This is a genomic window from Delftia sp. PE138 (genome assembly GCF_018320755.1).
Lineage (GTDB): Bacteria > Pseudomonadota > Gammaproteobacteria > Burkholderiales > Burkholderiaceae_C > Comamonas > Comamonas tsuruhatensis.
Genome location: NZ_JABEPN010000004.1, coordinates 333078 through 389567, shown reverse-complemented (window position 1 = coordinate 389567; position 56490 = coordinate 333078). Strand labels below are relative to the sequence as shown.

The 56490-nt window shown below is 66.4% G+C and carries 48 protein-coding genes (2 of these 48 running past the window's edge); 21 read left to right on the top strand and 27 right to left on the bottom strand.

The window, feature by feature from the left end; genetic code table 11:
* Nucleotides 1–638, top strand: the 3' portion of a protein-coding gene (locus HFGMBDPB_RS16760) for a (2Fe-2S) ferredoxin domain-containing protein (protein WP_249343477.1). The gene continues 145 nt to the left of window position 1, outside the view; the window shows 638 of its 783 coding nt (coding positions 146–783); its start codon lies off the left edge, out of view; the stop codon is at nucleotides 636–638.
* Nucleotides 639–642: 4 nt separating this feature from the next.
* Here HFGMBDPB_RS16760 and HFGMBDPB_RS16755 read toward each other — a convergent pair whose 3' ends face one another.
* The gene (locus HFGMBDPB_RS16755; protein WP_202396615.1) at nucleotides 643–1569 is read right to left on the bottom strand and encodes a LysR family transcriptional regulator; all 927 of its coding nucleotides are present in this window, start codon (nucleotides 1567–1569) and stop codon (nucleotides 643–645) included.
* 166 nt (nucleotides 1570–1735) lie between these two features.
* On the opposite strand from HFGMBDPB_RS16755, the gene HFGMBDPB_RS16750 reads away from it, so the two are divergent.
* Nucleotides 1736–3061: a serine hydrolase domain-containing protein gene (locus tag HFGMBDPB_RS16750; RefSeq protein WP_212645827.1), complete on the top strand. Its 1326-nt coding sequence runs from the start codon at nucleotides 1736–1738 to the stop codon at nucleotides 3059–3061.
* 118 nt (nucleotides 3062–3179) lie between these two features.
* The gene (locus HFGMBDPB_RS16745) at nucleotides 3180–4976 is read left to right on the top strand and encodes a methyl-accepting chemotaxis protein (RefSeq protein ID WP_212645826.1); all 1797 of its coding nucleotides are present in this window, start codon (nucleotides 3180–3182) and stop codon (nucleotides 4974–4976) included.
* Nucleotides 4977–5008: 32 nt separating this feature from the next.
* On the opposite strand, the gene HFGMBDPB_RS16740 is transcribed toward HFGMBDPB_RS16745, so the two are convergent.
* Nucleotides 5009–5989: a DNA-binding protein gene (locus HFGMBDPB_RS16740; RefSeq protein WP_212645825.1), complete on the bottom strand. Its 981-nt coding sequence runs from the start codon at nucleotides 5987–5989 to the stop codon at nucleotides 5009–5011.
* A 253-nt stretch (nucleotides 5990–6242) separates the two neighbouring features.
* On the opposite strand from HFGMBDPB_RS16740, the gene HFGMBDPB_RS16735 reads away from it, so the two are divergent.
* Nucleotides 6243–7394, top strand: a complete 1152-nt coding sequence (locus tag HFGMBDPB_RS16735) for a site-specific integrase (RefSeq protein ID WP_212645824.1) — start codon at nucleotides 6243–6245, stop codon at nucleotides 7392–7394.
* A gap of 36 nt (nucleotides 7395–7430) precedes the next feature.
* On the opposite strand, the gene bioB is transcribed toward HFGMBDPB_RS16735, so the two are convergent.
* Nucleotides 7431–8492, bottom strand: coding sequence for a biotin synthase BioB (gene bioB, locus HFGMBDPB_RS16730; protein WP_012205605.1), 1062 nt, complete (start codon nucleotides 8490–8492; stop codon nucleotides 7431–7433).
* A 415-nt stretch (nucleotides 8493–8907) separates the two neighbouring features.
* Between bioB and HFGMBDPB_RS16725 the strand changes: the two genes are divergently transcribed.
* Nucleotides 8908–10887, top strand: a complete 1980-nt coding sequence (locus HFGMBDPB_RS16725) for a UvrD-helicase domain-containing protein (RefSeq protein WP_212645823.1) — start codon at nucleotides 8908–8910, stop codon at nucleotides 10885–10887.
* Nucleotides 10888–10893: 6 nt separating this feature from the next.
* On the opposite strand, the gene HFGMBDPB_RS16720 is transcribed toward HFGMBDPB_RS16725, so the two are convergent.
* The 3 genes from HFGMBDPB_RS16720 to HFGMBDPB_RS16710 form a co-directional block, all read right to left on the bottom strand.
* Nucleotides 10894–11364, bottom strand: a complete 471-nt coding sequence (locus tag HFGMBDPB_RS16720; RefSeq protein WP_043791915.1) for a VOC family protein — start codon at nucleotides 11362–11364, stop codon at nucleotides 10894–10896.
* A 77-nt stretch (nucleotides 11365–11441) separates the two neighbouring features.
* Nucleotides 11442–12284: a YdcF family protein gene (locus tag HFGMBDPB_RS16715; RefSeq protein WP_212645822.1), complete on the bottom strand. Its 843-nt coding sequence runs from the start codon at nucleotides 12282–12284 to the stop codon at nucleotides 11442–11444.
* A 9-nt stretch (nucleotides 12285–12293) separates the two neighbouring features.
* On the bottom strand, nucleotides 12294–13130 hold the full coding sequence (locus HFGMBDPB_RS16710; protein WP_212645821.1) for a lectin: 837 nt from the start codon (nucleotides 13128–13130) through the stop codon (nucleotides 12294–12296).
* A gap of 298 nt (nucleotides 13131–13428) precedes the next feature.
* On the opposite strand from HFGMBDPB_RS16710, the gene HFGMBDPB_RS16705 reads away from it, so the two are divergent.
* The gene (locus HFGMBDPB_RS16705) at nucleotides 13429–15147 is read left to right on the top strand and encodes an Hsp70 family protein (protein WP_212645820.1); all 1719 of its coding nucleotides are present in this window, start codon (nucleotides 13429–13431) and stop codon (nucleotides 15145–15147) included.
* Nucleotides 15134–16594, top strand: coding sequence for an energy transducer TonB (locus HFGMBDPB_RS16700; RefSeq protein ID WP_212645819.1), 1461 nt, complete (start codon nucleotides 15134–15136; stop codon nucleotides 16592–16594). The genes HFGMBDPB_RS16705 and HFGMBDPB_RS16700 overlap by 14 nt, the downstream gene beginning before the upstream one ends.
* A gap of 42 nt (nucleotides 16595–16636) precedes the next feature.
* Here the strand turns inward: HFGMBDPB_RS16700 and HFGMBDPB_RS16695 are convergent, their stop codons facing one another.
* The 10 genes from HFGMBDPB_RS16695 to HFGMBDPB_RS16650 form a co-directional block, all read right to left on the bottom strand.
* Nucleotides 16637–17401 (bottom strand): enoyl-CoA hydratase, encoded by a 765-nt coding sequence (locus HFGMBDPB_RS16695; protein ID WP_212645818.1) that lies wholly within the window; start codon nucleotides 17399–17401, stop codon nucleotides 16637–16639.
* Nucleotides 17398–18585 carry a CaiB/BaiF CoA transferase family protein gene (locus HFGMBDPB_RS16690; protein WP_212645817.1) on the bottom strand — a complete coding sequence of 396 codons (1188 nt, stop codon included), beginning with the start codon at nucleotides 18583–18585 and terminating at the stop codon, nucleotides 17398–17400. The genes HFGMBDPB_RS16695 and HFGMBDPB_RS16690 overlap by 4 nt, the downstream gene beginning before the upstream one ends.
* 9 nt (nucleotides 18586–18594) lie before the next feature.
* Nucleotides 18595–19578: a Bug family tripartite tricarboxylate transporter substrate binding protein gene (locus HFGMBDPB_RS16685; protein WP_151019682.1), complete on the bottom strand. Its 984-nt coding sequence runs from the start codon at nucleotides 19576–19578 to the stop codon at nucleotides 18595–18597.
* 110 nt (nucleotides 19579–19688) lie between these two features.
* Nucleotides 19689–20591 (bottom strand): LysR family transcriptional regulator, encoded by a 903-nt coding sequence (locus HFGMBDPB_RS16680; protein WP_212645816.1) that lies wholly within the window; start codon nucleotides 20589–20591, stop codon nucleotides 19689–19691.
* 87 nt (nucleotides 20592–20678) lie between these two features.
* Nucleotides 20679–21317: a bifunctional 4-hydroxy-2-oxoglutarate aldolase/2-dehydro-3-deoxy-phosphogluconate aldolase gene (locus HFGMBDPB_RS16675; RefSeq protein WP_151019680.1), complete on the bottom strand. Its 639-nt coding sequence runs from the start codon at nucleotides 21315–21317 to the stop codon at nucleotides 20679–20681.
* Nucleotides 21302–23128 carry a phosphogluconate dehydratase gene (edd, locus tag HFGMBDPB_RS16670; protein ID WP_212645815.1) on the bottom strand — a complete coding sequence of 609 codons (1827 nt, stop codon included), beginning with the start codon at nucleotides 23126–23128 and terminating at the stop codon, nucleotides 21302–21304. Before edd ends, HFGMBDPB_RS16675 begins: the two co-directional genes overlap by 16 nt.
* 109 nt (nucleotides 23129–23237) lie before the next feature.
* Nucleotides 23238–24257 (bottom strand): TRAP transporter substrate-binding protein, encoded by a 1020-nt coding sequence (locus HFGMBDPB_RS16665; protein WP_016453430.1) that lies wholly within the window; start codon nucleotides 24255–24257, stop codon nucleotides 23238–23240.
* A 28-nt stretch (nucleotides 24258–24285) separates the two neighbouring features.
* Nucleotides 24286–25566, bottom strand: a complete 1281-nt coding sequence (locus tag HFGMBDPB_RS16660; RefSeq protein ID WP_016446058.1) for a TRAP transporter large permease — start codon at nucleotides 25564–25566, stop codon at nucleotides 24286–24288.
* 12 nt (nucleotides 25567–25578) lie between these two features.
* On the bottom strand, nucleotides 25579–26085 hold the full coding sequence (locus HFGMBDPB_RS16655) for a TRAP transporter small permease (RefSeq protein ID WP_016446057.1): 507 nt from the start codon (nucleotides 26083–26085) through the stop codon (nucleotides 25579–25581).
* An 18-nt stretch (nucleotides 26086–26103) separates the two neighbouring features.
* Nucleotides 26104–26691 (bottom strand): gluconokinase, encoded by a 588-nt coding sequence (locus HFGMBDPB_RS16650; RefSeq protein WP_370690597.1) that lies wholly within the window; start codon nucleotides 26689–26691, stop codon nucleotides 26104–26106.
* A 156-nt stretch (nucleotides 26692–26847) separates the two neighbouring features.
* Between HFGMBDPB_RS16650 and gntR the strand changes: the two genes are divergently transcribed.
* Complete coding sequence (gntR, locus tag HFGMBDPB_RS16645; RefSeq protein ID WP_074922114.1) at nucleotides 26848–27942, top strand: HTH-type transcriptional regulator GntR; 1095 nt, start codon at nucleotides 26848–26850, stop codon at nucleotides 27940–27942.
* Between the two features lie 83 nt (nucleotides 27943–28025).
* Here gntR and HFGMBDPB_RS16640 read toward each other — a convergent pair whose 3' ends face one another.
* From HFGMBDPB_RS16640 to scpA, 4 genes are all read right to left on the bottom strand, one after another.
* Entirely contained in the window at nucleotides 28026–30074 is a 2049-nt protein-coding gene (locus HFGMBDPB_RS16640; RefSeq protein ID WP_016446054.1) for an acetyl-CoA carboxylase biotin carboxylase subunit, read from the bottom strand.
* 210 nt (nucleotides 30075–30284) lie between these two features.
* Nucleotides 30285–31817, bottom strand: a complete 1533-nt coding sequence (locus tag HFGMBDPB_RS16635; protein WP_016446053.1) for an acyl-CoA carboxylase subunit beta — start codon at nucleotides 31815–31817, stop codon at nucleotides 30285–30287.
* A 57-nt stretch (nucleotides 31818–31874) separates the two neighbouring features.
* Nucleotides 31875–32885, bottom strand: coding sequence for a methylmalonyl Co-A mutase-associated GTPase MeaB (meaB, locus tag HFGMBDPB_RS16630; protein ID WP_016446052.1), 1011 nt, complete (start codon nucleotides 32883–32885; stop codon nucleotides 31875–31877).
* A gap of 25 nt (nucleotides 32886–32910) precedes the next feature.
* Nucleotides 32911–35088, bottom strand: a complete 2178-nt coding sequence (scpA, locus tag HFGMBDPB_RS16625) for a methylmalonyl-CoA mutase (protein WP_016446051.1) — start codon at nucleotides 35086–35088, stop codon at nucleotides 32911–32913.
* 114 nt (nucleotides 35089–35202) lie between these two features.
* Between scpA and HFGMBDPB_RS16620 the strand changes: the two genes are divergently transcribed.
* Both HFGMBDPB_RS16620 and HFGMBDPB_RS16615 read left to right on the top strand, forming a co-directional pair.
* Nucleotides 35203–35838: a GntR family transcriptional regulator gene (locus tag HFGMBDPB_RS16620; RefSeq protein ID WP_016446050.1), complete on the top strand. Its 636-nt coding sequence runs from the start codon at nucleotides 35203–35205 to the stop codon at nucleotides 35836–35838.
* 215 nt (nucleotides 35839–36053) lie between these two features.
* Nucleotides 36054–38012 carry an AMP-dependent synthetase/ligase gene (locus tag HFGMBDPB_RS16615; RefSeq protein ID WP_212645814.1) on the top strand — a complete coding sequence of 653 codons (1959 nt, stop codon included), beginning with the start codon at nucleotides 36054–36056 and terminating at the stop codon, nucleotides 38010–38012.
* A gap of 124 nt (nucleotides 38013–38136) precedes the next feature.
* On the opposite strand, the gene HFGMBDPB_RS16610 is transcribed toward HFGMBDPB_RS16615, so the two are convergent.
* The 4 genes from HFGMBDPB_RS16610 to HFGMBDPB_RS16595 form a co-directional block, all read right to left on the bottom strand.
* A complete protein-coding gene (locus HFGMBDPB_RS16610) occupies nucleotides 38137–39738 on the bottom strand; it encodes a methyl-accepting chemotaxis protein (protein ID WP_046238556.1) in 1602 nt (533 codons plus the stop codon).
* Between the two features lie 284 nt (nucleotides 39739–40022).
* Nucleotides 40023–40367: a FlxA-like family protein gene (locus tag HFGMBDPB_RS16605; RefSeq protein WP_047218658.1), complete on the bottom strand. Its 345-nt coding sequence runs from the start codon at nucleotides 40365–40367 to the stop codon at nucleotides 40023–40025.
* Nucleotides 40368–40429: 62 nt separating this feature from the next.
* Nucleotides 40430–40726, bottom strand: coding sequence for an AzlD family protein (locus HFGMBDPB_RS16600; protein ID WP_012205574.1), 297 nt, complete (start codon nucleotides 40724–40726; stop codon nucleotides 40430–40432).
* A 3-nt stretch (nucleotides 40727–40729) separates the two neighbouring features.
* Nucleotides 40730–41467 carry an AzlC family ABC transporter permease gene (locus HFGMBDPB_RS16595; protein WP_212645813.1) on the bottom strand — a complete coding sequence of 246 codons (738 nt, stop codon included), beginning with the start codon at nucleotides 41465–41467 and terminating at the stop codon, nucleotides 40730–40732.
* Here HFGMBDPB_RS16595 and HFGMBDPB_RS16590 point away from each other — a divergent pair.
* The 10 genes from HFGMBDPB_RS16590 to HFGMBDPB_RS16545 all read left to right on the top strand — a co-directional run bounded on the left by HFGMBDPB_RS16590 (nucleotide 41458) and on the right by HFGMBDPB_RS16545 (nucleotide 53260).
* Nucleotides 41458–41766, top strand: coding sequence for a hypothetical protein (locus tag HFGMBDPB_RS16590; protein ID WP_155524727.1), 309 nt, complete (start codon nucleotides 41458–41460; stop codon nucleotides 41764–41766). The two genes, HFGMBDPB_RS16595 and HFGMBDPB_RS16590, sit on opposite strands and share 10 nt — an antisense overlap.
* A gap of 10 nt (nucleotides 41767–41776) precedes the next feature.
* The gene (locus tag HFGMBDPB_RS16585) at nucleotides 41777–42091 is read left to right on the top strand and encodes a DUF4148 domain-containing protein (RefSeq protein WP_012205572.1); all 315 of its coding nucleotides are present in this window, start codon (nucleotides 41777–41779) and stop codon (nucleotides 42089–42091) included.
* Nucleotides 42092–42257: 166 nt separating this feature from the next.
* Nucleotides 42258–42794 carry a MarR family winged helix-turn-helix transcriptional regulator gene (locus HFGMBDPB_RS16580; protein ID WP_013802445.1) on the top strand — a complete coding sequence of 179 codons (537 nt, stop codon included), beginning with the start codon at nucleotides 42258–42260 and terminating at the stop codon, nucleotides 42792–42794.
* A gap of 69 nt (nucleotides 42795–42863) precedes the next feature.
* Nucleotides 42864–44339: an efflux transporter outer membrane subunit gene (locus HFGMBDPB_RS16575; protein ID WP_212645812.1), complete on the top strand. Its 1476-nt coding sequence runs from the start codon at nucleotides 42864–42866 to the stop codon at nucleotides 44337–44339.
* Nucleotides 44340–44471: 132 nt separating this feature from the next.
* Entirely contained in the window at nucleotides 44472–45827 is a 1356-nt protein-coding gene (locus HFGMBDPB_RS16570) for an HlyD family secretion protein (protein ID WP_070080407.1), read from the top strand.
* A gap of 45 nt (nucleotides 45828–45872) precedes the next feature.
* The gene (locus tag HFGMBDPB_RS16565) at nucleotides 45873–47483 is read left to right on the top strand and encodes a DHA2 family efflux MFS transporter permease subunit (RefSeq protein ID WP_016453441.1); all 1611 of its coding nucleotides are present in this window, start codon (nucleotides 45873–45875) and stop codon (nucleotides 47481–47483) included.
* A gap of 169 nt (nucleotides 47484–47652) precedes the next feature.
* Nucleotides 47653–48744, top strand: coding sequence for an MBL fold metallo-hydrolase (locus HFGMBDPB_RS16560; RefSeq protein WP_212645811.1), 1092 nt, complete (start codon nucleotides 47653–47655; stop codon nucleotides 48742–48744).
* Between the two features lie 123 nt (nucleotides 48745–48867).
* The gene (locus HFGMBDPB_RS16555) at nucleotides 48868–49278 is read left to right on the top strand and encodes a polyhydroxyalkanoate granule-associated phasin (RefSeq protein ID WP_016453442.1); all 411 of its coding nucleotides are present in this window, start codon (nucleotides 48868–48870) and stop codon (nucleotides 49276–49278) included.
* 216 nt (nucleotides 49279–49494) lie between these two features.
* The gene (gene cycA / locus HFGMBDPB_RS16550; RefSeq protein WP_151020442.1) at nucleotides 49495–50955 is read left to right on the top strand and encodes a D-serine/D-alanine/glycine transporter; all 1461 of its coding nucleotides are present in this window, start codon (nucleotides 49495–49497) and stop codon (nucleotides 50953–50955) included.
* Between the two features lie 310 nt (nucleotides 50956–51265).
* A complete protein-coding gene (locus tag HFGMBDPB_RS16545) occupies nucleotides 51266–53260 on the top strand; it encodes a TonB-dependent receptor domain-containing protein (RefSeq protein ID WP_074922140.1) in 1995 nt (664 codons plus the stop codon).
* A gap of 95 nt (nucleotides 53261–53355) precedes the next feature.
* On the opposite strand, the gene HFGMBDPB_RS16540 is transcribed toward HFGMBDPB_RS16545, so the two are convergent.
* Both HFGMBDPB_RS16540 and HFGMBDPB_RS16535 read right to left on the bottom strand, forming a co-directional pair.
* A complete protein-coding gene (locus HFGMBDPB_RS16540) occupies nucleotides 53356–53847 on the bottom strand; it encodes a rod shape-determining protein (protein ID WP_249343473.1) in 492 nt (163 codons plus the stop codon).
* 3 nt (nucleotides 53848–53850) lie between these two features.
* Complete coding sequence (locus tag HFGMBDPB_RS16535) at nucleotides 53851–54300, bottom strand: winged helix-turn-helix transcriptional regulator (RefSeq protein WP_209801686.1); 450 nt, start codon at nucleotides 54298–54300, stop codon at nucleotides 53851–53853.
* 76 nt (nucleotides 54301–54376) lie between these two features.
* On the opposite strand from HFGMBDPB_RS16535, the gene HFGMBDPB_RS16530 reads away from it, so the two are divergent.
* Complete coding sequence (locus HFGMBDPB_RS16530; RefSeq protein WP_212645810.1) at nucleotides 54377–55600, top strand: MFS transporter; 1224 nt, start codon at nucleotides 54377–54379, stop codon at nucleotides 55598–55600.
* Between the two features lie 21 nt (nucleotides 55601–55621).
* On the opposite strand, the gene HFGMBDPB_RS16525 is transcribed toward HFGMBDPB_RS16530, so the two are convergent.
* Nucleotides 55622–56490, bottom strand: partial view of a hypothetical protein gene (locus HFGMBDPB_RS16525; RefSeq protein WP_212645809.1) — the 3' portion only. 205 nt of this gene lie beyond the right edge of the window; the window shows 869 of its 1074 coding nt (coding positions 206–1074); its start codon lies beyond the right edge, outside the window — the gene reads right to left on this strand; the stop codon is at nucleotides 55622–55624.

Here is a 56490-nt window from a genome sequence, read left to right as displayed (position 1 = left end):
TCACATCCTTCGTGGACAAGGCCGCACCCTCGCTGCCCGAGGCGCTGCAGCAATGCCTGCCGGCGCGCTCCATCGTCGTGCTGCCCCTGTTCTCGCCCGACGAGCCTGCCCTGCTGCGCTGGCTGCACAAGCTGGCCATGCGCTGGCGCTCGCAACTGCCGGACCAGACCGTGCAGGTGCGGTTTGCCGACCATCTGCTGGGCGCTGCGGCCATGCCCGCGCTGCTGCTGTCTCAGATGGCCCAGGCCCTTCAGGCCCCCGACATTGCCGAGACCGCTGGCGACCAATGGCAGCACGATCCCCAGGCCTGGTCCCAGGTGCCGGACCACCAGCACCACGCCCTGGTCTGCACGGGACCGCGCTGCACCGCCCTGGGCGCCGTGGCCGTCTGGCAAAGCCTGGGCGAGGCCGTGCAGGCCAGCAGCGAACTGCGTGCCAGGCTGCGCCTGCTGCAGACCAGCTGCCAGTACCCCTGCAACCATGGCCCGCTGGCCATCGTCTATCCGGACGGCGTCTGGTATGGGCGGCTCACGGCCGAGAATGCCGCCGAAGTGATCGAAACCCATGTGCTCTCGCGGCAGGTCTGCGCGGAGCACCACGTGCACGGGCCAGTGGAGCTGGGGACGCAGGCTTCGTGATGTCTCAGGGCTGGGCCGCCTCCAGCTCGGCCAGCCTCACCGCCACAAAATCCCGCAACGCACGCACCAGCGGCGTGAACTGCCTGCGACTGGGTGCGACCAGGAACAGCGGCACGCACTCGGTCGTCCAGTCGGTGCACAGCGCAAGAAGGCGGCCCCGGGCCAGGTCCTCGGCCACGTCGAAATACGACTTGTAGGCAATCCCCCGCCCGGCCACGGCCCAGCGCCGCACGGCATCTCCGTCATTGGCCACATTGCGGCCGCGCACCCGCACATGGACGGGCTCAGGTACGGCAGCCCCCTGCCCTGCCGGCCAGAAGGTCCAGCGGTCGTGCACTTCCTCGCCCAGCATGAAGCACAGGCAGTCATGTCCGGCCAGGTCGTGGGGGGTGGCGGGGGCGCCACGCTGCTGCAGATAGGAGGGCGCGGCGCAGAGCACGCGGCGGTGCGTGTCCGACAGCGGCAAGGCCACCAGGCTGGAATCCTGCGGCCTGCCATAGCGAAATGCCGCGTCCACAGGCTCGCTGTAGACATTGGCCGCGCGGTCGGACAGGTGCAGGCGCAGATCCACGCCTGCGTGCTGGCTCTGGAACTCGTCCAGCCAGGGCATGAGCACGTTGCGGCCCAGGTCGGAGGGGGCGGCCAGTTGCAGCGTGCCGCGCAAAGCGGCCTGGCCGCCAGCCAACTGGTCGCGCACCTGGCGCAGGCCGGCCAGCGCGGGGCGGCAGTGCTCCAGAAACAGCTCGCCCTCCTGCGTGAGCCGCAGGCTGCGCGTGGAGCGCACGAACAGGGTCACGCCCAGCTCTGCCTCCAGCCGCTTGAGCGCTGCGCTGGCCGCAGCCGGCGTCAGGTCCAGGGCACGCGCCGTGGCCGAGAGGCTGCCGCTGTCTGCGGTGCGCACGAAGATATCCAGGTCTTGCAGGCTTTTCATGGGCATTCGCCAGGCTTTGATTTTCAAAAACTATTTGAAGCTTAGTCCAACGAGAAAGCCATTTGTCGCGCTTGCGCCAACTGGGCGCACGGCCTGGGATGGAAGCCGGCTTCCATCCTTTGGCAGCGGATCTTGGCGCCGCGGCAACCGTAGTATGGTTGCCGCCATGCAGCTCAAACATTTCGCCGGTGCCCTGGCTGGCAGCCTTGTGTTCGCCACAGCCACGGCAGGGGTCACCGCAGCCAAGACCCCCTCCTATCCCGATGCCGATGCCAGCGACCCCGCAAAGCTGGGCTGGATGGTGGGCTCGCCGCCACCGCCGGACCGCATGCTGCGCTTCGACGACGGCTCCTATTTCCAGTTTCCCGCCATGCGCTGGAGCGTCTCGCACTTTCGCCAGCTCATGCCCACGGTGAATGTGTCGCGCGGCCTGGCGTCTGCGGCGCCGCTGGCCCAGGCACTGCGCGACGACATCGACGAGTTGCGCTTCACGCCATTGGGTGCCAGCCAGCCCATGACCTGGCGCGATTCGCTCAAGGCCAACTACACCGACGGCATCGTGGTGCTGCACAAGGGCCGCGTGGTCTATGAGCGCTACTTCGGCGTGCTCAAGCCCGAAGGCCAGCACGGCGCCATGTCGGTGACCAAGTCCTTCGTCGGCACGCTGGCGGCCATGCTGGCTGCCGAGGGGCAGCTCGACCCCTCGCGCCGCGTGTCGGAATACGTGCCCGAGCTGGCGGCCTCAGCCTTCGGCAACGCCACGGTGCGCCAACTCATGGACATGACCACGGGCATACGCTTCAGCGAAGACTATGCGGACCCCCAGGCCGAGGTCTGGGCGCACGCGGCAGCGGGCAACCCGCTGCCCAAGGCCAAGGAATACACCGGGCCGCGCAGCTACTACGAATTCCTGCAGACCGTGAAGCCCGAAGGCGTGCACGGCAAGGCCTTCGGCTACCGCACGGCCAACACCGATGCGCTGGGCTGGGTGCTGGCGCGCGTGAGCGGCCAATCGGTGGCCGATCTGCTGTCCGAGCGCATCTGGAGCCGCCTGGGCGCCGAGCAGGATGCCTACATGTCGGTGGACTCCACGGGCACGCCCTTTGCAGGCGGCGGCCTGAACCTGGGCCTGCGGGACCTGGCGCGCTTTGGCGAGATGCTGCGCAACCGGGGCCAGTTCAACGGCCAGCAGATCGTTCCCGCAGCCGCCGTGGACGACATCCGCCGTGGCGGCGATGCGGCGGCCTTTGCCAAGGCCGGCTACAAGCTGCTGCCGGGCTGGACCTACCGCAACATGTGGTGGGTCACGCACAACGCCCATGGCGCCTTCGCAGCGCGCGGCGTGCATGGCCAGACCGTCTACATCGATCCCAAGGCACAGATGGTGATTGCGCGCTTTTCCTCCCATCCGGTGGCTGGCAATGCGGCCAATGACCCGACCTCGCTGCCGGCCTACGAGGCGCTGGGCAGGCTGCTGGCGGGGGAGCGCTGAAGGGGAGCGAATTTCCCGCATAGGCTTCGGCGGCCAGGGGGCACCGCCTGCAAGAACGCGTATTGTCAAGAAAATTTGCTAACGTATGTAGCATCTTCTTGCAATAAGTAATTCTTCTATGTTCCAGTCCCTGCGTGCGCGACTCATCGCGCTCAGCGTGGCCATCGTCACCGTGGCCATGCTGGCCCTGGCCATTGCCAACTTCCTCACGGTGCAGCGCCATGTGCTGTCCACTCTCGACGACCAGAGCCGCCAGCTCGTGAACGCCCAGGCCCAGGTGCTGGGCGAATGGGTGGCGACCAAGCGCCTGCTGACGCATACGCTGGCCCAGGCCGTCGATACGCCGGACCCGCGTGCCGTGGTCCAGGCGCTGCGCGACGGCGGCGGCTTCTCGGATGCCTACTTCGGCTACACCGACAAGCGCATGTTCTTCCTCAACGAGATGGCTGCCGACTACGACGTGACGGCCCGCCCCTGGTTCAGGCAGGCGCTCAAGGAAGGCCGCCCCATCGTGACGGCGCCCTATCTGTTTGTCTCTCCACCCGAAGTGGGCGTGACCTTTGCCGAGCCCGTGGGCCCGGCCGGCAATCCCGTCGCCGTGGTCGGCACCGACGTGCTGCTGACCACGGTGGTGCGCACCGTGGGCGCCATCCGGCCCACGCCGGGCAGCTTTGCCTTCTTGGTGGATGAGGCGGGCGCCATCGTCACCCATCCCGATCCGGCACTTACGCTCAAGCCCGTCTCCGCACTCTCGCCCCAGTTGGGTGCCGACGCCATCCAGGCCCTGCCCAAGGCGGACTCCGGCATGCGCACGGCCGTCGGCGGCAAGGACTTCCTGCTCTACGGCCAGGGCGTGCCCGGCACGAACTGGCAACTGGTGGTGGCCGTGCAGCGCGACGAGGCGCTGTCCGCGCTGGGTTCGCTGCTCAAGGTGTCGGGCGCCATCGTTGCCATTTCGCTGATCCTGGCGATTGCGCTGCTGGGCGCCGTCATTGCCCGCGTCACGCGCCGGCTGGCCGTGGTGCGCGATGCGCTGGAAGACATCGCCTCGGGTGACGGCGATCTCACGCGCCGCCTGTCGGTGCAAGGCAACGACGAACTGACGCAGATTGCGCGCGCGTTCAACCACTTCACCGACAAGATCGCCTCGGTGCTGGTGCGCATCCGGGAATCGTCCGAGACCGTGCGCCATGCCTCCACCGAAATCGCCAGCGGCAACCAGGACCTGTCGGCACGCACCGAGCAGCAGGCCAGCTCGCTGGAGGAAACCGCTGCCGCCATGGAGCAGCTCACGGCCACCGTGCAGCACAACGCCGAGAATGCGCGCCAGGCGCGGCAACTGGCCAGCAGCGCCTCCGACATCGCCACGCATGGCGGCACCGTGGTGGACCAGGTGGTGCGCACCATGGGCGGCATCGAACAGTCCTCGCACCGCATTGCCGACATCATTGGCGTGATCGACTCCATCGCATTCCAGACCAATATCCTCGCGCTCAACGCCGCTGTGGAAGCAGCCCGTGCCGGTGAGCAGGGCCGCGGCTTTGCCGTGGTGGCCTCTGAAGTGCGCACGCTGGCCCAGCGCAGCGCCACGGCCGCCAAGGAAATCAAGGCGCTGATCGATGACTCCGTGGGCCAGGTCGATGCCGGCAGCCGGCTGGTGCAGGACGCAGGCGCCACCATGGGCAAGGTGGTGGAAAGCGTGCAGCGCGTGACCGCCATCGTCACCGAGATCAGCAATGCCAGCCAGGAACAGAGCACGGGCATTGCCGAGATCGGCACGGCCGTCAGCCAGATGGACCAGTCCACCCAGCAGAACGCGGCCCTGGTCGAAGAGGCCACGGCCGCCGCCCAGTCGCTGCAGCAGCAGGCCGCGCAACTGGCGGATGTGGTGGCGGGGTTTCGGCTCCAGTCCTGACCGGGCCCAGCCAGGGGCGCAGGCCCTGACTGCTAGCCCCGCCTGTCCTTGAGGCGCGTCATGGAGCGGCGCGCCGCAGACAGGCTTGCGCGCCGGCCCACGGGCAGTCCAGCACCCGCCTCGGGCACGGCCGCACCGGCCAATCGCTGCTGCGCCTGCAGCAGGCTGCGAAGGTCCGCTGCCCGCTCCTGCGCCAGGGCGGCCGCATTCTGGGCGGTCTGCAGCTGGGAATGCAGGCTCAGCTGCTCCTCCTCGCTCTTTTCATAGCGGCTTTGCATCTCTGCAAGGCGGGTCGCTGCCTTGCGCTCCTGCTCGGTGGCGGCCTTGCGCGCGGCCGCCAGTTCCTGCCGCGCACGATCCACCTCATTGAGCATGTGGCGCTCATTGCCCGCGTACTGCTCGGCCATGCGCTGGCGCTCGAGCGCGGCGGACTGCATTTCCTCGCCATGCTTTTGCTGCAGCGCCTCGCGCTGGCGGGCCGCTTCGGCCAGCGCATCGCGCATTTCTTCCAGGCGTTCGTCGCGGTCCTGCAGCTGCTGCTGCATTTCATCCAGCCGGCGCGACAAGTCCTGCGACTGGGCCTGGGCCACTTGCAGGGCCTGGTCCATGGCCTCTTTCTGCGCTTGCATGGACGCCTCGCGCCGCGCCATTTGCTCCTGCTGCTCCTGCAGCTCGGCCTGCGTGGCCTGTGCCGCTTCCTCCCGGGATTGCAGGGCGGCGCGGGCAGCCTCCATGGCCTCTTCCTGGGCGGCGTCCCACAGCTGCTGCGCCAGGCGCTGAACGGGATCGGGCACCGACGACGGCAGCAGTTCGCCCTGCCCTGCCGCCACGCCCAGGCGCTGGCCCAGCGTGGCAAACCAGGTCTCCAGCATGGGGCTGACGGTATTCGGCGAGCCCCGGCCAATGTGCTGGCGCACGCGCTCGATGGTCGGCCGCAGGCCCTGGGCGATCAAGGCGTCTGCCGCGGCCCAGACATCGGCTTCCTGCACGCCACGGGTGGATGTTTTCTGCATATCGTGAACTATTTCCAAGATTACCAACGATAAGAGGTTGTTATCGTGAGTTATTTTAACTTTGTGTAATACATCATATGTTAGATGTATTAAATATTACATATGAAATTTTCATACAGTATGGATGCGCACATTACACGGATTTGTGGCGCAAAAAGGCCGCTCCTGGTCGCTGGAAAGTGAACTTTGCGTCGTGCCGATCGCTGCAGGCCCGCAAGGGATTGCCCGGGCGGCGTCGGGCGACAATCCATGGATGCGCACCGGCCCTTTTTCGCTGACCTCCCGACCTCAGCCCCTGGACGACATCCAGGAAGGCAACGCCCTGCCGTCCGCCGGCCTGGAGCCTGCTGCCCGGCAGGCCGTGCGCGAGCTGATGCACGAGGGCGAATCCGCCAACACCAGAAACAGCTACCAAAGCGCCATGCGCTACTGGTCCGCCTGGCATGCGCTGCGGTTTGACCGGCAGATGCAGCTGCCGCTGGATGTGGCCTGTGTGCTGCAATTCATCATTGACCATGCCCAGCGGCAGACCGGCGCGGGCCTGGCCAGTGAAATGCCGGCGCACATGGACCGCGCCCTGGTCGAGGCCGGATACAAGGCCCGCGAAGGCCCCCTGTCGCACAACACGCTGGTGCACCGCATGGCGGTGCTGTCCAAGGCCCATCAGGTGCATGGACTGGCCAACCCCTGCCAGGACGGTGCGGTGCGCGAGCTGATGTCGCGCACGCGAAAGGCCTATGCGCGGCGCGGTGAAGGCCCCGCCAAGAAGGATGCGCTGACGCGCGACTTGCTGGAGCAATTGCTGGACACCTGTGACGACAGCCTGCGCGGCCGCCGCGATCGCGCCCTGCTGCTGTTCGCCTGGTCCAGCGGCGGGCGCCGCCGCTCGGAGGTGGCCGGGGCCGACATGCGCCACCTGCGGGCCGTGGGGCCGCAGGAATTCATCTACACGCTGGCCCACTCCAAGACCAACCAGTCCGGACGGGACGCACCCGAGAACCACAAGCCCGTCACCGGGCGCGCGGCCCAGGCGCTGGCCGATTGGCTGCGTGCCGCCGCCATACAGGAAGGGCCGATCTTCCGGCGCATCCGCAAGGGCGGCCATGTGGGCGAGCCCCTGTCGCCGGCGGCCGTGCGCGACATCGTGAAGCAGCGCTGCGCGCTGGCGGGCGTGGAGGGAGATTTCTCGGCGCATTCCCTGCGCTCGGGCTTTGTGACCGAGGCCGGGCGCCAGAACGTGCCCCTGCCCGACACCATGGCGCTGACGGGGCACAGCAGCGTCAATACGGTGCTGGGCTATTTCCGTGCGGATTCCGCGTTGAGCAACCGTGCGGCCAGGCTGCTCGATGCCGGCGACGACGATGCGGCCGCCGCCGCGCAAGGCAGCGGCCGGCCGCAATCCTGAGTCGCTGGCTCAAAAGAGCTCAAACTCTCAAAAAGCTCACTCCTGTACCGAGGTCCGCGTGCCGCTCAGGCCCAGCTTGCGCAGCAGCGTGGTGTCGGCCTCCACATCGGGGTTACCGGTGACCAGCAGCTTGTCGCCATAGAAGATGGAATTGGCGCCGGCCATGAAGCACAGGGCCTGCACGGCGTCGCCCAGTTGCTGCCGGCCCGCCGACAGGCGCACGCGCGCCGTGGGCATGGTGATGCGGGCCACCGCGATCACGCGCACGAAGTCCAGCGGATCGACCGGCTCGCTGTCCGCCAGCGGCGTGCCGGGCACGCGCACCAGGCTGTTGATGGGCACGGATTCGGGATGGGGGTTGAGATTGGCCAGCTGGGCGATCAGGCCCGCGCGGTGCACCGGCGCCTCGCCCATGCCGATGATGCCGCCGCAGCACACGCTGATGCCTGCGCCGCGCACGGCCTTGAGCGTGTCCAGGCGGTCCTGGTACTGGCGCGTGCTGACCACGTCCTGGTAGTACTCGGGCGCGGTGTCCAGGTTGTGGTTGTAGTAGTCCAGGCCCGCTTCGCGCAGCGACTGCGCCTGGTGGGGCTGGAGCATGCCCAGCGTGGCGCAGGTCTGCATGCCCAGGCCCTTCACGGCGCCGATCAGCTCGTTCATCTTCTCGATGTCGCGGTCCTTGGGCGCGCGCCAGGCCGCGCCCATGCAAAAGCGCGTGGCGCCGGCATCCTTGGCCGCCTGTGCGGCGCGCGTGACTTCGTCCACGCTCATGAGCTTTTCTGCCTTGACGCCGGTGTCGAACTCGGCCGCCTGCGGGCAGTAGCCGCAGTTCTCGGGGCAGCCTCCGGTCTTGACCGACAGCAGCGTGGCCAGTTCGATATCGCCCGCAGGCCAGTGCTCGCGGTGCACGCTCTGGGCCTGGAACATCAGGTCCATGAAGGGCTTGTCCAGCAGTTCCTGGATGGCCTGCACGCTCCAGGCGCCTTCAAACGGCAGCGTGTCGCTTTTGGAGGGGCGTGCATGCCATTGCAGGGGGCTGCCGGCCGCAGGCTGTGCGGAGGTGGCGGAAGTCGTCGGGGTGGTGCTGCAGGCGGTCATCAAAAACTCCTCTGTGGGTCTGCTTTTTTCATTCTGATGAGCAAAAAAAGCCTTGGGAATGAAAAAGCCGGCTCCTTGGCAAAAATAGTTGCCCCATTTTCATGGCCTGCAAAAAAAGCGAACTTCGCTTATTTTTGAGCGATGTTGGTCATGTTTTGGCAGAAGTTCTTCTCGGTGACTTCTTCTTGCCGCAAGCACGCGGCCATTGGCGTTCAACATCGCTCAATTGTCCGATGAGCGCTTCAAAAGATGCGTGGACAGGCGCGGCAACGGATTCCCAATACCTGCCAGATGCCTCTCCAAAACGACCACAATGGGTGCCCGCCGTCGTCGCCACAGCGGCTTTCAGCCCTGCCGGCCTGCGGCTGAACCCGCTTCCCTCTGCTTTCGCCGCTTTTGCCCAGATTTCCCTCACATGTCCCTGCGCTCCCTGGAATTTCCTACCGATCACGGCAAGCCGCTGCTGCTCTCGCGCGAGCAGCAGGCCATCCTGGCGCATGAGGGGCGTTCGGCCATCGTGGCTGCGCTGGCGGGAGTGGGCAAGACTACGACGCTGGCCTGCAAGGTGGTCCAGGCCTGCCGCAGCGGCCAGGCGCAGCGCATTCTGGTGCTGGCGTATTCGCGCTCCGGCGTGGCGGCCTTCCATCACCGGCTGCAGCAACTGGTGCGCGAGGTGCCGCCCCAGGTGCAGATCACCACGGTGGAGCGCTGGGCGGCCCAGCAGATCCGCCGCCGCGACCCGGCGGCCCGCTTTCTGGCCGACCGCGTGGCACTGCAGGCCCGTGTGCGCGAGGCACATGCCGCGCTGTGCGAGCGGCTGGCCTGGCAGCCCGACCCTTTGTTCGAGCAGCCCGGCGATCTGGATCTGGACGCCTTCTGGGACTTCAACCTCGGCGCCAAGAAGTCGTTGCTGCCCCAGCGCCTGGCCGAGGAAGGCATGGGACTGGCGAGTTTCTGCGAGGAGTATTTGCTCGACTACCGCCTGGCCTGCCTGTTCTTCGAGTACGAGCGCCGCCGCATCGATCACTGCGGCGACCCTCTGTACTACGCCGAAGGCGACTGCAGCCATGCACTGGCCAGCGACGCCCTGCAGGGCCAGGCGCTGGACCTGCCGCGCTACGACCTGGTGGTGTTCGACGAGATGCATGACCTGGACCCGGCCTCGCTGCAGGTGCTGCGCGCCCTGGTCGGAACCAGCGGCTGCGCATTCCTGGGCGCAGGCGACTTCAACCAGCACATCGAGGCACAGGCCTGGTCCGTGTTCCGCGACAAGCTCCACCAGCTCGATGATTTCCTGCCTCAGGCCACGGCCACGCTGGCGCTGAACCAGTCGCGGCGCTTCGGCCCCCAAGTGGCCAAGGCCGTCAATGCGCTGTTCAATGTGGGCCTGACAGCGGCGCCCACGCGCTTCAGCACCGTGCACCAGCTGCAGCACTCCGACGACAGCGAGTGCATTGACCAGCTGCTGCAGATCCAGGCCAGCCTGGCACGTGCCACCGAACCCTCTGCGCCGGGCGAGCCGCCTTCTGGCAGCGCGCGCAATCCCTCGCTGACCGTGATCCTGCGCCACGAGCAGGACGCCTGCGCGCTGGAATGGGCCATCCACCGCGCCGGCAAGTCCGCCAGCTTCTACGGCTTCAAGCGTTTTTACCTGCAGCGCGAGATTGCCCTGCTGCTGGGCCTTTGCTATGCACATGGCATGCAGGCGCTGTCCTGGAAGGCCGAGACCAGCGTGCTGGGCAGCGAGATCCTGGCGGCCTTTGTGGAAGGTGCGCTTTTCTACGGCAAGGGCAGCGTGGATGGTGCCGACATGGCCGATCCGTCAAGCCGCCATACGCTTTCCCAGCGCATGGCGGGCGAGATGCTGCACAACCCGCAGATCATCTGGCGCTTCCTGAGCGACCAATCGAGCCTGCAGGGCGGGCAACGCAACTTCCAGGCCTTTGGCAGCTTCTTGCAACTGCCTCTGGCGCTTCAGTCAGACGCACGCAGCCTGCTGGAGCAGGCCGATGTCTGGGGGCTGTTTGCCGGCGTGGCCCTGTCGCAGGCCCAGACGGCGGCATTGCGTCAGCGCGTGAAGGCTTTCATGGATTCGGTGGCGGGCATGACCGTGCCCGACATGCTGGCCCAGGTGGCGGCCATGGCCACGCGCTTCGAGCGTGCCGTGCGGGCCGAGCGCGGATTCGACTTCCATCTCAGCACCATCGAGGAAGCCAAGGGCAAGGAGTACGACCACGTCGCCCTGCCCTTCATGGAGCCCGGCCGCTTTCCGGCGACGGCCCCGCACGCGCTGGCCTTTCTGGAGCGCAACCGCCTGTACGTGGCCATGACGCGCGCCCGAAAAAAGCTGTGGCTGCTGGAACATGTCCAGCGGCGCGTACAGCCTTTTGCCTGAGGCGCCTCAGCCCAGCGCGGCGATCACCTCGGCCGGCGCCTGCACCAGCTCGATCAGAACGCCCTCGCCGGCAATCGGGAACTCGTCATTGCTCTTGGGGTGCAGAAAGCAGATGTCGTAGCCGGCAGCGCCCTGGCGTATGCCGCCGGGCGCAAAGCGCACTCCCTGCTCCGTCAGCCACTGCACGGCCAGCGGCAGGTCGTCGATCCACAGGCCGATATGGTTCAGCGGCGTGGTGTGGACGGCAGGCTTCTTGTCGATGTCCAGCGGCTGCATGATGTCCACCTCCACCTTGTGCGCGCCTTGGCCCATGGCCAGGATGTCTTCGTCCACGTTCTCGCGCTCGCTCTGGAAGGTGCCGGTCTGGGTCAGCCCCAGCATGTCCACCCACAGGCGCTTCATGCGCTGCTTGTCGGTGCCGCCGATGGCCACCTGCTGTATGCCCAGAACCCGGAAAGGACGCTGTTCGCTTGCCACTGTCTCGCTCCTGTTGATGTATGAAGAATCACATTGTGGAGCCAATCCGCAAGGCCGCAGCCCATCGCACAGGCGGCTCAGAATTCCCCCAGCACCCAGCCGCTGATCACCGCAAAGTACTCGCGCAGCCAGGCGTTGGCGCGGATCGTCAAGGGCGTGGGCGCACCCACGGTGAAGGCCTGGCCGTAGCCGCTGCGCTCGGCTATCCAGCCGGCGCGCAGGGTGTGGAAGTCGCTGGTGACGATGGCGATTGCCGCCTGCGGCTCCACCCCGCGCGCCTGCAGCAGGGGCAGGCTCCAGGCCAGGTTCAGCGCCGTGCTGGTGCTGCGTTCCTCCATCAGCAGGCGCTCGGGCGGCAGGCCGTGGCGCTGCTGCAGATAGCGCGCCATGATGGCGCCCTCGCTCTCGCTTTCCCCAAAGTCCACCCCGCCGCTGGTGAGCACCAGCGCCTTGGGCTGGCGGGCGGCCAGCTCGGCAGCGCGGTCCAGCCGCTGGGCCAGCGTGAGCGACGGCTGGCCGTCACGCGTGGCACTGCCCAGCACCACGATGGCCTGCACCGGCTGGTCCGGTGGCAACCCGGACGAGGCGGACAAAAGGTGCACCCAGAACACCGGCAGGCTGACCAGCCACATCGCCAACGCCGTCCAGCCCAGCCACCATGCGCGCCGAATCCATGCACTGGCGCGCAGCCTGCGCGCAATGGCCGCGCGCCAGAAGCTGCACGCCATGAACAGCAGGCCCAGCACCGCTGGCAGCGTCACGCCCAGATTGAACATGCCGCGTGCCATCAGCACCACGGCATCGCCCAGCAGCACGGCGCCAGTGATCAGGCCCAGCCACTGCAAGGCCCCCAGCCGCCGAATGCCCGCGACGGCGTTGCGGCCGGGCACTGGCCCGGGCGCGGCAGAGAGCTTGTGCAACAAGCGTCCTCAGTTCCAGCGCTGGTTGGGGCCGCCGGCGCAGGACCACACGATGACGGGCTGGCCCGGCCGGGCATTGCCGCCTTCGATGTCCAGGCACTTGTTGGCAAAGCGGCTGCGGATCTGTCCACGGCTCCAGTCCCATTTCTGGTTGGGCTGGTTGCGGCATTGCCAGGCGATCACGCGCGCGCCATTGCGCGTGCTTCCGTCGGCGACGTCCAGGCACAGGTCGCCCACGCGCATCTCGCCATCACGCGTCAGCGTGAAACGCTGGTTTTCACCGCCGCTGCAGTGGTACACGATGAGGCCGTTGCCCGGGCGCAGGCCACCCGACACATCCAGGCACAGGCCGTTCTGGCCCCGCACCTCCCGTCCGCCCCACGACGGGTAGCCGGGCTGCTGGCCCGGGTAGCCCGGATAGTGGTCATCGTTCCATTGCTCGTCGCGTTCACGTTCGCGGTCCTTGTCGCGCTTGTTCGCCAAAATGGCGGCGCCGGCAATGGCTGCCACGGCGGCACCGGCGATCCATGCGCCCGTGTTGTCGCTTCCGCCTTCCTGGCCCTGCGCGCCCTGGGGCAGGCCGGTCAGGATGCGAAAGCGCCCGCCGCAGCCACCCTTGACCCACATCTCCCGGCGGCCCAGGTCATAGCCCCAGTTCTGGTTGTAGCTGCAGTTGCCCGCCAAGGTCTCGATCAGTTGGACCTGCTGCGCGTCGTCGGGCAGGCTGTAGGTCTGATAACGACCGTTGGACATGAGCTGCACCGTCTCTTCGCCTGCATGCGCAGGCAGAACCGGCAGGATGAAGCTGCTGGCCAGCAGGACGGAAATGCATTTATTGATTTGCATGGGATTTCTCGGGCTGCGTTGATCTGAGGGGCGGCCGCATTGCGCACGGCACTCGACTGCGAGCCCAGCATGAACCCGGCTTCCCTCGACAAGCCATGGAGTTTAGCCAAGCATTTTGTAGGAACAGGGCGAAACCACACCGCACGGCCACTCATTGGCAGGCCTTCAATGATCCGGAGGCAAAAAAGGAGACGGAGGGCAGGCCGCACATGGCTTGTGCATGCATCCTGTCTCGGATTCGCTGCGGGTAACAAAACCATACATATGATGACGGGTTCGACATACAAGGAGCCAATTCATGATCATCGGGATTGACCTGGGCAGTACCAATAGCCTGGCTGCAGCATGGCAGGATGGGAAAGCAGTTCTGATTCCCAATGCCCTGGGCGATTTCATGACGCCCTCCTGCGTCAGTCTGGATGATGATGGAAGCGTGTTGGTAGGCCGTGCGGCGCGGGAACGTCTGCAGACCCATCCGGAACGCACTGCCGCAAATTTCAAGCGTTTCATGGGCAGCAACAAGGGGGTGCATTTGGGGAATCGACAGTTTCGCCCGGAGGAGCTGTCATCACTGGTGCTGCGGGCGCTCAAGGCCGACGCCGAGGCATTCCTGGGCCAGCCCATCGAGGAGGCCGTGATCACCGTACCTGCCTATTTTTCGGATGCGCAGCGCAAGGCCACGCGAGCGGCTGGACAGCTTGCAGGCCTGCGCGTCGAGCGGTTGCTCAATGAACCCACTGCCGCCGCCATGGCTTATGGCCTGCACCGACAGGACGCCGAAACCCGCTTCCTGGTCTTTGACCTTGGCGGCGGGACATTCGATGTCTCCATCCTGGAGATGTTCGATGGCGTAATGGAGGTGCGCGCATCAGCCGGAGACAACTTTCTGGGAGGAGAGGACTTCCTGCAAGCTCTGGTCGATCTCTTCATTGAGCGTCAGGCGCTGTCCGGAGACCTACTGAAGGATCGACGCTTCATGCAGCGGCTCCAGGCTGAGGCCGAGCGTGCCAAGAGGGCGCTCAGCGACCAGCCGAGCACCTCCATCCGTCTGGAGCACGAGGGCCGAGTCCTGGAGATGCCGCTGGATGAAGCACTTTTGGAGCAAGCCTGCAGAAGTTTGCTTCAGCGGTTGCGCATGCCGGTCGAGAGAACGCTGCGCGATGCCAACCTTCGAAGCGCCATGCTCGACAACATCGTGCTCGCCGGAGGGGCCACCCGCATGCCGGTGGTGAGGCGCCTTGCAACAACGATGTTTGGCCGGTTTCCTGCGATCGATTTCAATCCTGATGAAGTCGTGGCACTGGGTGCCGCGGTGCAGGCAGGGCTCAAAGCCAAGGATGCTGCGCTCAGGGAAGTTGTGATGACGGATGTCTGTCCCTACTCGCTGGGGGTGGCCGTCAGCAAACGCATGCCTGATGGCTCCACGATCCAGGGGCACTTTGACCCTGTCATCGAGCGCAACACTACCGTGCCTGTCAGCCGGGTCAACAGCTATATCCCGACTTCCCCGTACCAATCGTTCATCGACCTCGAGGTTTACCAAGGGGAGTCCCGCATGGTCCGCGACAACATTCATCTTGGCGATTTGCGTATTGAATTGCCTGGATTGGCTCTCGAAGATTCTTGCGTGGATGTGCGCTTCACCTACGACGTCAATGGATTGCTGCAGGTTGAAGCCAAAGTACTCAAGACGAACAGGACATTCAGCCTGCTCATCCAAGGAAATCCCGGCGTGCTGTCGGAAGAGGACATCGTTGAACGCCTGGCTGCGATGGATGCGTTGAAGATCCATCCTCGCGACACCATCGAAAACCGCACCACGCTGGCGCGGGCCGAGCGCGTCTATGCACAGATGCGCGGCAATGCCAGGCAGTGGCTGAGTGAGCAGATTCTTCAGTTCGAAGCCAGCCTGGCAACTCAGGATGCCCGTGTGGCGAACAAGGCACGTGCGCTCTTGGACGAACAGCTCTCCCATTTGGAGCGCAGTGCAGCGGTGCTGGCTGATGATGCAACCTGACCCGCCGACAGCGACGTACATGCCTCTTCCCTTTCTTGCTCGGTTGGGTCTGGATCTCAACGCTGACGAGCGCGCGATTCGTCGTGCCTATGCCCGCGCACTCAAGGAAATTGACCAGGAAACAGACCTTGAAGGTTTTCAGGCTCTGCGGGAGTCCTATCAGGCCGCGCTTGCCTGGCATGCCCAGCGCCGTCCTGAAACAGCAATGCCACCCTCAAGTTCAGACAGCAAGGAAGACGCACCGCACTCGCGGAGCTCGTCCGACGCGCATATCGATACGGGGAATACGCCTTCCCGCAAGGCAGAGCCTGCATATTCCGCCCGCACCATCGACCATGCCCGGCAGATAGCGCACGCACTGCTGGCAGACCTGCGCAAAAAGCTGGCAGCCGGGTGGCCCCAAGACCGTACTGCTGCCAGCATCTGGCTGAACGAGGTTCTGAAGGACCAGCGCCTGATCGACATGGATGCGCGCCACTTCTTTGAATGGGGCATGGCAGCCCTCCTGGCTGAGGACTGGCAACCCCGCAAGGAGTTCCTGTTCGGCCCTGCGATAGATTGCTTTGGCTGGAAGCAAGACCGTGGCCGCCTTGCAGCATTTGGCCATGCCGGGGCCGTCGTGGCATCCGCCATTGGCGAACTGGAGTTCTTCGACACCAGGCCAAAGCACGTACGGGTAGCGCAAAAGGAATTGATCCAGGGTCTGCGCGAAAGCAGCAAGCCGCCGACATCGACGCTCTTGAAGCACAGGGCCACGTTGCGGGATGTCGTCCAACACTACCCTCACTGGCTGCACATCATCACCGACACACGCAATGCGAAGCGCTGGCTTGAGTGGGCAGATCAGATACCCCGATGGCGTCAACGATTGGCTCTCAGCGCCTCGTCCAGTACGAGCGAGAGAAAAGGTGGAAATTTCTGGTTTGGCTGGATTTTTCTTCTGGTGCTTGTCCTGTCAACACTGGGAAAGATCTCCGCGCTCGTTAACTCATCTGGACCATCCGTGCCGAGGCACAGCCCGCCCTTGACCACCCAGTCGTTCGCACCGCCTGCGGCTGCAACTGACGGCACTGCCTCCAGCTTTACCAGAATCGTCAAGGACTTGCCTGACTCCAGCGCGGCGCCTGTCCCCCTTCCCCTGGACGATGACTCCCTCAAACTGCCGCCTGCGGCCGAGCTTCCTCGGCATCTGCAGGCTCCGCGCCTGGCTTATCCGGAGCAGGCCAAGCGCCTGCGACAAGAGGGCAGAGTCGTGATCAAGGCGCGAATTGATCCTGACGGCAAGATTCGTCGTGCAGAAATAGACCAAAGCTCAAGCCACGCCATCCTGGACGAAGCAGCGATGGCAGCCGTGTTGAAGGCTTCCTTCATTGCGGCGAAAGATAGCTCAGGCGCGTCGGTCCCCAGCGTCATCAAGATTCCTATCAAATTTGAGCTCGGCAACTAGAACGTGTTACGGGTCTGCGGAGGGAATGCGTGCCTGCTTCGATCAAGCTCCTGTAAACCGCGCCACCCCCGCCCGAAACTCCCCACTCCCATACACCGCCGACACCAGATCCTCATCATCCAGCCGCTGCTCCACGACGATGCGCCTCAGGCTTTCCTTGACTGCTGATTGGGTGGTTGCCGACAAGGCCATGAGCTGCTCGGCCAGCGCCTGTGCCTGGGCCTGCAACCGATCTGCCGGCACCACCGCATGCACGAACCCGCAGGCCTCGGCCTGCTCGGCTGACAGGTAGTCCGCCAGCAGCAGCATGCGCTTGACGCGTGGCACGCCCAGGCTGGCCACCAGGCGGGCGATGTTGCGTGACGACAGCGTGTTGGACAGCGTCTTGGCAATCGGCGCACCGAAGCGCGAGCCGGTGCTGCAGATGCGAAAGTCGCATGCCGTGGCCAGGGCCAGGCCGCCGCCCACGGCCCAGCCGTCGATGACGGCGATAGTGGGCACGGCGATGCGCTCCACGGCGTCGATCACGCGCTCCACGAAGGCTTCATAGGCAACGCCTTGCTGGCCGTCATGGAAGTCCTTGAAGTAGGCGATGTCCGTGCCCGAGATGAAGGATTTGCCGCCCGCACCGCGCAGCATCACGCAGCGGATGGCCGGGTCGGCCTGGCAGCGCTCCAGGGCCGTGAGCAATGCCTCGTACATGGGCATGCTCATGGCGTTGTGGCGTTCGGGGCGGTCGATGAGGATCTCGGCCGCGCCCCCGGCGTGAACGGTCAGTGCCACGGATTCATGCAGGGCGGTGCTCATGCGGCGGCCTTCAGGGCACGGAGTTCGGCCATGATTTCCGCGTTGTGCTCGCCCAGCAGGGGCGGATGGCGGCGCACCTGCTGGGGGGTGCCGAGCATCTTGACGGGAAAGCCGATGTTCTTGACCTTGCCTTCGATGGGGTGGTCGATCTCCATGCACATGCCGCGGTGCCGGCCATGCTCGCCCTCGAAGGCTTGCGGATAGGTGAGCAGCGGGCCGGCGGGAATTCCGGCCTCCAGCATGCGGTCCACCCAGTCGGCGCTGTCGTGGTGGGCCAATTCCGCTTCCAGCTCGCCTATCAGTGCCTCGCGGTGCTTCAGGCGCAGCGCCACGGTGGCGTAGTCGGGGTGCTCGAGCAGATCGGGGCGCTCGATCAGCGCGCACAGCCTGGCCCAGAGTTTCTGGTTGGTGGCGCCCATGACGAAGTAGCCGTCGCGCGCCTTCACGGCCTGGTAGGGGGCGCTCATCTTGTTGCTGGTGCCCAGCGGCGCGGGCGGCACGCCGGTGCCCCAGTATTCGGACATGTCCCAGATCGAGAAAGCCATGGCCGAGTCGAACAGCGAGGCGTCTATGTGCTGGCCCTGCCCTGTCTTCTGCGCGCCGATATAGGCGGCCAGCAGGCCGTAGGTGGCGAACAGCGCGCAACCGATGTCGGCCACGGGCACGCCGGCCTTGACGGGTTTCTCTCCCTTGTAGCCGGTGACGCTCATCACGCCCGACATGGCCTGGGCCATGAGGTCGAACCCCGGCCGCTGGGCCCAGGGCCCACTCTGGCCGAAGCCCGAGATGCTGACATAGACGATGCGCGGGTTGATGCGGCGAATGCTTTCGTAGTCGATCTTCAGGCGCTGGACAACGCCTGGCCGGTAGTTCTCGACGATGACATCGGCTGTCGTGGCCAGCTGGTAGAAGGCCTCACGCCCCTCCTCGCTCTTGAGGTCCAGCGTCAGCGACCGCTTGTTGCGGTTCATGTTCAGAAAGCCCATGCTGTCCGGGCCCTTCATCTTGAAGCCCATGGCGCCGCGCGTCTGGTCGCCGGTGCCCGGAGGCTCGACCTTGATGACATCGGCGCCCAGGTCGGCCAGCAGCATGCAGGCAAATGGGCCGGCCATGACCTGGCTGACGTCGAGCACGCGGATGCCTTGCAGGGGCAGTTGCAGCGTGTTGGATTGGGGATTGCTCATGCCGGGTCCTCAGCTTTCTTCGGTGATTTTTGCAGCGCGCACCACGTCGCCCCACTTCCTGTATTCGGCAGCCATGAAGGCCGCGAACTTGTCCACGGAGCCGCCGCCGTCCTCCACGCCATAGCCGTCGAAGCGGCTGACCACGTCGGGCATGGCCAGTACGCGGTTGATGTCGGCATTGATGCGCAGTGCCAGGTCGCGGGACATGTCGCGCGGACCCACCACGCCGTACCAGCTCGATGCATCGAAGCCCTTGAAGCCCTGCTCGTCCATGGTGGGCATGGCCGGGAATCCCTTGGCACGGTTCACGCGGGTCTGGGCGATGCCGTGCATTTTTCCGGCGCGCACCTGGGCGGTGGCGGCCGTCATGGTGTCGAAGCTGAAGTCGATCTGGCCGCCGATGAGGTCGGTCTGCATGGGGCCGGAGCCCTTGTAGGGCACGTGGATGCTCTTGACGCCGGCCGCCATGTTGAACATTTCGGCCGCCAGGTGCTGTACCGAGCCCGTGCCCGACGAGCCGAAGCTGATCTTGCCGGGGCTTTTGCGGCACAGCTCCACCACCTCCTGCACCGAGCCATGGCTGTTCCTGCTGCTGGTCACCAGGATGTGGGGCGTGGCGCCGATGAGGGCGATGGGCGCGTAGTCCTTGAGCGGGTCATAGGTGATGGACCTGAAGATCTGCGGCGAGATGGCATGGGTGTTCACATGGGCCATCAGCAGGTTGATGCCTTCGGTGAAGCGCGTCCTGGCGAAGTACTCGGCCGCCAGCGAGCCGGTGGCACCGGGCTTGTTCTCCACGACCACGGGCCGGCCCCAGACCTCGGACAATTTCTGGCCCACGATGCGCGCGAACACATCGGTGCCGCCACCGGGCGCCCAGCCCACCAGGATCTTGACGGGGCCCTTGGGCAGGTCGGAGCCCGGGGGCGAGGCCCCTGCCCAGGGAGCGGCCAGCGCGGCGGCGCCGGCCGCGATGAAGTCGCGGCGTCTCATGTCTGTCTCCTGCACATCGTTGTAGTGCAGCCACTGTCGCCGCGCGCCGGATTCGCCGCAAGCCTGTGGAACGCATGCCTGGTTTCGCCATATGCGAAACCGTGACGCTCTCAGTTCGCCTCGGAGGCGGGATGCAGCAGCGCCGCCACCACGTTGTGCAACGCCTGTTGCTGTGCCTGCCCTTCGATGAAGGACAGCACATAGCTGCGCTCGTGCCAGTCGCCTTCCAGCGCGGCCCAGCCCAGCTCCTGCCCGGGGTGGAAGCTGCGCAGCACGCCTGGCGGCATCAGGCCCACGCCCAGGCCTTCGCGCACCAGGGCCAGCATGGTGTCGAAGCCACTGACCGTGAAATCATTGCGGAACACCCTGCCCCGGCTGTGATGGGCACGGCGCAGGGCATTCAGGATGGCCGAGCCCCGGCCCAGGCTGACGATGCGGCACTCCAGCAGCCGGTCCAGCTCCACGGGCTGGTCGCCGAAGCTGAAATGCCTGCGGCTGTAGACCAGCACCAGGCTGTCGCGCCGGTAGTCGGCGCGCGGCAGGTCCACGAATCCGCTGGTTTTCTCGAAGATGCCGATGTCGATGACCTTGTCGCGCAGCAGTTGCTGGACGATGCGGCTGTTTTCTTCCATCACCTGCAGCGTGATGTGGGGATAGCGGCGCTGGGTGGCCGCGATGTCGGCGGCCAGGAACTGCAGGATGGCCGACTTGGGCGCGCCGATGATGATGCGGCCGTCACGGCCGCGGCCCAGGGCCTGGGCATCGCCCTCCAGGCGATCGACCAGGTTGCCGATCTGCCGGATATGGGCCAGCAGCTTGAGGCCGGGCTCGGTGGCCTGCACGCCATGGGGCTGTCGCTTGAACAGGCGCGTGCCGAGCTGGGCCTCCAGATCACTGAGCCGCCGCGAGGCCGCCGCCACCGCCAGCTGCAGCCGGTCGGCAGCGCGCGAGATGCTGCCCTCCTCGGCAATGGCCAGCACGAGCTGCACGGTGGTGGAGTCGATCTTCATCATGGCGGCGGCCTTCTCGTCTGGCTTCTCGTCTGGCTGGAGGGCGACGATTGTGCCGCAGCGCCCCGCTGCGTCCCACCGGCCCTTTCGTCAGGCTTTGCGCAGAGCCTTGGCCTGGCGGGCCAGCGCCGTGATGCGGCTCCAGTCGCCCTGCTCCAGCGCATCCGTGGGCACCAGCCAGGAGCCGCCCACGCAGACCACATTCTTCAGGGCCAGGAACTCCTGGGCATTGGCTGGCGACACGCCGCCCGTGGGGCAAAAGCGCACATCGCCGAACGGACCCTGCCAAGCCTTGAGCATGGCCGTGCCGCCCGCCTGCACGGCGGGGAAGAATTTCAGCTCGTTGAAGCCGTCGTCCTGGGCCGCCATGATCTCGCCGCTGGTGGCCACGCCGGGCAGCAGCGGCAACTGCAGGTCCTTGCAGGCCTGGCCCAGTGCGCTGGTGTAGCCGGGACTCACGGCAAAGCGCGCGCCGGCATGGGCACAGGCGCGCGCATCGGCTGCGCTGCGCACGGTGCCGGCGCCTACGATGGCCTCGGGCACGGCGCGCGCAATGGCCTCGATGCTGGCCAGGCCCTGGGGCGTGCGCAGCGTGACCTCCAGCACGCGGATGCCGCCCGCGACCAGGGCCTGGGCCATGGGAACGGCATGCGCGAGGTCGTTGAGAACGATGACCGGGATGACCGGCGCGTCCTGCATGAGCTCCAAGGCCGTCAGTCGTTGATCCATGTGCAAGCTCCCTCTTCTGCGCTGAGCGCGTGGCGCCGGAATACGGCAAACAGTTCGCGGCCGAAACCCCGGCCATTGGCTTGGCGCAGCGCCCGGGGCATGGTGGCCACCAGGCGTTGCTGCCATTCGGATTCATCGACCAGCACGGCCAGGGTGCCGGCCACGGCGTCCAGGCGCACCAGGTCGCCATCGCGCAGGCGCGCCAGCGGCCCGCCCACGCAGGCCTCGGGCGAGACGTGGATGGCCGCAGGCACCTTGCCCGAGGCGCCGCTCATGCGGCCGTCCGTGACCAGGGCCACCTTGTAGCCCTTGCCCTGCAGCACGGCCAGGGGCGGAGTGAGCTTGTGCAGCTCGGGCATGCCATTGGCGCGCGGCCCCTGCCAGCGCACTACGCAGATGACATCGCGGTCCAGTTCGCCGGCCTTGAAGGCCTGCTGCAGCGCTTCCTGAGAGTCGAAGACGCGTGCGGGCGCCTCGACCACATGGCGGTCCTCGGGCACGGCGCTGACCTTGATCACGCTGCGCCCCAGGTTGCCGGACAGCAGCTTGAGCCCGCCCGTGGCGCTGAAGGGCGCATCGGCCGGGCGCAGCACGGACAGGTCGCCGGAGACTTCGGCCGCGTGCCAGGCCAACTGGCCGTTGTCCACGGCCGGAATGCGCGCGAACTCCTGCAGGCCATCGGGCCGCACGGTGAGCACATCGCCATGCATGAGGCCGGCCTTGAGCAACTGGCCGATCACATAGCCCGGACCGCCTGCGGCCTGGAACTGGTTCACGTCGGCGCAGCCATTGGGATAGACGCGGGCCAGCAGCGGCACCACGCCCGAGAGCTCGGAAAAATCGTTCCAGTCGATGGTGATGCCCGCAGCGCGCGCCACCGCCACCCAGTGGATCAGGTGGTTGGTGGAGCCGCCCGTGGCCAGCAGGGCCACCATGGCGTTGACGATGCAGCGCTCGTCCACCACGCGGCCGATGGGGGCGAAGCGCTTGTTCCTGGTGATGGCCAGCACGCTGCGCATGGCCTCGCGCGTGAGCAGTTCGCGCTCGCCGTCGGCCGGGTTGATGAAGGCCGTGCCCGGTACGTGCAGGCCCATGGCCTCCAGCAGCATCTGGTTGCTGTTGGCCGTGCCGTAGAAGGTGCAGGTGCCTTCGCCATGGTAGGCAGCCGATTCGGCGGCCAGCAGCTCCTTGCGGCCCACCAGGCCCTGCGCGGCCTGTTCGCGCACCTTGGCCTTGTCGCCGTTGGACAGGCCCGAGGTCATGGGTCCGGCCGGCACGAAGACCGTGGGCAGGTGCCCGAAATGCAGGGCGCCGATCAAGAGGCCCGGCACGATCTTGTCGCAGATGCCCAGCATCAGCGCAGCGTCGAATACGTCGTGCGAGAGCGCGATGGCCGTGCCCATGGCAATGGCATCGCGGCTGAACAGGCTCAGCTCCATGCCGGGCGCGCCCTGGGTCACGCCGTCGCACATGGCGGGTACGCCGCCGGCGACCTGCGCCGTGGCGCCCAGCCTGCGCGCCTCGTCCTTGAGGATGTCGGGATAGCGGGCCAGCGGTGCGTGGGCCGACAGCACGTCGTTGTATGCGGTGACGATGGCGACGTTGGGCGCCTTCTCCTCCACGATGCGTATCCTGTCGCCGCCTGGAATGCCCGCAAAGGCATGCGCCACGTTGGCACAGCCCATGGACTGCGCGCCGGGCGGGCGCGCGGCCATGGCGTCCACCTGTTCCAGGTAGGCGGCACGTGATTCGGCACTGCGCTCGCGGATGCGGCGCGTGACCTGGTCGACGATGGGGTGGATGGTGCTCATGGGGTGTCCTGCGGATGCGCTGATGCGCGTTTTCTCTGTGTCGCGTTGTCTTTTTGGTGGATGTCGGCCGGGGCATCCCTCCCAGGTGCGTCCGGCCCTGAATCGAAGCTTACTTCACTGCGCGCGCCTGCTTGACGGCGGCCTGTACCTCATCCCAGGTACCCTGGCCCACGGTCTTGGCAATGCCGGCATTGACCGTGGCGAGCTTGTCGCGCATGCGTCCCACCTCGGCGGCGGGCAGCTCGTTGACCTGCATGCCCTTGGTCTTGATATCGGCCAGGGCCTTGGCCGCTTCCTCGCGCGTGTCCTTGCGCTCGAACTCGCGGCTCTTGACGGCGGCGTCCTGCAGCACCTTCTTCTCGGCCGGTGTCAGCGTGTCCCACCACTTCTTGCTGACGGTGACGATCCAGGGGCTGTAGACGTGGTTGGAGATGGTCAGGTACTTCTGCACCTCGTAGAACTTGCTGGACAGCACGGTGTTGAACGGGTTTTCCTGGCCATCGACGGCGCGGGTTTCCAGCGCGGTGAACAGTTCGGAGAACGGCAGCGGCACGGCGTTGGCGCCCAGGGCCTTGAAGCTGTCGAGGAAGACGTTGTTCTGCATCACGCGCAGCTTCACGTCAGCCAGGTCTTCCAGCTTGGCGATGGGGCGCTTGTTGTTGGTGAGGTTGCGGAAACCGTTCTCCCAGTAGACCAGGCCCACCATGCCCTTGGGCTCCAGCGTGGCCTTGACCTTCTCGCCCACGGGGCCGTCGAGCACGGCGTCGGCCTCCTTGGTGCTGCTGAACAGGAACGGCGTGTCCCAGACCGCCATCTCGGGCGACAGGCCGACCAGGGTGGCGGTGGAGCCGACCATCATCTCCTGGGCACCGCCGATCAGCGCCTGCTGCATCTGCGTGTCCGATCCCAGCGAGGCATTGCCGATGGCGCGCACCTTCATCTTGCCGCCCGTGGCCTTTTCGACCTCCTTGGCAAAGAAGCGCGCCGCGCGGCCCTGGTTGGAGTCATCGACCAGGCCGTAGCCGAAGCGCACGATGCGCGGCTTGAAGTCCTGGGCCATGGCCTGGCCCGTGGCGGCCAGCGTGGTGATGGCGGCCATCAGGCCGGCGAGTGCAAAGGGAATACGCATGTTCATCTCCTTGGGTTGTAGTGGGGGGTCAGTGCATCCAGCGCAGAGGGGCCAGGATGATTTGCGGAAAAATCACGAAAAGCACGGCAAGCAGCACATAGACCATCAGGAACGGGTTCGTGCCCTTGATCACGGTCTCCATGCGCAGCCGGCCCACGCCGGCAATCACGTTCTGCACCGTTCCCACGGGCGGCGTGATCAGGCCGATGCAGCCCACGTAGATGAACATGAAGCCGAAGTAGATGGGGTCGATGCCCGCCTTGACGGCCAGCGGCGCGCACACGGGGCCGAAGATCAGGATGGTCGGCGTCAGGTCCATGGCCGTGCCCACCACCAGCAGGAACAGCATCATCGTGGCCATGAACAGCATGGGGTTGCCCAGCAGGCCGGAGAAGCTGTCGGCCAGCATGTTGGGCAGGTCGGCCAGGGTGATCATGTAGGCCGTCACCGTGGCGGCGCCACACAGCAGCATGACCACGGCCGTGGTCTTGGCGGCGGCCAGGAACACGGCGTACAGACGGCTCCATGTCATCTCGCGGTAGATCACCATGGACACGAACAGCGCGTAGACGGCTGCGACCACGGCCGCCTCGGTGGGTGTGAACACGCCGCCCTTGAGGCCGCCCAGGATGATGACCGGCATCATCATCGCCCAGAAGCTCTTGGCCAGTGCCTTCAGACGCGGGCCCCAGGCCATGCGTTCGCCGCGCGACAGGTCGAACTTGCGGGCGATGGACCACCAGGCAAAGATCAGGAAGACGCCCATGATCAGGCCCGGCACCACGCCCGACAGGAACAGCTTGCTGATCGAGGTGTTGGTCGTCACGCCGTAGATCACGAAGGGCATGGACGGCGGAATGATGGGCGCAATGATGCCGCCCGAGGCCAGCAGGCCCGCGCTGTAGCTGTCGGGGTACTTTTGCTCGCGCATCATGGGCAGCAAGATGGTGGCCAGGGCGGCGGTATCGGCAATGGCCGAGCCGCTCATCGAGGCCAGCAGCACGGCGGCGCCAATGGCCACGTAGCCCAGGCCGCCACGGATATGGCCCACATAGGCGCGCGCCAGGTCGATGATGCGGCGCGACAGGCCACCCGCGTTCATCAGCTCACCCGCCAGGATGAAGAAGGGCACGGCCAGCAGCGGGAAGTTGTCGAAGCCGGCCTGCAGGTTCTGCGCAAGCAGCTGCGAGTCGAAGAAGTCCAGATGCCACATCAGCGCCACGCCGGTCAACACCAGCGCCTGGGCAATGGGCATGCCGATCACCATGCCGCCGATCAGCACGGCCAGAAAGATCAGGGTCACAACCATGGTGCCTGCTCCTTACTCGACCGAAGTCTCGCCATGGTTTTCTGCCGGCGCGCCGCGGCGCAGGTCGCGCAGCGACACCAACAGCAGGCCCACGGCCAGCACCAGGGTGGCCGCAGCGCCCAGGGCCAGCGGGTAGCCCAGCACCGTGCTGTAGCTGTTCAGCCCGGCCTGCACCTGGGCCCATGAGCCCCACAGCAGCAGGCCCATGCAGACCAGAACCAGCGCCTGCGACACCCAGAACAACACCTTGCGCGCGCCAGGGCCCACGCGGGATGTCACAAGGTCGAAGCCCAGGTGGCTGCCCTCGAAAGCGGCCACGATGGCCCCAATGGCCACCAGCCAGACGAAGAGCAGGCGCGAGATTTCCTCATAGGAAACGATGCTGGTGTGAAACACATAGCGCAGCACCACGTTGACGAACACGGCAATGACCATGCCGGCCAGGGCCAGCACCATCAGCACCTCGGCAAAGTGCTGCAGGCGCGGCTTGGGCCGGACTGCGGGGGAATCGGATTGCATGGTTTTTGTCTCCTGGCGTTATGGGTTCTGGGAGAGAGGGGCGGCCTGCGGCGCCGGATGGACGAGCCAGTCCTGTGCGCGGTGCACGATGTCGGCCAGCGGCAGCGTGGCGTCCACGGACAGCACGGCGCGCTCGCCTGCCGGGCTTTCCAGCGTGGCGAACTGGTTGGCCACCAGCTCGGGCGAGAAGAAGTGGCCGGCGCGCTCCTGCACGCGCTGCAGCGCCGTGCCGTAGTCCAGGTCCAGAAAAACGAAGCCCACGGCGCCGGCCGGGCCGGCGGCACGCAGGCGGTCGCGGTACTTGCGCTTGAGGGCCGAGCAGGTCAGCACCACGCCCTGCCCCGGCATGGCCTGGGCCAGCAGCCGTGCCAGCCGGTCCAGCCAGCCGCTGCGGTCGTCGTCGGTCAGGGGGATGCCAGCCTGCATCTTGCGGATGCTTTCCTCGGCATGGTGGGCATCGCCCTCGTGCAGGGTCCAGCCCAGGGCATCAGCCAGGGCCTGCCCCACGCTCGACTTGCCGCAGCCGGAAACGCCCATGACGACCAGCGCCCGTGGGCGGCTGCCTGCGGCGGTGGCGTCGGTTGTTGTTGGGATAGCGCTATCCATGTTCTTGCAAAAATTGGCAGACCAGGGTCTGCCTTGGATTTCGGTGTGCTTCAGAGGCCTTCGTCCGGGTTTACACGCAGGACTGCGGGCCTTCGAATGATTGGGATAGCGCTATCATAATCTCCAACCCTCTCGCCACCGACCTAGGACATTCCCTTGGCCCGCCAGATTCCGCCTGCATCTCCAGAATCGTCCTGCGCCGATCCTTCCGATCCGGCCCTGCCCGCCACGGGCCGCGCCCGCTCCTCGCGGGCCAGCGGACGCATCACGCTCAGCGATGTGGCACAGGCGGCCGGCGTCAGCCCCATGACGGTCTCACGGGCCCTGCGCGGCGAGCGGCGCGTGGACCCGGCCCTGGTCGAGAAAATCCGCGCCGCCGCCGCGCGCATGGGCTACGTGCCCGACCCTGCCGCGCGCGCTTTGGCCTCCCAGAAAAGCGCCCAGGTGCTGGTGCTGGTGCCCATGCTGTCCAACACCTTGTTCGTGGACCTGATCGAGTCTGTGCACAAGGTGCTGTTCGCCGCCGGCTACCACGCGCTGATCGGCGTGACCCACTATGACCGGGCCGAAGAGGAGCAACTGCTGCGCACTTACCTGCCCATGCGCCCTGCCGGCCTGCTGCTCACCGGCTTTGACCGCAGTCCCGCTGCGCGCGAACTCGTGCAGGCCAGCAAGGTGCCCTGCGTGCACCTGATGGAGCTGGGCGGCGAGCCGGGCACGCCCAGCGTGGGGTTTTCGCAGGCCGAAGCCGGAGCCGCCATCACGCGGCATCTGATGGAGCGCGGGCACAAGCGCATTGCCTTTTGCGCAGGCCAGCTCGATGCCCGCGTGATGCAGCGCGCCTCTGGCTACCGCCAGGCCCTGCAGGACGCGGGCCTGCACGACCCGGCCCTGGAACTGCTGTGGCCCCGCCCCACTTCGATGGCGCTGGGCGCCGAGCTGCTGGACGCCGCCCTGCGGCTGGCTCCATCCGTCGATGCCCTCTTCTTCTGCAACGATGACATCGCCCAGGGCGCCCTGCTCGAAGCCCTGCGCCGCGGCATCCGCGTGCCGCAGCAGATCGCCATCGCCGGCTTCAACGACCTGCCCGGCAGCGACCAGATGGTGCCGCCACTGACCACCATCCGCACGCCGCGCGGCCATATCGGAACCGAAGGCGCGCGCATGCTGCTGCAATTGATGCGCGGCGAGGCCTTGCCATTGCACAGCCTGGATCTGGGATATGAGCTGGTGGTGCGGCAAAGCAGTTGAAGCGACAGTGGAAATGAAAAGGCCGGGTCTGCTGCCCGGCCTTTTCTCTGGTCGACGCCTGCTGCGCAGGAATCACGCGGATATCACTCGAATTCCAGGATCACATCGTCCACGGCCAGCGAGTCGCCCTTGCCGGCGCTGATCTTGCTGACCACACCGTCCTGCGACGCGAACAGGATGTTTTCCATCTTCATGGCTTCGATCACGGCCAGCTTTTCGCCGGCCTGCACCTTCTGGCCCGGCTGCACGGCCACGTCCACCAGCAGGCCCGGCATGGGCGACAGCAGGAACCTGGACAGGTCCGGCGGTGCCTTGTAGGGCATGAGCCGGTGCAGTTCGCCGCCGCGCGGCGACAGCACCAGGGCGTCGATCTGCGTGCCGTTGTGGATGACGCGCAGGGCCAGCGGGTTCCTGGCCGTGCCGCGCTCGACCTGCGCCGTGAAAGGCTTGCCGTTGCAGCTGCCCTGCACGCACATGGCGCGCATCGGCGTCTCGCTGCGGAAGGTGTAGGGCTTGCCGTCCACGGTGACGGTGCTGGCGCGGCTTTCCGCGTCGAAGTCGGAAACCTGCACCTCGCGGTACTGGTGCTTGCCATCGGCCCCCAGCACGACCACGCAGTAGTCGGCCGAGACCTTGAGCTCATGGCCGCGCATCTGGCCGCTGATGGTGGCGGCGCGCGCGCGGTAGCGGCGGTTCATGTGGCCTGCCAGGGCGACCAGGAAGTCGGGGTCGCCGTGCGGCACATCCTCGGCGTGGAAGCCGTGGGCGTAGTGCTCGGCGATGAATCCGGTGTTGAACTCGCCGCTCTTGAACTTGGGATGGGCCAGCAGCGCGGCCTGGAACGGGATGTTGGAGCTGATGCCCCGGATCACGAAGGCGTTGAGCGCCTCGCGCATCTTGGCGATGGCGTCGTTGCGGTCGCTGCCGTGCACGATGAGCTTGGCGATCATCGAGTCGTAGAACATCGGGATTTCGCCGCCTTCATACACGCCCGTATCCACGCGCACGCCATGCAGGTGGCCGGTGTCGGCCTGCCACATGGTCTGCTCGGGCGGCGAAAAGCGCACCAGGCGGCCGGTGGACGGCAGGAAGTTGCGGAACGGGTCCTCGGCGTTGATGCGGCACTCGATGGCCCAGCCATCGCGCTTGACGTCTTCCTGCGCGATGGCCAGCTTCTCGCCAGCGGCCACGCGGATCATCTGCTCGACCAGATCCAGGCCGGTGATGCACTCGGTCACCGGATGCTCCACCTGCAGGCGGGTGTTCATTTCCAGGAAGTAGAAATCCTGGTCCTTGCCCACCACGAACTCCACCGTGCCCGCGCTCTGGTAGCCCACGGCCTTGGCCAGGGCCACGGCCTGCTCTCCCATGGCGCGGCGCGTGGCGTCGCTGATGAAGGGGGACGGCGCCTCTTCGATCACCTTCTGGTGCCGGCGCTGGATGGAGCATTCGCGCTCGTTCAGGTAGATCACGTTGCCGTGGCCGTCGCCCAGCACCTGGATCTCGATGTGGCGCGGCTCCTGCACGAACTTCTCGATGAAGATGCGGTCGTCGCCAAAGCTGTTGCGTGCCTCGTTCTGGCAGCTGGCAAAGCCCTCGAAGGCTTCCTTGTCGTTGTAGGCCACGCGCAGGCCCTTGCCGCCGCCGCCGGCGCTGGCCTTGATCATCACGGGGTAGCCGATGCCCTTGGCGATTTCCACGGCGGCCTCGGGGCCGGCGATGGGATCGTTGTAGCCGGGGATGGTGCTCACGCCCGCCTTGTCGGCCAGCTTCTTGGAGGCGATCTTGTCGCCCATGGCCGCGATGGCCGCGTGCTTGGGGCCGATGAAGGCGATGCCCTCTTCCTCCACGCGCCGGGCGAAGGCCTCGTTCTCGGACAGGAAGCCATAGCCCGGGTGCACGGCCTGCGCGCCGGTCTGCTTGCAGGCGGCAATGATGCGGTCGGCCTGCAGGTAGGACTCGCGGCTGGGAGCGGCACCGATGTGCACGGCCTCGTCGGCCAGCTTGACGTGGCGTGCCTCGCGGTCCGCATCGGAGTACACCGCCACGGTCTGTATGCCCATCTTGCGGGCGGTGGCGATGACGCGGCAGGCAATCTCGCCGCGGTTGGCAATCAGGATCTTCTTGAACATCTTCTTAGCCCATTCTTGGAACTAAATCATGGGAACCGGAGCTGTCGTCAGCTTCGCTGTCCCTGTTTTGCGCTTCGCCAGCACTGTCAGTAACCGGCGCGACCAAAGCGAGGGACACCAGGAAGGGCCGCCCCGCACCGAGGGTGTCGTCCCCCTCCCTCGCGAAGCGAGTTAGAGAGGGGGAAGCGGCGGAGCCGCTCAGGGGGTGCTTCACAAGGGGATGTTTCCATGCTTGCGCCACGGATTTTCCAGCTGCTTGTTCTTGAGCATCTGCAGCGAGCGGCAGATGCGCTTGCGCGTCTCATGCGGCTGGATCACATCGTCGATGAAGCCGCGCGCTCCTGCCACGAAGGGGTTGGCGAAGCGGGCCTTGTACTCGGCCTCACGCGCTGCCAGCTTGGCGGGGTCGTTCTTGTCCTCGCGGAAGATGATCTCCACGGCGCCCTTGGCACCCATCACGGCGATCTCGGCATGGGGCCAGGCCAGGTTGACGTCGCCGCGCAGGTGCTTGGAGGCCATCACGTCATAGGCGCCGCCGTAGGCCTTGCGCGTGATGACGGTGATCTTGGGCACCGTGGCCTCGGCATAGGCGTACAGCAGCTTGGCGCCGTGCTTGATGATGCCGCCGTACTCCTGGCTGGTGCCGGGCATGAAGCCGGGCACGTCCACGAAGGTGACCACGGGGATGTTGAAGGCATCGCAGAAACGCACGAAGCGCGCGGCCTTGATGGAGCTCTTGATGTCCAGGCAGCCGGCCAGCACCAGGGGCTGGTTGGCGACGATGCCCACGGTCTGCCCGTCCATGCGCGCAAAGCCCGTGAGGATGTTCTTGGCGTAGTCGGGCTGCAACTCGAAGAAGTCGCCGTCGTCCACGGTCTTGAGGATCAGCTCCTTCATGTCGTAGGGCTTGTTGGCGTTGTCGGGCACCAGGGTGTCCAGCGACTTGTCGGCGCGGTCCACGGGGTCCGAGGTGTAGCGCACGGGCGCCTTCTCGCGGTTGTTCAGCGGCAGGTAGTTGTAGAGGCGGCGCAGCATCATCAGCGCCTCCACGTCGTTGTCGAAGGCCATGTCGGCCACGCCGCTGCGCGTGGTGTGGGTGATGGCGCCGCCCAGCTCCTCGGCCGTGACCTCCTCGTGCGTCACGGTCTTCACCACTTCGGGGCCGGTGACGAACATGTAGCTGCTGTCCTTGACCATGAAGATGAAGTCGGTCATGGCCGGCGAGTACACGGCGCCGCCCGCGCAGGGGCCCATGATCATGGAGATCTGCGGCACCACGCCGCTGGCCAGCACGTTCTTCTGGAACACGTCGGCATAGCCGCCCAGCGAGGCCACGCCTTCCTGTATGCGGGCGCCGCCCGAGTCGTTGAGGCCGATCACGGGGGCGCCGACCTTCATGGCCTGGTCCATGACCTTGCAGATCTTCTCGGCATGGGTCTCGGACAGCGCACCGCCGAAGACGGTGAAGTCCTGGCTGAAGACGAAGACCAGGCGGCCGTTGATCATGCCGTAGCCGGTGACCACGCCGTCGCCGGGGATCTTGCTGTCTTCCATGCCGAAGTCGGTGCAGCGGTGCTCGACGAACATGTCCCATTCCTCGAAGGTGCCGTCGTCCAGCAGCAGCTCGATGCGCTCGCGCGCCGTGAGCTTGCCCTTCTTGTGCTGTGCATCTATGCGCTTTTGGCCGCCACCCAGGCGGGCCTGTTCGCGCTTTGTCTCCAGTTGATCCAGGATGTCTTGCATGCTGCGATTCCTCTAACGTCTAACGGTAAGGTTTGTCTGGTCTTGTCTTGTCGGCCGTCACTGCGGCGCCGCCACGGGGCCGGCCTGCGCCTGCAGCAGATTTCTGGCGGCCGTGCTGGCCGCGATGCGCCCTGCTGCCACGTCGGCCTGCAGCTGGGGCAGCAGCGCCCGCACCTGCGGATGCTGCCGGAAGGCCTGCTTGAGGCCGGAGTCGATACGCTCCCACATCCAGGACAGCGCCTGGCGTTCGCGGCGCAGCGCCAGGCGCCCGTTGGCCTGCTGCAGGCGGCGGAATTCCTCCACCGCACCCCAGAAACCTTCAACGCCCTCCTTCTTGAGCGCGCTGATGGTGATGACCTGGGGCTGCCAAAGGCGCTCGTCGTGGTGGGCATGCTCGGGGTTGCCGTGCATGCCCAGCAGGCGCAGGCTGGAGGTGATCTGGGCCTGGGCGCGCGTGGCGGCATGCGGGTCGATGTCGGCCTTGTTGATGACCACCAGGTCGGCCAGCTCCATCACGCCCTTCTTGATGGCCTGCAGGTCGTCGCCCGCATTGGGCAGTTGCAGCAGGCAGAACATGTCGCACATGCCCTGCACGGCGATCTCGCTCTGGCCCACGCCCACGGTCTCGACGATGACCACATCGTAGCCAGCCGCCTCGCAGACCAGCATGGCCTCGCGGGTTTTCTCGGCCACGCCGCCCAGTGTGCCGCTGCTGGGGCTGGGGCGGATGTAGGCATCCGGATGAACGGACAACTGCTCCATGCGCGTCTTGTCGCCCAGGATGGAGCCGCCCGACACGGTGGACGATGGGTCGATGGCCAGCACCGCCACGCGAAGGCCGCGCCCAATCAGGAACAGGCCCAGCGTCTCGATGAAGGTGCTCTTGCCCACGCCCGGCACGCCGCTGATGCCCAGGCGGAAAGATCCGCCCGTATGCGGCAGCAGGGCCGTGAGCAGCCCATCGGCCGCAGCGCGGTGATCCGTGCGCGTGGATTCCAAAAGGGTGATGGCCTTGGCCATCGCCCGGCGCTGAACGGCAGGGTTGCCGTTCAGGATGCCGTCTTGCATTTGCTCGGGAGTCACTGCGACGGGCTCAGAGGCTGTTGGCCTGGCGGATCTGCTCGAGCACGTCCTTGGCGCTGGCCGGGATGGGTGTGCCCGGGCCATAGACGCCCTTGACGCCGGCGTTGTAGAGGAAGTCGTAGTCCTGCGCGGGAATCACGCCGCCCACGAAGACGATGATGTCGTCCGCGCCCTGGCGGCGCAGTTCCTCGATGATGGCCGGCACCAGGGTCTTGTGGCCTGCCGCCAGCGTGGATACGCCCACGGCGTGCACGTCGTTCTCGATGGCCTGGCGCGCGCATTCCTCGGGCGTCTGGAACAGCGGGCCCATGTCCACGTCGAAGCCCAGGTCGGCAAATGCCGTGGCCACCACCTTGGCGCCGCGGTCATGGCCGTCCTGGCCCAGCTTGGCGATCATCACGCGCGGGCGGCGGCCCAATTGCTCGGACGATGCGTCGATTTCGCCCTTGAGCTTTTCCCAGCCCTCGGCCGAGTCGTAGGCTGCTGCATACACGCCGGTCACCTTTTGCGTATCGGCGCGGTGGCGCCCGAAAACCTTCTCCAGTGCATCCGAGACCTCGCCCACCGTGGCGCGCAGGCGCACGGCCTGGATGGACAGGTCCAGCAGGTTGCCCTCGCCGCTTTCGGCGGCCTGGGTCAGGGCCTGAAGGGCGGCCTCGACCTTGGCGGCATCGCGGCTGGCCTTGATCTGGTTCAGGCGCGCGATCTGGCTGTCGCGCACCTTGACGTTGTCCACCTCGAGGATGTCGATGGCGTCTTCCTTGGCCAGCTTGTACTTGTTGACGCCGACGATGACGTCCTTGCCCGAGTCGATGCGCGCCTGCTTCTCGGCGGCGGCCGCCTCGATCTTGAGCTTGGCCCAGCCCGAATCCACGGCGGCCGTCATGCCGCCCATGGCCTCGACCTCCTCGATGATCTTCCAGGCGGCGTCGGCCATGTCCTGGGTCAGCTTTTCCATCATGTAGCTGCCGGCCCAGGGGTCGATCACATTGGTGATGTGGGTCTCTTCCTGGATGATCAGCTGCGTGTTGCGCGCAATGCGGGCCGAGAACTCGGTGGGCAGCGCGATGGCTTCGTCAAAGCTGTTGGTGTGCAGGCTCTGCGTGCCGCCGAAGACGGCGGCCATGGCCTCGATGGTGGTGCGAACCACGTTGTTGTAGGGGTCCTGCTCGGTCAGCGACCAGCCGGAGGTCTGGCAGTGCGTGCGCAGCATCAGGCTCTTGGCCTTCTTGGCGCCGAAGCCCTTCATGATGCGGCACCACAGCAGGCGGGCCGCGCGCATCTTGGCGATTTCCAGGTAGAAATTCATGCCGATGGCCCAGAAGAAGGACAGCCGGCCCGCGAAATCGTCCACATCCATGCCCTTGGCCGTGGCGGTCTTGACGTACTCCTTGCCGTCGGCCAGCGTGAAGGCCAGTTCCAGCGCCTGGTTGGCGCCCGCCTCCTGCATGTGATAGCCCGAGATCGAGATCGAGTTGAACTTGGGCATGTTCTTGCTCGTGTACTCGATGATGTCGCCGATGATGCGCATCGACGGCTGGGGCGGGTAGATATAGGTGTTGCGGACCATGAACTCCTTGAGGATGTCGTTCTGTATGGTCCCCGACAGCTGGTCCTGGGCCACGCCCTGCTCCTCGGCCGCCACCACGTAGCCGGCCAGCACGGGCAGCACGGCGCCGTTCATGGTCATGGACACGCTGATCTTGTCCAGCGGGATCTGGTCGAACAGCACCTTCATGTCCTCGACCGAATCGATGGCCACGCCGGCCTTGCCCACGTCGCCCGTCACACGCGGATGGTCGCTGTCGTAGCCCCGGTGCGTGGCCAGGTCGAAAGCCACCGACACGCCCTGCCCGCCGGCAGCCAGCGCCTTGCGGTAGAAGGCATTGGATTCCTCGGCCGTGGAAAAGCCCGCGTACTGGCGAATGGTCCAGGGCCGGCCCGCGTACATGGTGGCCTGGGGGCCGCGGATGTAGGGCTCGAAGCCTGGCAGGCTATCCGTATGGGGCAGATCCGCCGTGTCGGCCGCCGTGTACAGCGGCTTGACGTCGATGCCGTCGGGCGTGGTCCAGTGCAGGGCCTGGATGTCGCCCCCTGGAGCGGCCTTGGCGGCCGCCTGGGCCCATTTCTGCAGGTCGGCAGTTGCGAATTCCTGGCCGTTCTGCGCTGTCGGATGGTCTTGTCTCATGTTCTCAGGCTCGTGAATGACAGGTGCCCTTGAGGGCATGCCCCAGAGCTGCCGCAGTTTACATCATTCATAATTATTCATTCAAAATATCTTTGCCGATACAATCCGGGCCAAATGTCGACAAACACCCTCACTCCCCGCGCGCTCTACGAACAGGTGGCAGAGAAGCTGCGCCTGCGCATCTTCGCGCACGAACTGGCGCCTGGTGACTGGATCGACGAACTGAAGATTGCCGAGGAATACGGCATCAGCCGTACCCCGCTGCGCGAGGCCCTGAAGGTGCTGGCCGCCGAGGGCCTGGTGACCATGAAGGTGCGCCGTGGCGCCTATGTGACCGAGGTGTCGTCCAAGGACATTGCCGATGTCTATCACCTGCTGAGCCTGCTGGAATCCGATGCCGTGCAGGTCGTGGCCGAATCGGGCAGCGATGAGGAACTTGCCGCCCTGCAGCAGACCCATGAGGAACTCAAGGCGCAGATGCGCGATGCAGACCGCTTCTTCGAGCTCAACGAGAGCTTTCACATGCAGCTGCTGCAGATCGCCGACAACCGCTGGCGCAACCAGCTGGTGGCCGACCTGCGCAAGGTCATGAAGCTCAACCGCCACAAGTCGCTGTTCAAGCAGGGCCGCATCGAGGACTCGCTGGCCGAGCACGAGACCGTCATGCAGGCCCTGCTGCGCCGCGATGGCGCGGCCGCCGCGCAGGCCATGCGTCAGCACTTCAGGAACGGTCTGGCTGCAGCGTCCTGAACTCGGGTTCATCTGAACCCTGGCTGGCTGGGCAACAGTGGCGACGTAGGCGGGCATGCGGCTCCTGGTTCGCTTCAGGCGCATCGCCCGAGAACGCTGCAGTGCAGCATAAACCTCGCCGCCAACTCCGCACATGTCCGAAGCTGACGCCGGGGCCTGCGGTAACCGGCAGCTATCATCAGCGGCACCATCCACTTCGGTCCGCACCTCTTCGCATGAGCATCCAAGATCCCGCCCGCGCCCCTTCCCTGGCCATGAGCCTGCCTGCCGATGCCAGCATGGCCACGGCCGCCACCCTGGTGGAAATGCTGGCCCTGCGCGTGCAGCAGACGCCCGCAGGCGAGGCCTATCGGGCCTATGACGAGGATGCGCGCAGCTGGAAGTCCCTGAACTGGGCGCAGACCGGCGAGCGCGTGGCCCGGTGGGCGCAGGCCCTGGCCGTGCAGGAGCTGGCACCGGGCTCGCGCATTGCCATTCTTTTGCCCAACGGGCTGGATGCCATGTCCATCGACCTGGCCAGCCTGCGCTGCGGCCATGTGCCGGTGCCCCTGCATTCCATAGACAACGCAGGCAGCATTGCCTACATCCTGGCCAATGCCCAGGTGTCCATGCTGTTCGTGGCACAGCAATCCACCTGGGACAAGATCTGCGCCACGGGCCAGGCCCTGCCCGCGCTGCGCAAGGTGGTCGTGGCATCGGCCAAGCCGGCTTCCCGGGCCGCAGAGCCTGAAACCGAAGGCGATGCCGCCGTCCTGGAGGCCCTGCGGCAGATCCCCGTGCAACCGCTGGCCCAATGGCTGGCTGAGGGCGGCGCAGTCCCCCTGCCCCCGCCTCCCTCTGCCGAGGACCTGGCCGCCGTCGTCTACACCTCGGGCACCACGGGCAAGCCCAAGGGCGTGATGCTCACGCACCGCAACGTGGTCTCCAACGTACAGGCCGTGATGCAGCGGCTGCAGCCGCGCAGCGATGATGTTTTCCTGTCCTTCCTGCCGCTGTCGCACACCTTCGAGCGCACGGCAGGCTACTACCTGGCGATGGCCGTGGGCGCCTGCGTGGCCTATGCGCGCTCCGTGGCTCAGCTGGCCGAGGATCTCAAGACCCAGCGTCCCACGGTGCTGGTCTCCGTGCCGCGCATCTACGAGCGCGTGCACGCCAAGGTCATGGAGGCGCTGGCCCGTGCACCGCTCAAGGCCCAGCTGTTCGAACTGGCCCAGGCCAGGGGCTGGCAACGCTTTTGTGAAACACAAGGCATTGCCGATGCGCAGGCGCCCCAGCCCGACGTGCCGGGCTGGATGCAATGGCTGCCCTGGCCCGTGCTCAACCATCTGGTGGCCAAGCCGCTGCTGGCCCAGTTTGGCGGGCGTGTGCGCGTGGCCGTGAGCGGTGGCGCGCCGCTGTCGCCCACGATTGCGCGCTGTTTTCTCGGCCTGGGCCTGCCGCTGATCCAGGGCTACGGAATGACCGAGACCTCGCCCGTGGTCTGTGCCAACACGCTGGAGGACAACCACCCGGCCACCGTGGGCCGCGCCCTGCCGGGCGTGGAAGTGCGCATTGGCGAGAATCGGGAACTGCAGGTGCGCGGGCCCTGCGTGATGCGGGGCTACTGGCAACGCCCCGAAGACACCGCCAAGACCTTCACAGACGACGGCTGGCTGCGCACCGGCGACCAGGCCGTGATCGAGGATGGGCGCGTGCGCATCCAGGGCCGCATCAAGGAAATCATCGTCACCTCCACCGGCGAGAAGATTCCACCGGCCGACCTGGAGCTGGCCATCACCGGCGACCCGTTCTTCACCCAGGTCTTTGTCGTGGGCGAAGACCGCCCCTTCATCGCCGCCGTGGCCGTCGTCGAGCGTGGTGAATGGCAGGCCATGGCCCAGCGCCTGGGCCTGGATCCCGAAGATCCCAAGAGCCTGAACCACGCCGCCGCCGAGCGTGAAGCGCTGGCCCGCATCGAGAAACAGGTGGCCAGCTTTGCCCGCTATGCGGTCCCCCGTGCCGTGCACCTGGAACTGGAGCCCTGGACCATTGAGAACGGGCTGATGACGCCCACCCTCAAGCTCAAGCGCAACAACCTCATGGAGCGGTTTGAATCGCAGATTGCCGCCATGTACACCAAGCCCGCCGAACGCTGGCAAGGCCGCAACAGCGCTGGGGTGACCCCCAGCCCTTGACAAGCCGCCGCCGGAAAACGGCGGCTTTCCTTATTTCTGATTTGAAAATTGATTTATGTAAGTTACATTGAATTGATAAGAAGGAAGGCAAGAGCGCCCTGTCCACGCTCTTGCCTTGCCCGCTTCAGGCAGCGGCCAATGCCCTGCCGGCGGGCGCCATGCCAATCTCCTTGAACTCGCTGATCCTGAACGTGGCCACCGCCTGGGCCAGCACGCGGGCCTGTCGCTCCAGGCTGGCAGCTGCGGCGGCAGACTCTTCCACCAGGGCAGCGTTTTGCTGCGTGACCTGGTCCATCTGGGAGACCGCCTCGCTGATCTGTCCCAGGCCGCCGCTTTGCTCCACGCTGGCGGCCGAGATGGCCTCGATCAACGACGCCACTTCGCGCACCTGGGATTCGATGGCGTCCATGGCCTTGCCGGCTTCCCGGACCTGGTTGCCGCCCATTCGCACCGTCTCTGTGGAGGCCGTGATCAGCGCCTTGATTTCACGCGCCGCTGCGGCGCTGCGCTGGGCCAGGGAGCGCACTTCTCCGGCCACCACGGCAAACCCCCTGCCCTGCTCGCCCGCCCGCGCGGCCTCCACCGCTGCGTTGAGCGCCAGGATATTCGTCTGGAAGGCGATGGAATCGATGACGCCCGTGATCTCGGCAATCTTTCCGCTGCTGGCCGAGATTTCGTCCATGGTGCCCACGACCCTGGCGACAGCGCCACCGCCCACGCCCGCCACCTCCTTGGCACGCACGGCCAGGGCGCTGGCCTGCCGCGCATTCTCCGAACTCTGGCCCACATTGCCTGCCAGCTGCTCCATGGAGGCCGCCGTCTCCTGCAGGCTGGAGGCCTGGTGTTCGGTGCGGCTGCTCAGGTCCTGGTTGCCTGCGGCGATCTGGCTGGATGCCGTGGTCACCGACTCCACCCCGCGCCGCACATCGCCAACGATGCTGGCCAGCGATTCGCGCATGGCACTCATGGAGCGCAGCAGGTCGCCGACTTCGTCGCGCCCCGTGGCCTGGATCTCGGAAGCCAGATCGCCCTGCTCGATGTGCCGGGCCACCTCCACGGCGGACTTCAGGGGAACGGTGATGGAGCGCGTGACCACATAGCCCAGCGCCACGGCGAGGATGACAGCGGCCGCGACAAAGCCGTAGATCAGCATCTGCGACTGCGCCAGGACCTGGCGGGAGTCCGCATACACATCCTCGGATGCCTTGAGCTGCAGCTCCACCAGTTCGCCGATCTTGGCGCTGATGGGGTCTACGCTGGCATACAGCGCGCCATCGAACTCGTCCAGGCTGCCGGCCCTTTTTCCATCCAGCGTCTTGAGCCGCTGCAGCAGCCGGTCGATGCTCTGGTTGGCAGGTGCGAACAGCGCCTGCGCCTGGCTGGCCAGCACGGCCTCCTGCGAGGTCAGCTGTGTGGACGAATAGCTGCGCCAGGCCGCGTCGATCGCGGGCAGCGTGCCGGAAATGCTCGCCGCTGCCTCCTGCGCCGTGATCAGGCCGGCATTCGCCTTGTTGACCGTATCTATGACGTTGACGGCGTAGGCGTCCGCAATCTGCTTGAGCTGCTTGAGCGGAACCACGCGGTCCTGGTACATGGTCTGCGTGCCCGAGAACACATGGCCCAGCGCCCTTGCGCCGACGGCGCCCACGGCCATCAGGCAGATCAGCAGAACAAGAAAAACACCGGTAAGCCGGGTACCGATACGCACATCGCCGAGTTTTTTCATCGCAGATCCCTCTGTCCCCGTGACGCCATCGGTATAGGCCATCGCTATCGCATCCCGGCAGTCACATTGCTTGCCTTATCGGTAGCAACCGCCGGTTTCTTGAGAGTCAAAAATCAATAAGTTCCATAGGAGTTGCGACGCTCGCGGCTACCGCCCCGCAGGCAAGCCCCCTTCCCCATCCGTGTTGCAGAGCCAACCCTCTCAAAGTCCGATCAACATTCTCATGTAAGTTACATTGAATGCCTTGAAAAACGGCCCGTGAAAACACGGGCCATCTCACTGGATCAGACGTAGACGTCGACCACGCCGCCCAGCCCGGGCGCCTTGCCGCCCTTCGATGGGGATTGCGATGGGTTCTCGGCGGCCTGCTGCTGCTCGCGCTGCTTGTCGAGCTGGGCCTGCTGCCTGGCGCGCATCAGCGCCTCGATCTGGTTTTGCACCATCATGATCTGCGTCTGCAACAGCTTGGACTTCTGTTGCTTGGCCTTGGCGTCGATGTTCTCGGAGGCCACTTCCTTGAGCGCCTGCTGCAGCTCCTTGAGCTTGCGCTGCAACGCAGCGATGTCATTGCCGCCGGAGGATGAAGCGGCTCCCGAGGCGGAAGCCGAGGTGGAGGATGAGACTTGCATGCCCCATACATCGACCACTGGCGGGCGAACTGAAGGCCCAAAACGCCCCGCCCCACCCGCCATCACCCCAGCCAGTGCCGCAGCGCACCCGCCGACGCAATGCCGATCAGCACCGTCGGCAGAATGGGCAGCCGGCTGGCCGCCACCAGCGTCACCACCAGGGCCAGCAGATCGGCCGGACGCTCGGACACAAACGCCGGGGCAATCACCGAGATCAGCACGCAGCCCGGCAGGCTTTCCATCACGTACTGCATGCGCGGGCTCAGCGTGCGCCCGCGCAGCAGCAGGTAGCCGATCACCCGCGTGAAATACGTGCTGCACGCCATGAGCACCAGCGTCAGCAAGGTTGTGGCTTCCATCGCTCAGCTCCTGGGCGCCAGCAAGGCCGCGCAGACCAGGCCAGAGACGGCGCCGGCCGCCACATACCAGGCGCCAGGCACCAGCTTGTAGACCAGGGCCGCCGTCAGCAGGCTCACCAGCCAGGGCCGGCAAGGCCTGACGCCCTTCCACATGCCGCGCAGCAGCACCAGAAACACGGCGGTGAACGCCATGTCGAAGCCGTACTGCTCCAGGTCGCCAATGCGCGGCCCCAGAAAGGCACCGGCCGCCGTGCACGACACCCAGGCCATGTACAGGCCTGCCGACACGCCCATGTAGTAAGGCAGGCTCACGCGCCGCGCGGCACTGCGCTGGGCGTCGGCCAGGGCCAGCGCCCAGCTTTCGTCGCACATGAAGAACAGGGCCGGCAGCGCACGGCGCCTGGGCAGATGGCGCAGATAGGGCGCCAGTGCCGCACCCATCAGGATGTGCCGGCAATTGACCAGGAAGGACATGGCGACGATCAGCAGCACATGCGGCGGCGACGTCCACAGCCGTATGGCCGTGAACTCCGAGCCGCCGCCGAAGTTCATCCCGGTCATGAGAGGAACTTCCAGCGGTACCAGCCCCTTTTGCACGGCCTGGGCGCCCAGCACCAGGGCAAAGGGCACAAAGCCCAGCATCACGGGAATCGCATCCCTGAAGCCGCGAAAGGCCTCGGAACTGCGGGAGACGGAATCTGCCGAAACGGCAGCGGGGGAAAGTGGAATGGATGAAGACATGGAGAGCGGCGATTGTCGGCCTGTGCCGCTGGAATTTGCTGCCGATTCATGCTTTAACCAGCCATCTCACGGACGTTTATGCCGGTTTATTCAAGCAACTAGAAATAATCTGCCGCACAAGCGCCGCTCAACCCATTTCCATGGCTGGCGGCGCTCCTCGGACGGCCGCGCCTGCCCTCCAGACATTTCACGAAACCCACCAGCCATTGGCTCCCGCCATGCTGCAGTGCGTCGCAAACGGCTGTGCCAGCCAGGGCGGCGGCGGGACCATGAAGCCCTCATCACTTCGCTTCACCTGAAAGGTTCCCCATGCGCACTTCCGACTTCACCCGCTTCATCGCCCTGACCGCCCTCAGCCTGGGCCTGGCCGGCACCGCCCTCGCCCAGGACGCCACGCCATCCTCCACTGCTGCCCCTACCGACCTCAGCCGCGCCCAGGTGCTGGCCGACCTGGAAATGTGGCACCGCGCCGGACTCACCTATGTCTCGGACCGCGAGATCGATGTCCGCTCCACCGAATACCAGCGCGGCCTGGAGCGTTACCAGCAGTTGCGCGCCAGCCCCGCCTACCGCGAGGCCGTGGCCAGACTGGAGAAAGGGCATGCGGTGGCCCAGGACAAGTGAGCGTTGTCGGTGTGGCCGGTGGTCGAACAGGGGTCAGGAAGCCACCGGCCCGATGGAAAACCCTTGCCTCGTCCCCGGCACCCGCGAGCCATGCGGCCATTCGGTGTTTCTGCAATAATTGCCGCAACAATCATTGCGCAGTCAATCATTTCACTTGCAAGACACCATGACCCAGCCACCCCTGCCCAACGGCCTGCAGCCCTCGGACTTCTACAGCCCCGGCAGCTACACGCCCTTCGAGAGCGTGGGGTTCCTCATGCGCAAGGTGCTCAGCTCCATCCTCCAGCAGGCCGATGCGCAGTTGGCCGAGCATGAGCTGACCTATGTGCAGTGGCTGCCGCTGTACAAGCTGCTGCTGTGCAGCGACGCCACGAATGCCGGCATGGCACGTGACCTGGGGCTGGATCCGGCCTCCATCACGCGGGCGCTGGACCGGCTCGAATCCAAGGGCATGCTGCGGCGCGAGCGCTCCACGGTGGACCGGCGCGTGGTCAAGCTGGTGCTGACCGATGAAGGCCGCGCCATGGCGGCCAAGGTGCCGCAGGTGCTGTCCAGCGTGATGAATGCCCATATGGCCGGCTTCAGCCATGACGAGTCGCGCCAGCTGCTGGACATGCTGCGCCGCCTGCTGGCCAATGGCGATGCGATGCGCGCGCCGGAAGCTGCGCCGCCAGCCCCTGCGCCTGCCACGCCCGCGGCCTGACAGCGCCAGCCCCTTTTTCCGCCCCGGTTTCCGATTTCCTGATTCTTGACCCCCAACAGGCAGACCACCATGCCCAAATCCTTTGTTTCCGTGTCCGCCGCGCCCCGCCGCGTGGCCGCCGCAGCGGCCACCCTGTGCGCCGCGCTGGCCCTGGCCGGTTGTGCTTCCCAGGGCCCGGCCCATGAGCCGCTGGCCCGGCTGGGCGCCTCCGACCTGGGTCTGACGGCCCAGTCCGAGACAGGCGCCAATACCAGCCTGCCCGCCGCCGATTGGTGGAAGTCCCTGGGCGATGCCCAGTTGGACGGCCTGATCGCCCAGGCGCTGCAGGGCAGCCCCAGCCTGGCCATGAGCCGCGCCCGCTTCGACAAGGCCGCCGCCCTGGCCACGGCCACCAGCACGGCCACCGATGTGCGCGGCACGCTCGGCGTCGACGCCACGCGCCAGCACTACAGCGCCAACGGCCTGGTGCCTGCTCCCATTGCCGGCCATACCTACAACACCGGCAACCTGCAGGCCGGGCTGAGCTGGACGCCGGATTTCTTTGGCCGCCATGCGGCCGACCTGCAGGCCGCCCTGGGCCAGGCCCGTGCCGCCCAGGCCGACAGCGCCGCCGCTGCCAACCAGCTGGCCGCCCAGGTGGCGCGCAGCTATGTGGCGCTGGCCCGGCTGATTGCCCAGAAGGAGGTGGCCGGCCGCACGCTGACCCAGCGCCAGTCGCTGCTGGAGCTGAGCCAGCAGCGCACGCGCGCCGGGCTGGACAGCCAGGTGGAGTTGACCCAGGCCCAGGCTGGCCTGCCCGATGCCGGCACCCAGATCGAGATGCTAGACGAGCAGATCACGCTGGCGCGCCGCACCATCGCCGTGCTCTGCGGCCAGGCGCCCGAGGCGCAGCTGCAGCTGGCGCCCCGTCTGGCCGCGCTGCAGATCCAGGCCATGCCCGGCCAGTTGGGCGCAGACCTGCTGGGCCGCCGCCCCGACGTGGTGGCCGCACGCTGGCGCGTGGAGTCCGCAACGCAGGGCATAGAGAGCGCGCGGGCGGATTTCTATCCCGATATCAACCTGACGGCCTTCATCGGCCTCAATGCCGTCGGGCTGGACAACCTGTTCAAGGGCAGCTCGCGCCAGATGGGCGTGACGCCCGCGCTGCGCCTGCCCCTGTTCGACGGCAAGCGCCTGCGCGCCCAGTTGCGCGGCACGCAGGCCGATCTGGACACCGCCATTGCCCAGTACAACGGCGTGGTGCTCGATGCGGTCAAGGAAGCGGGCGATGCCATCACTTCCGTGCAATCGCTGGTGCGCCAACAGCAGCTGCAGGCCGAGTCGCTGGAGAAGGCCGAACGCGCCTACGACTTTGCCGTGCAGCGCTACAAGGCCGGCCTGGCCAGCCAGGTGACGGTGCTCAACACCGAGACCCAGGTGATCACCCAGCGCCGCCTGGACGTGGACCTGCGTGCCCGCGCGCTGGACACGCGCGTGTCGCTGATGAAGGCCCTGGGCGGCGGCTGGACCGATGGCACGGCTGCCGTGCAGGTCAGCCAGCACTGAGATCGCAACCCGCACAGGAATCCAACGCACTCTTGACCCTCCACCGGGCAGACCGCCAGCCAGCGTGACAGACTGCCAGCCCCCTGCCCCGGCCGCACAACCACATTCACAGATAACAAAGCGCCGTACACCATGACCGACACCAACAAGCAAGCATCCAATGCACCCGCTGCCGCAGCCTCGCCCGTGGCCAACCCGCAGGGCCGCCGCAAGGGCCTGACCATCGTGGCCGCCGCCGTCGTGGTGGCCGCCGTCGCCTGGGGCGGCTGGCACTGGATGGTGGCCCGCAACTACCAGACCACGGACAACGCCTATGTGGCGGGCAACGTGGTGCAGATCACGCCGCAGGTCGGCGGCACGGTAATCAGCATCGGCGCCGACGACACCGACTACGTCAAGCCCGGCCAGTTGCTGGTGCAGCTGGACTCGGCCGATGCCCTGGTCGCCCTGTCCCAGGCCGAGTCGCAGCTGGCCCAGACCGTGCGCCAGGTGCGCACGCTGTACGCCAACAATGCCCCCCTGGTCGCCCAGGTGGCCCAGCGCGAGGCCGATCTGGCCCGCCTGCAGGCCGATGCCGCCCGCGCCCGCGAGGATGTGGAGCGCCGCCGCCCGCTGCTGGCCACGGGCGCCGTGGGCAAGGAGGAGTTCGACCACGCCCAGTCCCTGGCCCGCACGGCCGGCAATGCCGCCTCGGCAGCCGAAGCCGCCGTGCGCGCCGCCAAGGCGCAGCTGACGGCTGCCGAAGCCCAGACCAAGGGCAGCAGCGCCGAAGAGCACCCCAGCGTGATCGCCGCCTCCGCCAAGGTGCGCGAAGCCTATCTGGCGCTGCAGCGCACGCGCCTGGTCTCGCCCGTGGAAGGCTATGTGGCCAAGCGCGGCGTGCAGCTGGGCCAGCGCGTGGCCTCGGGCGCGCCGCTGATGACGGTGGTGGGCCTGCACAACCTCTGGGTGGATGCCAACTTCAAGGAAAGCCAGCTGGCCCAGCTGCGCATAGGCCAGAAGACCGAGCTGACGGCCGATGTCTACGGCGACAAGATCAGCTACCACGGCACCGTGGTGGGCATGGGCGCAGGAACCGGCGCGGCCTTCTCGCTGCTGCCCGCGCAGAACGCCACCGGCAACTGGATCAAGGTGGTGCAGCGCGTGCCCGTGCGCATTGCGCTGGCGCCGGAAGACCTGGCACAGCACCCGCTGCGCGTGGGCCTGTCCATGGAAGTCAAGGTGGACGTGCGAGACCAGCAGGGCGAGGTGCTGGCAACGACCACGCGCAACGCACCCGTGGCCCAGACCTCCGTCTACGACATGGCGCTGCCGCAGGCCGAGGAGCGCATTGCCCACATCGTGGCGGGCCAGAACGTGGCACCGCTCAAGCAGTTGCCCGAGCTGCCGCCCGTGGCCATGGCCGAGGTGCAGGACAGGGCCCAGGGCAAGGCGCCAGCCGCCGTGGCCTCCGCGCCGGTTGACGCGCAGGCCATGCAGTCCAGGTAAGCAGGCATCGCTCCCCCGCCTTCCCAGAACCTACGCGGACTGCCTATGACTTCCTCTACCACCGCCGTGCCGGAGCCGGCGCCGCCGGTCGCCCCCTCGGCGCCGCCGGCCATGCCTGCACGGCCGGTCCCGCTCAAGGGCGCCCAGCTGGCCCTGGGTACGCTGGCCCTGTCGCTGGCCACCTTCATGAACGTGCTGGACTCGTCCATCGCCAACGTCGCCATTCCGGCGATCTCGGGCGACGTGGGCGTCAGCCCCAGCCAGGGCACCTGGGTGATCACCAGCTTTGGCGTGGCCAACGCCATCTCGGTGCCGCTCACGGGCTGGCTCACCCAGCGCTTCGGCGCCGTGCGCCTGTTCACCATGAGCGTGCTGCTGTTCGTGCTGACGTCCTGGCTGTGCGGCTTTGCCTCGTCGCTGGAGACGCTGGTGCTGTTCCGCGTGCTCCAGGGCCTGGTTGCCGGCCCCATGATCCCGCTGTCGCAGACGCTGCTGCTGTCCAGCTATCCCCCGGCCAAGGCCGGGGTGGCCCTGGCGCTGTGGGGGATGACCACCCTGGTGGCCCCCGTGGTCGGCCCGCTGCTGGGCGGCTGGATCACGGACAACATCTCCTGGCCCTGGATCTTCTATATCAATGTGCCGGTGGGCCTGCTGTCGGCCCTGATGACCTGGAGCATCTACCGCAGCCGCGAGACCCCCACGCGCAAGCTGCCCATCGACTCCGTGGGCCTGGCCCTGCTGGTGCTGTGGGTGGGTGCGCTGCAGCTGATGCTGGACAAGGGCAAGGAGCTGGACTGGTTCGCCTCGGGCGAGATCATCACGCTGTGCGTGCTGGCCATCGTGAGCTTCGTGGTCTTCCTGGTCTGGGAGCTGACCGATGCCCACCCCGTGGTGGACCTGCGCCTGTTCATGCGCCGCAATTTCGCGGCCGGCACGGTGGCGCTGTCGATTGCCTACGGCCTGTTCTTCGGCAACGTGGTGCTGCTGCCCCTGTGGCTGCAGCAGTGGATGGGCTACACCTCCACCACGGCCGGCATGGCACTGGCGCCGGTGGGCATCTTCGCCATCATCCTGACACCGCTGGTGGGCCGCAAGGTCACGCAGTGGGACCCGCGCAGGATGGCCACGGGCGCCTTCATCGTGTTCGCCCTGGTGCTGTGGATGCGCTCGCGCTTCACGGTGGAGACCGACTTCATGCACATCCTGGTGCCCACGCTGATCCAGGGCGCCGCCATGGCCTTCTTCTTCATTCCGCTGACCACGATCACGTTGTCGGGCATTTCGCCGGACCGTATCCCGGCCGCCGCCGGCCTGAGCAACTTCGTGCGGATCACGGCGGGCGCCATGGGCACCTCCATCGCCACCACGCTGTGGGAAAACCGCGCCGCGCTGCACCACGCCCATCTGACCGAAGGGCTGGTCCAGGGCCAGGGCGTGTTCGGCGTCACCCTGCAGGGGCTGCAGGCCGCAGGCCTGAGCCAGGCGCAGGCGCTGGCCCAGATCAACCGGCTGGTGGACCAGCAGGCCTACACGCGCGCCGCCGACGACATCTTCCTGGCGTCGTCCGTGCTGTTCCTGGTGCTGATCGTGCTGATCTGGATGACCAGGCGCCCTGCGGGCCATGCCGGCGGTGCCGAGGCGGCCGGCGCCCATTGATGACCAGCCTCCGGGCCATCACCACAAGGAGCTGCCTGCAGGGGCAGCTCCTTTTTTGTTTACATGACGACACGCAAGGCGCCTTGAACGGGGTCGCCAAGACCACCATCTCGACAGGGCTGCGCCATCGGTTCCATGATGGCGGCGGCCTGAACACCGACGGAGCACCGTGAAAACAACCCGCATCTTCCGCGCCCCGATTGCCGACTACTCCCAATCGCCCCAATCGTCGGCCGGGCGCTTTCGCAACATCCATCCCCGCCCGGCCAATGCCCCCCAGCCCGACGCCAAGGTGATGTGGGACTTCTTCTTCAACAAGCCCAAGAACACCGAGCCTGCGGCGCCCCTGCCCGTGCAGCGGCTCACCCCGGCCGACCTGGCCGCCGCGCCCGAGCGCAGCCTGTACCGCCTGGGCCACTCCACGCTGCTGATGAAACTGCGCGGCGGCTGGTGGATCACCGACCCGGTGTTTGCCGAGCGCGCCTCGCCCTTTTCCTTCATCGGCCCCAAGCGCTTTCATGCGCCGCCCATCGCCCTGCATGAACTGCCCGCGCTGCGCGGCGTGGTGCTCTCGCACGACCACTACGACCATCTGGACCGTGCCACCATCCGCGCCCTGGCGCCCCGGGTCGACTTCTTCCTGTGCACGCTGGGCGTGGGCGACCGGCTCATGGCCTGGGGCGTGGCCCCCGAGAAGGTGCGCCAGTTCGACTGGTGGCAGGACGTGCAGGTGGACGGCCTGCGCTTCACGGCCACGCCGGCCCAGCATTTCTCGGGCCGGGGCCTGCGCGACGGCAACCGCACGCTGTGGGCGTCCTGGGTCATCGAGGACCTGGCAAGCGCCGACACGCTGCGTGTCTTCTTCAGCGGCGACGGCGGCTATTTCGACGGCTTTGCGGAAATCGGCCGGCGCTTCGGCCCCTTCGACCTCACGCTGATGGAGACCAGCGCCTACGACCCGCACTGGCCCTATGTCCACATGCACCCGGCCCAGACCGTGCAGGCCCACCGCGACCTGGGCGGACGCTGGCTGCTGCCCATTCACAACGGCACCTTCAGCCTGGCCATGCATGCCTGGTGGGACCCCTTCGAGCGCGTGCTGGCCCTGGGCGCCGAGCACGGCATTGCCGTGGCCACGCCCATGATGGGCGAGCGCGTGGACCTGGCCGCCCCCCATGCAGGCGAGCGCTGGTGGCGCGCCCTGGTATCTGAGGTCACGCAGGACGGAGCCGCGCCGGCACCCCGGCCCCAGCCGCGATAAACGCGTTTTTGCTGCATTGCGTCATCGGCCTACGCGGACCGGCATGCATCTGGCTAAAGTGGAACCGGCAAGTGGATCTGGCAGGTAGATCCGGCAAATGGATCCAGAGCTTCAGGAGCGCACATGGCAAACCGCAAATCTTCCAAGGCCGCTTCGGTGGCCCGTCAGGCCACCGATCTGGCCATTGCCGCGCCGCAGGTGGTGGCGCACAGGCTCACCCGCATGGCGCTGGCCGGGGCCAATCCCTCCGCACGGGACCGGCGCGAATTCACGCGCATGGTGTCCGAGAAACAGACAGCCTTCCACCAATCCTGGGCCGCCATGGGCCTGCAGTCCATGGTCGCCAGCCAGGCCCTGATGCAGGCCTGGATGCGCATGTGGTGGATGCCCTGGAGCGCCTCCACCTGGAATGGGGGCGCACTGGCATCGCAGGCCTCGCAATGGAGCAACGCTATGTGGGGCGTGGTGGGCAAGGGCATGGCCCCCGTGCACCGCACCGCAGTGGCCAACGCCCGGCGCCTGGCGCGCGGCTGATCCACCCATATCAAACCCGCTTCATTGACTGGAGCGGCACGGCGCGGCAGGGCTGATGCGGGGGCGAGGTTCAGGTATCCTCGCGGCCTTCGTTCCGTTTTGCTGCGCTGCCGCATTTCCAGGCATGGACTCCATGCAGAGACTGAAAACACGGCCGCGGCAGGCGGATTTTCTCCTTTCTGCCATCGCTTTGCCAGTCTTCCCCGGAGTTCTCTGATGACACACAAGGCCCCGCCTGCCGGCCAGGGCCTGCACGGTCAAGACGACCTGCAGCGCAATCTCACCAACCGCCACATCCAGCTCATCGCCATCGGCGGTGCCATCGGCACGGGCCTGTTCATGGGCTCGGGCAAGACCATCAGCCTGGCGGGTCCGTCCATCGTCTTCGTCTACGCCATCATCGGCGTGATGCTGTTCTTCGTGATGCGGGCCATGGGCGAGCTGCTGCTGTCCAACCTGCAGTACCGATCCTTCATCGATTTCTCGGCCGATCTGCTGGGGCCCTGGGCGGGCTTCTTCACGGGCTGGACGTACTGGTTCTGCTGGATCGTCACGGGCATTGCCGATGTGATTGCCATATCGGCCTACTCCCAGTTCTGGTTCCCCGACCTGCCCCAGTGGGCCCCGGCCATCGCCTGCGTGGGCCTGCTGCTGGGCCTGAACCTGCTGACCGTGAAGCTGTTCGGCGAGATCGAGTTCTGGTTCGCCATGATCAAGATCGTGGCCATCGTGGCCCTGGTGGCAACGGGGCTGTACATGGTGGGTGCCGCCTTCGTCTCGCCTGCGGGGCGTGCGGCCAGCCTGTCCAACCTCTGGAACGACGGCGGCATGTTCCCCAACGGGATGATGGGCTTTTTCGCGGGCTTCCAGATCGCCGTGTTCGCCTTCGTGGGCATCGAGCTGGTGGGCACCACGGCCGCCGAGGCCAAGGACCCCGAGCGCACGCTGCCGCGCGCCATCAACTCCATTCCCGTGCGCATCATCGTGTTCTACGTGCTGGCCCTGATCGCCATCATGGCCGTCACCCCCTGGCGCGACGTGGTGCCGGGCAAGAGCCCGTTCGTGGAGCTGTTCGTGCTCGCAGGCCTGCCGGCCGCCGCGGGCGTGATCAATTTCGTGGTGCTGACCTCGGCCGCCTCGTCGGCCAACAGCGGCGTGTTCTCCACCAGCCGCATGCTCTATGGCCTGGCGCTCAAGGGCGATGCGCCCAAGTCCTTCCACCGGCTGTCGCGCAGCAGCGTGCCCTCGCGCGGGCTGCTGTTTTCCTGCACCTGCCTGCTGGCCGGCGCGTTTCTGATGTGGGTGGTGCCCGATCTGGTGGAAGCCTTCACGCTGGTGACCACGGTATCGGCCATCCTGTTCATGTTCGTGTGGTCGCTGATCCTGCTGTCGTACATGGCCTACCGGCGCCAGCGCGCGGCCCTTCATGAGGCTTCGCGCTACAAGATGCCGGGCGGCGTGGCCATGTGCGGGGCCTGCCTGGTGTTCTTTGCGGCCATCCTGGGCCTGCTCACCCTGCAGGCCGACACGCGCCAGGCGCTGGTGGTGACGCCGGCCTGGTTTGCCCTGCTGGCCATTGCCTACCAGTTCGTGCGCCGCCGGGCATCGAGCCAACCCTCGGGCAGCTGCGCTGAGCCTTCCAGCGCCCTGCCGGGCGCCGTGGCCAAGCCGCGCTGACCTGGTTTCTGGCCGCCCCCTGCGCTCCGGGGCGGCCTTTGCACGGAGGCGCCGCACCCCGTGCTTTCTCTCAGTGCCCTGCCGACCCCCGTCATTTTGTGCACCAGACTTGTGCACAACGCCTCAGGCGTGTCCAGCGATTAGATAACGCGTGAACAAAAAACAACTGTCTTTACGTGAAGAGAAAGATGTAGATACAAATCGTTATCATTCGCACCTTGATTTTTAACCCATACGGAACTTTACAAAGATGGTCAGAATCTCGGTGCTCCGCCCACTTCCTCTTTGCGTCGCCCTGGCATGCACAGCCATGGCCCATGCCCAGACGGCCGACAGCAAGGCCGACACGTCCCTGTCCACCGTGGTGGTGACCGCCTCGGGCACGGCCGTGGACATCAAGGAGGCGCCGGCCAGCATCAGCGTGATCACGCGGGAAGACATCGAGCGCAAGCCCGTCACCAGCATCGGCGAGCTGCTGTCCACCATTCCCGGCGTGACCGGCGGTCTGTCGGGCACGGGCGCCCAGTCCAAGATCAAGCTGCGCGGCCTGCCCGAGAAGTACACGCTGATCCTGGTGGACGGCAAGCGCCAGGGCAACTCGGCCGGCATCAACTACCGTGACGACCTGGGCTCGCAGGACCTGGACTGGATCTCGCCCGAGATGATCGAGCGCATCGAGGTGGTGCGCGGCCCCATGTCCTCGCTGTACGGCTCGGACGCCATGGGCGGCGTGATCAACATCATTACGCGCAAGATCGGCAAGCGCTGGAGCGGCTCGACCACGCTGAACTACAGCAAGCCCTCCGACGGCGACCGCGGCGACACGCGCCAGCTGGGCTTCAACATCAGCGGCCCGCTGTCCGACAAGTTCGGCCTGCGCCTGGGCGGCAACTACACGGACCGCGCTGCTGACGAGGGCACGGGCGGCTTCCCGGGCACCTACCAGTCCACGGCCGGCTCGCGCAAGCAAAACCTCAACGCCCTGCTCAACTGGCAGCTCACGCCCGACCAGGTGATCGGCATCGAGGCCGCGCAAGGCATCCAGCGCGCCACGGGCTCCGATCGGTTGGTGAATGGACGCCCCGTGGTATCGCAATGGGGCCTGAGCAAGCTGGAGCAGACCAAGTTCGGCCTCAGCCACGATGGCCGCTGGGGCGACATGACCTCCAAGCTCAACCTCGTGCACAACAAGTACGAGGACAAGGGCGACACCATCGGCAACAACTCCAAGGAAACCACGCTGGACGGCCGCATCGACAAGCCCCTGAAGCTGTGGGGCCTGGACCAGGCCATGACGCTGGGCATGCAGTGGCGCCGCGAGTCGCTGGACAACCGCGACACCATCGGCCTGGCTCCCATCGACTACGCGGGGCGCCCGGTCTCGGGCTCGGGCCTGAGCGCCACCACCTGGGCGCTGTTTGGCGAGGACCAGATCTTCCTGCGCGACAACCTGGCGCTGACGCTGGGCCTGCGCATGGACCACCACCAGAAATACGGCAACAACTGGAGCCCGCGCGCCTACCTGGTCTACCACCCGGCCTCGGAGTGGACGGTGCGCGGCGGCGTCTCGCGCGGCTTCCGTGCGCCCAACCTGAAGGAAAACTCGGCCAGCGCCGCCACGCAATCCGGGGGCAACGGCTGCCGCAGCCTGGCCGGCATGGGCTGGACCAGCACCAGCGTGAATGCCGACGGCACGCGCGGCTGCTACATGGCCGGCAACCCCGACCTGCAGCCCGAGACCAGCACCAACTTCGAGCTGGGCACCAGCTGGGACCGCAATGGCTGGGCGCTGGGTGCCACCTACTTCCACACCAACTTCAAGAACAAGATCGACTACCAGCCGCTGGGCTTGTACAACGGCTTTTGGTGGACCCGCATGGCCAACGCCCAGCGTGCCCGCACGCGCGGCCTGGAAGGCTTCGTGAACGTTCCCCTGGCCAAGGGCCTGACCTGGAACACCAACATCACCAAGATGTTCGAGTCCAAGAACCTGAGCACGGGCGCCTCGCTGCTGGCCGTGCCCGAGCTGTCCATCTACTCGTCGCTGCAGTGGCAGATCCGCCAGGGCTGGTCCGCCATGTTCAGCGCCCGCCACGTGGGCAAGGAAGTCGTGACCACGGGCACGGCCACCACCTTCGCCAAGGCCTACACGACGTTCGACGTGTCCATGAACTACAACGTCACCGACTCGATGACCCTGCGCGCCGGCATCATCAACCTGACCGACAAGGAAACCCGCACCATCGGCGCCAACTACGACAACGGCGGCCGTACCTACTTCGTGGGGATGACGGCCAGGTTCTGATGGCGCGGTTCTGATAGCGCGTTATCGGCCCTTGCGCTGACCCAGTCAAAGCGCCCGTTGTGACGGGCGCTTTTTTCATGGCGAGGAACAGGGCCTCACTCCCAGATGCCGCCCTGCGCAGGGGCCTTGCGCGCCAGCAATTCCTCGTCTGTCAAGGGCCGGCCTGTCCAGACATTCACCTTCGAGGCCCCGGCCGCGCTGCCCAGCTCGCGCAAGGCCCTCAGTTCCACCTGGGTGAATCCGCCCTCGGGGTCACCCAGCGGATGGATGACGATGTGCGGGGAGGCCGCCAGCCAGCCCCCGGCTTGCATGCGCCTGAGCTGGTACTTGAGCAGGTGCTCGGCCAGCACGAAGTCCGATATCAGCGAGCGCGGATGCGCGAACGGATTGACGACTTCCGCAGGCTCCGATGCAGCCGCGAGCCTGGCCTGCGGGCCGGCCGCCAGAATCCGGCGCCGGGGCGGCGGACTCAGGGCCAGCTCGGGAACCTCCGACAGGGTCTGGCCCGTTTTCGGATTTGTCAGCGTCAGGCGCTCGGGAGAAATCTGTACGTAGATGAGTGGCAGGAAGGCAGAGAGCATGGACATCCATCAATCGATTTTCTGAACCACGGTCTGGCCCGGCAGCAAGGCCTGGCCATCACCGCCACGCGGCAGCATGGGCTGGACAGGCAGGCCGCTGTGGCGGTCCAGCAGCAGCGAATGTGCCTCGCCGGGCGCAAACAAATGGCCTTCGCCCCATTGCCGCAAGGCCACGATGACGGGGAACAGGTCCAGCCCCCGGGCCGTCAGCACATATTCCAGGTAGGCCGAGCCTTCGGCGGCGGGTCGGGTTTCGAGGATGCCGGCCTCCACCAGCCGGCGCAGCCGGTCGGCCAGGATATTGCGGGCCGCGCCCAGGCTGCGCTGGAAATCGCCAAAGCGGCTGATGCCATCGAAAGCATCGCGCACGATGAGCAGCGACCAGCGGTCGCCGATCACATCCAGGGAGCGGGCCACCGGACAGGGCTGCGGTGTGTCAGGACGGGTGTCTTCTTTCATGGCGCTATTTTGGTTGCATTTCAAAACTGGTTCAACTAGCATCCAACCAGTTTTGTTTTGCAATTGGATTCAATTCATGAAAGCCTTCCCAGCCTCGGACACGGTCCGCATGCCGCGCAGCCTGGTGCTGCTGTTCGCCGCTGCCAGCGGCCTGAGCGTGGCCAACGTCTACTACGCCCAGCCGCTGCTGGAGGCGCTGGCGGCCGACTTCGGCATCAGCCATGCAGCCGTGGGCGGGGTGGTCACGGCCACGCAGGCCGGCTGCGCGCTGGCACTGCTGCTGCTGGTGCCGCTGGGCGACCGGCTGGAGCGGCGGCGGCTCATGCTTTTGCAGTTGCTGGGCCTGGTGCTGGCCCTGGCGGCAGTCAGCACCGCGCGTTCGGCCGTTCTGCTGCTGGCGGGCATGCTGGCCGTGGGCCTGCTGGGCACGGCCATGACGCAGGGGCTGATCGCCTATGCGGCCAGCGCCAGCCAGGCAAATGAGCGCGGGCGCGTGGTGGGCGCGGCCCAGGGCGGGGTTTTCATCGGCCTGCTTTTGGCGCGCGTGTTTGCCGGCGCCGTGGGTGACCTGGCTGGCTGGCGTGGCGTCTATGCCTGCTCGGCCCTGCTGATGCTGGCCCTGGCCTGGCCCCTGTGGCGGCAACTGCCCCGGCTGGCGGCGCCCTTGCATGCACCCAGCTACACGCAGCTGCTCGCCTCCATGCTCCAGCTGCTGCGCCAGGACCGCATGCTGCGCACACGCGGCATGCTGGCCCTGCTGATGTTTGCCACCTTCAACATCTTCTGGAGCGCCCTGGTCCTGCCGCTGAGCGCACCGCCCTACAGCCTGTCGCTCACGGCCATCGGCGCCTTTGGCCTGGCCGGCGTGGTGGGTGCACTGGCCGCGGCCCGTGCCGGGCACTGGGCAGACCAGGGTTTCGCACAGCGCACCAGCCTGGGCGCGCTGGTGATCCTGCTGTTGGCCTGGGCGCCGATTGCGCTGCTGGAACAATCGCTGTGGGCGCTGGTCGCCGGCATCGTGCTGCTGGACCTGGGCGGCCAGGCCCTGCATGTGACCAACCAGAGCCTGATCTTTCGCAGCAACCCGCAGGCCCACAGCCGGCTGGTGGGGCTGTACATGCTGTTCTATGCCGTGGGCAGCGGGCTGGGCGCGCTGATTTCCACCAACGCCTACGCGCGGTTTGGCTGGCACGGCGTCTGCGTTGCGGGCGCGGCGTTCAGCCTGGCAGCCCTGGCGTTCTGGGCCATGACGCGGGAGGCGGCATCGACTGCGTGCATACCTGCCCAGGCAACAAACTGAGCCACAGATGCATGGAGCGAGTCAGGACGCAGCTACCGTAGCCACGGCGGCCTCGTCCTCCAGTTCGGACTCCCACTGCGACGGATCAGGCTCCAGACCGCAGGACGAAGTGCGCTCCAGAATGGCCGCCACGATGCCGCCCAGATTGCGTTGCAAATGAGTGATTGCGGCAGCAGCGCCGCCATCATTCCAATCCGCCTGCAGCACAAAATCCCGAAATGCCGGCCAATCCCTGCTCAGCTGCGACACCAGAATGCGCGCCAGATCGTAGGACAACTCATTGGCATCTGCGGACTGCCTGAAGGATTCACCATTCCAAAAGCTCTGTATCGCCTGCGCATTCCAGAATGCCTGATGCCGAGCATGCATCTGCATGGGTGAGGTCAGCGATTTCATGTGGCCATAGAGGCTTTGCTCCATATGGGACGCAATCCCGGCATTAAGCCATACAGGAAGAGGCAGACGCAGCAGGCAAGCATGCGTGAGATTGCGCGCAATCAAGGGCTCCAACGTACCCAGGTCTGCTTTCAGCATCACCAGATGACCTTCGCCTGCCGTGACGAGGACGCTGTCGGTATTTCTTATCTCTTCCCCGTCGTAGCAGTGCGACAGATAGCCGTAGTACTCGGGCTTGTCATCAAAAACGATGAGCGCCTCGCTGAAGCCTTCCGGAAACAGGGCGATCCCGTCGAGCACGCTTTCGATACGCTGCTGCGTTCTGCGCACAAATCCCAGGGTTGCCTTGGCCACATGGTCTTCCTGGCTGCTGACCAGCATCGCGTGCTCGGTTTCATGCAGCGCGTAGTACGGGCCCAGGGCCTGGCGCATATGCTCCAGCCAGCCTTTGCGCAGCCGGGTGCAGGCAGCGCTTCGCTGGGTCTCGTCGGCAA

Bases quoted from the DNA above. Each gene is read 5' to 3' on its own strand.
- HFGMBDPB_RS16755 (WP_202396615.1), bottom strand. From the start codon at position 1,569: ATGAAAAGCCTGCAAGACCTGGATATCTTCGTGCGCACCGCAGACAGC.
- HFGMBDPB_RS16750 (WP_212645827.1), top strand. From the start codon at position 1,736: ATGCAGCTCAAACATTTCGCCGGTGCCCTGGCTGGCAGCCTTGTGTTC.
- HFGMBDPB_RS16745 (WP_212645826.1), top strand. From the start codon at position 3,180: ATGTTCCAGTCCCTGCGTGCGCGACTCATCGCGCTCAGCGTGGCCATC.
- HFGMBDPB_RS16740 (WP_212645825.1), bottom strand. From the start codon at position 5,989: ATGCAGAAAACATCCACCCGTGGCGTGCAGGAAGCCGATGTCTGGGCC.
- HFGMBDPB_RS16735 (WP_212645824.1), top strand. From the start codon at position 6,243: ATGCGCACCGGCCCTTTTTCGCTGACCTCCCGACCTCAGCCCCTGGAC.
- bioB (WP_012205605.1), bottom strand. From the start codon at position 8,492: ATGACCGCCTGCAGCACCACCCCGACGACTTCCGCCACCTCCGCACAG.
- HFGMBDPB_RS16725 (WP_212645823.1), top strand. From the start codon at position 8,908: ATGTCCCTGCGCTCCCTGGAATTTCCTACCGATCACGGCAAGCCGCTG.
- HFGMBDPB_RS16710 (WP_212645821.1), bottom strand. From the start codon at position 13,130: ATGCAAATCAATAAATGCATTTCCGTCCTGCTGGCCAGCAGCTTCATC.
- HFGMBDPB_RS16705 (WP_212645820.1), top strand. From the start codon at position 13,429: ATGATCATCGGGATTGACCTGGGCAGTACCAATAGCCTGGCTGCAGCA.
- HFGMBDPB_RS16700 (WP_212645819.1), top strand. From the start codon at position 15,134: ATGATGCAACCTGACCCGCCGACAGCGACGTACATGCCTCTTCCCTTT.
- HFGMBDPB_RS16695 (WP_212645818.1), bottom strand. From the start codon at position 17,401: ATGAGCACCGCCCTGCATGAATCCGTGGCACTGACCGTTCACGCCGGG.
- HFGMBDPB_RS16690 (WP_212645817.1), bottom strand. From the start codon at position 18,585: ATGAGCAATCCCCAATCCAACACGCTGCAACTGCCCCTGCAAGGCATC.
- HFGMBDPB_RS16685 (WP_151019682.1), bottom strand. From the start codon at position 19,578: ATGAGACGCCGCGACTTCATCGCGGCCGGCGCCGCCGCGCTGGCCGCT.
- HFGMBDPB_RS16680 (WP_212645816.1), bottom strand. From the start codon at position 20,591: ATGATGAAGATCGACTCCACCACCGTGCAGCTCGTGCTGGCCATTGCC.
- HFGMBDPB_RS16675 (WP_151019680.1), bottom strand. From the start codon at position 21,317: ATGGATCAACGACTGACGGCCTTGGAGCTCATGCAGGACGCGCCGGTC.
- edd (WP_212645815.1), bottom strand. From the start codon at position 23,128: ATGAGCACCATCCACCCCATCGTCGACCAGGTCACGCGCCGCATCCGC.
- HFGMBDPB_RS16665 (WP_016453430.1), bottom strand. From the start codon at position 24,257: ATGCGTATTCCCTTTGCACTCGCCGGCCTGATGGCCGCCATCACCACG.
- HFGMBDPB_RS16660 (WP_016446058.1), bottom strand. From the start codon at position 25,566: ATGGTTGTGACCCTGATCTTTCTGGCCGTGCTGATCGGCGGCATGGTG.
- HFGMBDPB_RS16655 (WP_016446057.1), bottom strand. From the start codon at position 26,085: ATGCAATCCGATTCCCCCGCAGTCCGGCCCAAGCCGCGCCTGCAGCAC.
- HFGMBDPB_RS16650 (WP_370690597.1), bottom strand. From the start codon at position 26,691: ATGGATAGCGCTATCCCAACAACAACCGACGCCACCGCCGCAGGCAGC.
- HFGMBDPB_RS16640 (WP_016446054.1), bottom strand. From the start codon at position 30,074: ATGTTCAAGAAGATCCTGATTGCCAACCGCGGCGAGATTGCCTGCCGC.
- HFGMBDPB_RS16635 (WP_016446053.1), bottom strand. From the start codon at position 31,817: ATGCAAGACATCCTGGATCAACTGGAGACAAAGCGCGAACAGGCCCGC.
- meaB (WP_016446052.1), bottom strand. From the start codon at position 32,885: ATGCAAGACGGCATCCTGAACGGCAACCCTGCCGTTCAGCGCCGGGCG.
- scpA (WP_016446051.1), bottom strand. From the start codon at position 35,088: ATGAGACAAGACCATCCGACAGCGCAGAACGGCCAGGAATTCGCAACT.
- HFGMBDPB_RS16620 (WP_016446050.1), top strand. From the start codon at position 35,203: ATGTCGACAAACACCCTCACTCCCCGCGCGCTCTACGAACAGGTGGCA.
- HFGMBDPB_RS16615 (WP_212645814.1), top strand. From the start codon at position 36,054: ATGAGCATCCAAGATCCCGCCCGCGCCCCTTCCCTGGCCATGAGCCTG.
- HFGMBDPB_RS16610 (WP_046238556.1), bottom strand. From the start codon at position 39,738: ATGAAAAAACTCGGCGATGTGCGTATCGGTACCCGGCTTACCGGTGTT.
- HFGMBDPB_RS16605 (WP_047218658.1), bottom strand. From the start codon at position 40,367: ATGCAAGTCTCATCCTCCACCTCGGCTTCCGCCTCGGGAGCCGCTTCA.
- HFGMBDPB_RS16600 (WP_012205574.1), bottom strand. From the start codon at position 40,726: ATGGAAGCCACAACCTTGCTGACGCTGGTGCTCATGGCGTGCAGCACG.
- HFGMBDPB_RS16590 (WP_155524727.1), top strand. From the start codon at position 41,458: ATGAAGACATGGAGAGCGGCGATTGTCGGCCTGTGCCGCTGGAATTTG.
- HFGMBDPB_RS16595 (WP_212645813.1), bottom strand. From the start codon at position 41,467: ATGTCTTCATCCATTCCACTTTCCCCCGCTGCCGTTTCGGCAGATTCC.
- HFGMBDPB_RS16585 (WP_012205572.1), top strand. From the start codon at position 41,777: ATGCGCACTTCCGACTTCACCCGCTTCATCGCCCTGACCGCCCTCAGC.
- HFGMBDPB_RS16580 (WP_013802445.1), top strand. From the start codon at position 42,258: ATGACCCAGCCACCCCTGCCCAACGGCCTGCAGCCCTCGGACTTCTAC.
- HFGMBDPB_RS16575 (WP_212645812.1), top strand. From the start codon at position 42,864: ATGCCCAAATCCTTTGTTTCCGTGTCCGCCGCGCCCCGCCGCGTGGCC.
- HFGMBDPB_RS16570 (WP_070080407.1), top strand. From the start codon at position 44,472: ATGACCGACACCAACAAGCAAGCATCCAATGCACCCGCTGCCGCAGCC.
- HFGMBDPB_RS16565 (WP_016453441.1), top strand. From the start codon at position 45,873: ATGACTTCCTCTACCACCGCCGTGCCGGAGCCGGCGCCGCCGGTCGCC.
- HFGMBDPB_RS16555 (WP_016453442.1), top strand. From the start codon at position 48,868: ATGGCAAACCGCAAATCTTCCAAGGCCGCTTCGGTGGCCCGTCAGGCC.
- cycA (WP_151020442.1), top strand. From the start codon at position 49,495: ATGACACACAAGGCCCCGCCTGCCGGCCAGGGCCTGCACGGTCAAGAC.
- HFGMBDPB_RS16545 (WP_074922140.1), top strand. From the start codon at position 51,266: ATGGCCCATGCCCAGACGGCCGACAGCAAGGCCGACACGTCCCTGTCC.
- HFGMBDPB_RS16540 (WP_249343473.1), bottom strand. From the start codon at position 53,847: ATGTCCATGCTCTCTGCCTTCCTGCCACTCATCTACGTACAGATTTCT.
- HFGMBDPB_RS16535 (WP_209801686.1), bottom strand. From the start codon at position 54,300: ATGAAAGAAGACACCCGTCCTGACACACCGCAGCCCTGTCCGGTGGCC.
- HFGMBDPB_RS16530 (WP_212645810.1), top strand. From the start codon at position 54,377: ATGAAAGCCTTCCCAGCCTCGGACACGGTCCGCATGCCGCGCAGCCTG.